The 55,963-nt window shown below is 68.9% G+C and carries 55 protein-coding genes and 1 tRNA gene (1 of these 56 cut by a window edge); 35 read left to right on the top strand and 21 right to left on the bottom strand.

The window, feature by feature from the left end; genetic code table 11:
* The 4 genes from MHN80_RS20010 to MHN80_RS19995 form a co-directional block, all read left to right on the top strand.
* Positions 1–1,260 carry the 3' portion of a heparin-binding hemagglutinin gene (locus MHN80_RS20010; RefSeq protein ID WP_239403392.1) on the top strand. 33 nt of this gene lie to the left of the window's left edge, so 1,260 of the gene's 1,293 nt are visible here — the last part of the coding sequence; its start codon lies off the left edge, out of view; the stop codon is at positions 1,258–1,260.
* Between the two features lie 68 nt (positions 1,261–1,328).
* Positions 1,329–1,652 (top strand): DUF2516 family protein, encoded by a 324-nt coding sequence (locus tag MHN80_RS20005; protein WP_064569131.1) that lies wholly within the window; start codon positions 1,329–1,331, stop codon positions 1,650–1,652.
* A gap of 6 nt (positions 1,653–1,658) precedes the next feature.
* Complete coding sequence (locus MHN80_RS20000) at positions 1,659–2,477, top strand: MerR family transcriptional regulator (RefSeq protein WP_004022756.1); 819 nt, start codon at positions 1,659–1,661, stop codon at positions 2,475–2,477.
* A 58-nt stretch (positions 2,478–2,535) separates the two neighbouring features.
* Positions 2,536–3,651 (top strand): alpha/beta fold hydrolase, encoded by a 1,116-nt coding sequence (locus tag MHN80_RS19995; protein WP_239403391.1) that lies wholly within the window; start codon positions 2,536–2,538, stop codon positions 3,649–3,651.
* A gap of 9 nt (positions 3,652–3,660) precedes the next feature.
* On the opposite strand, the gene MHN80_RS19990 is transcribed toward MHN80_RS19995, so the two are convergent.
* A complete protein-coding gene (locus MHN80_RS19990; protein ID WP_239403390.1) occupies positions 3,661–4,755 on the bottom strand; it encodes a UDP-N-acetylmuramate dehydrogenase in 1,095 nt (364 codons plus the stop codon).
* A 38-nt stretch (positions 4,756–4,793) separates the two neighbouring features.
* On the opposite strand from MHN80_RS19990, the gene MHN80_RS19985 reads away from it, so the two are divergent.
* From MHN80_RS19985 to MHN80_RS19965, 5 genes are all read left to right on the top strand, one after another.
* A complete protein-coding gene (locus tag MHN80_RS19985; protein WP_239403389.1) occupies positions 4,794–5,300 on the top strand; it encodes a DUF2505 domain-containing protein in 507 nt (168 codons plus the stop codon).
* A 10-nt stretch (positions 5,301–5,310) separates the two neighbouring features.
* On the top strand, positions 5,311–5,823 hold the full coding sequence (locus MHN80_RS19980) for a DUF2505 domain-containing protein (RefSeq protein WP_004022760.1): 513 nt from the start codon (positions 5,311–5,313) through the stop codon (positions 5,821–5,823).
* 103 nt (positions 5,824–5,926) lie between these two features.
* The gene (locus tag MHN80_RS19975) at positions 5,927–6,703 is read left to right on the top strand and encodes a class I SAM-dependent methyltransferase (RefSeq protein WP_239403388.1); all 777 of its coding nucleotides are present in this window, start codon (positions 5,927–5,929) and stop codon (positions 6,701–6,703) included.
* Between the two features lie 14 nt (positions 6,704–6,717).
* Positions 6,718–7,593, top strand: a complete 876-nt coding sequence (locus tag MHN80_RS19970; RefSeq protein ID WP_239403387.1) for a carbon-nitrogen hydrolase family protein — start codon at positions 6,718–6,720, stop codon at positions 7,591–7,593.
* Positions 7,590–8,771: a hypothetical protein gene (locus MHN80_RS19965; RefSeq protein ID WP_239403386.1), complete on the top strand. Its 1,182-nt coding sequence runs from the start codon at positions 7,590–7,592 to the stop codon at positions 8,769–8,771. The genes MHN80_RS19970 and MHN80_RS19965 overlap by 4 nt, the downstream gene beginning before the upstream one ends.
* A gap of 22 nt (positions 8,772–8,793) precedes the next feature.
* Here the strand turns inward: MHN80_RS19965 and MHN80_RS19960 are convergent, their stop codons facing one another.
* Positions 8,794–9,420, bottom strand: a complete 627-nt coding sequence (locus MHN80_RS19960; protein WP_239403385.1) for a hypothetical protein — start codon at positions 9,418–9,420, stop codon at positions 8,794–8,796.
* Between the two features lie 220 nt (positions 9,421–9,640).
* Here MHN80_RS19960 and MHN80_RS25735 point away from each other — a divergent pair, with 220 nt between their 5' ends.
* Positions 9,641–9,769: a hypothetical protein gene (locus MHN80_RS25735; protein ID WP_255220192.1), complete on the top strand. Its 129-nt coding sequence runs from the start codon at positions 9,641–9,643 to the stop codon at positions 9,767–9,769.
* 516 nt (positions 9,770–10,285) lie between these two features.
* Here MHN80_RS25735 and purU read toward each other — a convergent pair.
* Complete coding sequence (gene purU, locus MHN80_RS19955; RefSeq protein WP_101822251.1) at positions 10,286–11,197, bottom strand: formyltetrahydrofolate deformylase; 912 nt, start codon at positions 11,195–11,197, stop codon at positions 10,286–10,288.
* 27 nt (positions 11,198–11,224) lie between these two features.
* On the opposite strand from purU, the gene deoC reads away from it, so the two are divergent.
* A complete protein-coding gene (gene deoC, locus MHN80_RS19950) occupies positions 11,225–11,902 on the top strand; it encodes a deoxyribose-phosphate aldolase (RefSeq protein WP_033205849.1) in 678 nt (225 codons plus the stop codon).
* Positions 11,903–11,932: 30 nt separating this feature from the next.
* On the opposite strand, the gene MHN80_RS19945 is transcribed toward deoC, so the two are convergent.
* Both MHN80_RS19945 and MHN80_RS19940 read right to left on the bottom strand, forming a co-directional pair.
* Positions 11,933–12,916 (bottom strand): NAD(P)/FAD-dependent oxidoreductase, encoded by a 984-nt coding sequence (locus MHN80_RS19945; RefSeq protein ID WP_239403384.1) that lies wholly within the window; start codon positions 12,914–12,916, stop codon positions 11,933–11,935.
* Between the two features lie 3 nt (positions 12,917–12,919).
* A complete protein-coding gene (locus MHN80_RS19940) occupies positions 12,920–13,813 on the bottom strand; it encodes a trans-aconitate 2-methyltransferase (protein ID WP_239403383.1) in 894 nt (297 codons plus the stop codon).
* Between the two features lie 47 nt (positions 13,814–13,860).
* Between MHN80_RS19940 and MHN80_RS19935 the strand changes: the two genes are divergently transcribed.
* A complete protein-coding gene (locus MHN80_RS19935; RefSeq protein ID WP_239403382.1) occupies positions 13,861–14,472 on the top strand; it encodes a helix-turn-helix domain-containing protein in 612 nt (203 codons plus the stop codon).
* Positions 14,473–14,526: 54 nt separating this feature from the next.
* Positions 14,527–15,783, top strand: a complete 1,257-nt coding sequence (locus MHN80_RS19930) for an Ig-like domain-containing protein (protein ID WP_239403427.1) — start codon at positions 14,527–14,529, stop codon at positions 15,781–15,783.
* Between the two features lie 12 nt (positions 15,784–15,795).
* Here MHN80_RS19930 and MHN80_RS19925 read toward each other — a convergent pair whose 3' ends face one another.
* On the bottom strand, positions 15,796–16,560 hold the full coding sequence (locus MHN80_RS19925; RefSeq protein ID WP_239403381.1) for an SDR family NAD(P)-dependent oxidoreductase: 765 nt from the start codon (positions 16,558–16,560) through the stop codon (positions 15,796–15,798).
* Positions 16,561–16,598: 38 nt separating this feature from the next.
* Here MHN80_RS19925 and MHN80_RS19920 point away from each other — a divergent pair, with 38 nt between their 5' ends.
* From MHN80_RS19920 to MHN80_RS19910, 3 genes are read left to right on the top strand one after another with little or no spacing between them, the layout of a single operon-like run.
* Complete coding sequence (locus tag MHN80_RS19920; RefSeq protein ID WP_239403380.1) at positions 16,599–17,726, top strand: ROK family transcriptional regulator; 1,128 nt, start codon at positions 16,599–16,601, stop codon at positions 17,724–17,726.
* A gap of 56 nt (positions 17,727–17,782) precedes the next feature.
* On the top strand, positions 17,783–18,592 hold the full coding sequence (locus MHN80_RS19915) for a transglutaminase family protein (RefSeq protein ID WP_239403379.1): 810 nt from the start codon (positions 17,783–17,785) through the stop codon (positions 18,590–18,592).
* A gap of 5 nt (positions 18,593–18,597) precedes the next feature.
* Positions 18,598–19,758 carry a putative zinc-binding metallopeptidase gene (locus MHN80_RS19910; protein ID WP_239403378.1) on the top strand — a complete coding sequence of 387 codons (1,161 nt, stop codon included), beginning with the start codon at positions 18,598–18,600 and terminating at the stop codon, positions 19,756–19,758.
* Here MHN80_RS19910 and otsB read toward each other — a convergent pair.
* The 4 genes from otsB to MHN80_RS19890 form a co-directional block, all read right to left on the bottom strand.
* The gene (gene otsB, locus MHN80_RS19905; protein WP_239403377.1) at positions 19,755–20,543 is read right to left on the bottom strand and encodes a trehalose-phosphatase; all 789 of its coding nucleotides are present in this window, start codon (positions 20,541–20,543) and stop codon (positions 19,755–19,757) included. The genes MHN80_RS19910 and otsB overlap by 4 nt on opposite strands.
* Positions 20,540–22,027, bottom strand: a complete 1,488-nt coding sequence (locus MHN80_RS19900) for a trehalose-6-phosphate synthase (RefSeq protein WP_081487036.1) — start codon at positions 22,025–22,027, stop codon at positions 20,540–20,542. Before MHN80_RS19900 ends, otsB begins: the two co-directional genes overlap by 4 nt.
* Before the next feature lie 40 nt (positions 22,028–22,067).
* On the bottom strand, positions 22,068–22,229 hold the full coding sequence (locus tag MHN80_RS19895; protein WP_010842782.1) for a hypothetical protein: 162 nt from the start codon (positions 22,227–22,229) through the stop codon (positions 22,068–22,070).
* Positions 22,230–22,397: 168 nt separating this feature from the next.
* A complete protein-coding gene (locus MHN80_RS19890) occupies positions 22,398–23,894 on the bottom strand; it encodes a threonine/serine exporter ThrE family protein (RefSeq protein WP_239403376.1) in 1,497 nt (498 codons plus the stop codon).
* A gap of 168 nt (positions 23,895–24,062) precedes the next feature.
* Here MHN80_RS19890 and MHN80_RS19885 point away from each other — a divergent pair, with 168 nt between their 5' ends.
* On the top strand, positions 24,063–24,449 hold the full coding sequence (locus tag MHN80_RS19885) for a RidA family protein (protein ID WP_064569118.1): 387 nt from the start codon (positions 24,063–24,065) through the stop codon (positions 24,447–24,449).
* Between the two features lie 68 nt (positions 24,450–24,517).
* Positions 24,518–24,589, top strand: a tRNA-Thr gene (locus MHN80_RS19880).
* A gap of 74 nt (positions 24,590–24,663) precedes the next feature.
* Here the strand turns inward: MHN80_RS19880 and MHN80_RS19875 are convergent.
* Positions 24,664–25,017 carry a hypothetical protein gene (locus MHN80_RS19875; protein ID WP_004022780.1) on the bottom strand — a complete coding sequence of 118 codons (354 nt, stop codon included), beginning with the start codon at positions 25,015–25,017 and terminating at the stop codon, positions 24,664–24,666.
* Between the two features lie 72 nt (positions 25,018–25,089).
* Between MHN80_RS19875 and MHN80_RS19870 the strand changes: the two genes are divergently transcribed.
* The gene (locus tag MHN80_RS19870) at positions 25,090–26,724 is read left to right on the top strand and encodes a carboxylesterase/lipase family protein (protein ID WP_239403375.1); all 1,635 of its coding nucleotides are present in this window, start codon (positions 25,090–25,092) and stop codon (positions 26,722–26,724) included.
* A gap of 191 nt (positions 26,725–26,915) precedes the next feature.
* Here MHN80_RS19870 and MHN80_RS19865 read toward each other — a convergent pair whose 3' ends face one another.
* Positions 26,916–30,722 (bottom strand): hypothetical protein, encoded by a 3,807-nt coding sequence (locus MHN80_RS19865; protein ID WP_239403374.1) that lies wholly within the window; start codon positions 30,720–30,722, stop codon positions 26,916–26,918.
* A gap of 480 nt (positions 30,723–31,202) precedes the next feature.
* Between MHN80_RS19865 and MHN80_RS19860 the strand changes: the two genes are divergently transcribed.
* The 4 genes from MHN80_RS19860 to MHN80_RS19845 are packed head-to-tail and all read left to right on the top strand — an operon-like array spanning position 31,203 to position 34,293.
* On the top strand, positions 31,203–32,387 hold the full coding sequence (locus MHN80_RS19860; RefSeq protein ID WP_239403373.1) for a winged helix DNA-binding domain-containing protein: 1,185 nt from the start codon (positions 31,203–31,205) through the stop codon (positions 32,385–32,387).
* A 43-nt stretch (positions 32,388–32,430) separates the two neighbouring features.
* Positions 32,431–32,793, top strand: a complete 363-nt coding sequence (locus MHN80_RS19855; RefSeq protein ID WP_239403372.1) for a helix-turn-helix transcriptional regulator — start codon at positions 32,431–32,433, stop codon at positions 32,791–32,793.
* Complete coding sequence (gene arsB, locus MHN80_RS19850; protein WP_239403371.1) at positions 32,790–33,890, top strand: ACR3 family arsenite efflux transporter; 1,101 nt, start codon at positions 32,790–32,792, stop codon at positions 33,888–33,890. Before MHN80_RS19855 ends, arsB begins: the two co-directional genes overlap by 4 nt.
* Positions 33,883–34,293: a low molecular weight phosphatase family protein gene (locus MHN80_RS19845; RefSeq protein ID WP_239403362.1), complete on the top strand. Its 411-nt coding sequence runs from the start codon at positions 33,883–33,885 to the stop codon at positions 34,291–34,293. The genes arsB and MHN80_RS19845 overlap by 8 nt, the downstream gene beginning before the upstream one ends.
* Before the next feature lie 4 nt (positions 34,294–34,297).
* Here the strand turns inward: MHN80_RS19845 and MHN80_RS19840 are convergent, their stop codons facing one another.
* Both MHN80_RS19840 and MHN80_RS19835 read right to left on the bottom strand, forming a co-directional pair.
* Positions 34,298–35,947: an HNH endonuclease signature motif containing protein gene (locus MHN80_RS19840; protein ID WP_239403356.1), complete on the bottom strand. Its 1,650-nt coding sequence runs from the start codon at positions 35,945–35,947 to the stop codon at positions 34,298–34,300.
* A 45-nt stretch (positions 35,948–35,992) separates the two neighbouring features.
* A complete protein-coding gene (locus MHN80_RS19835) occupies positions 35,993–36,478 on the bottom strand; it encodes an ArsI/CadI family heavy metal resistance metalloenzyme (protein ID WP_239403348.1) in 486 nt (161 codons plus the stop codon).
* A gap of 97 nt (positions 36,479–36,575) precedes the next feature.
* Here MHN80_RS19835 and MHN80_RS19830 point away from each other — a divergent pair, with 97 nt between their 5' ends.
* Positions 36,576–36,938, top strand: a complete 363-nt coding sequence (locus tag MHN80_RS19830; protein WP_004020648.1) for an Rv2640c family ArsR-like transcriptional regulator — start codon at positions 36,576–36,578, stop codon at positions 36,936–36,938.
* A gap of 37 nt (positions 36,939–36,975) precedes the next feature.
* Here MHN80_RS19830 and MHN80_RS19825 read toward each other — a convergent pair whose 3' ends face one another.
* Positions 36,976–37,215: a three-helix bundle dimerization domain-containing protein gene (locus MHN80_RS19825; protein WP_101821635.1), complete on the bottom strand. Its 240-nt coding sequence runs from the start codon at positions 37,213–37,215 to the stop codon at positions 36,976–36,978.
* Positions 37,216–37,409: 194 nt separating this feature from the next.
* On the opposite strand from MHN80_RS19825, the gene MHN80_RS19820 reads away from it, so the two are divergent.
* From MHN80_RS19820 to MHN80_RS19805, 4 genes are all read left to right on the top strand, one after another.
* On the top strand, positions 37,410–37,619 hold the full coding sequence (locus MHN80_RS19820; protein ID WP_239403333.1) for a hypothetical protein: 210 nt from the start codon (positions 37,410–37,412) through the stop codon (positions 37,617–37,619).
* Between the two features lie 91 nt (positions 37,620–37,710).
* Positions 37,711–38,397 (top strand): DUF899 family protein, encoded by a 687-nt coding sequence (locus MHN80_RS19815; protein ID WP_239403331.1) that lies wholly within the window; start codon positions 37,711–37,713, stop codon positions 38,395–38,397.
* A gap of 94 nt (positions 38,398–38,491) precedes the next feature.
* Positions 38,492–39,214: a response regulator transcription factor gene (locus tag MHN80_RS19810; protein ID WP_004020644.1), complete on the top strand. Its 723-nt coding sequence runs from the start codon at positions 38,492–38,494 to the stop codon at positions 39,212–39,214.
* Complete coding sequence (locus MHN80_RS19805) at positions 39,207–40,682, top strand: cell wall metabolism sensor histidine kinase WalK (RefSeq protein WP_239403323.1); 1,476 nt, start codon at positions 39,207–39,209, stop codon at positions 40,680–40,682. The genes MHN80_RS19810 and MHN80_RS19805 overlap by 8 nt, the downstream gene beginning before the upstream one ends.
* A 119-nt stretch (positions 40,683–40,801) precedes the next feature.
* On the opposite strand, the gene MHN80_RS19800 is transcribed toward MHN80_RS19805, so the two are convergent.
* Together MHN80_RS19800 and MHN80_RS19795 are read right to left on the bottom strand one after the other, a co-directional pair.
* Complete coding sequence (locus MHN80_RS19800) at positions 40,802–41,644, bottom strand: hypothetical protein (RefSeq protein ID WP_239403309.1); 843 nt, start codon at positions 41,642–41,644, stop codon at positions 40,802–40,804.
* Between the two features lie 17 nt (positions 41,645–41,661).
* The gene (locus MHN80_RS19795) at positions 41,662–42,660 is read right to left on the bottom strand and encodes a DNA adenine methylase (protein ID WP_004020641.1); all 999 of its coding nucleotides are present in this window, start codon (positions 42,658–42,660) and stop codon (positions 41,662–41,664) included.
* Positions 42,661–42,855: 195 nt separating this feature from the next.
* Here MHN80_RS19795 and MHN80_RS19790 point away from each other — a divergent pair, with 195 nt between their 5' ends.
* Positions 42,856–43,281, top strand: coding sequence for an HIT family protein (locus MHN80_RS19790; RefSeq protein ID WP_239403297.1), 426 nt, complete (start codon positions 42,856–42,858; stop codon positions 43,279–43,281).
* A gap of 140 nt (positions 43,282–43,421) precedes the next feature.
* Here the strand turns inward: MHN80_RS19790 and MHN80_RS19785 are convergent, their stop codons facing one another.
* A complete protein-coding gene (locus MHN80_RS19785) occupies positions 43,422–45,542 on the bottom strand; it encodes an ATP-dependent DNA helicase RecQ (RefSeq protein ID WP_239403288.1) in 2,121 nt (706 codons plus the stop codon).
* Between the two features lie 137 nt (positions 45,543–45,679).
* Between MHN80_RS19785 and MHN80_RS19780 the strand changes: the two genes are divergently transcribed.
* The 3 genes from MHN80_RS19780 (at position 45,680) to purD (ending at position 50,376) form a co-directional block, all read left to right on the top strand.
* On the top strand, positions 45,680–46,945 hold the full coding sequence (locus tag MHN80_RS19780) for a bifunctional glycosyltransferase family 2/GtrA family protein (protein WP_239403272.1): 1,266 nt from the start codon (positions 45,680–45,682) through the stop codon (positions 46,943–46,945).
* Complete coding sequence (locus tag MHN80_RS19775) at positions 46,942–49,035, top strand: glycosyltransferase family 39 protein (RefSeq protein ID WP_239403259.1); 2,094 nt, start codon at positions 46,942–46,944, stop codon at positions 49,033–49,035. Before MHN80_RS19780 ends, MHN80_RS19775 begins: the two co-directional genes overlap by 4 nt.
* An 87-nt stretch (positions 49,036–49,122) precedes the next feature.
* On the top strand, positions 49,123–50,376 hold the full coding sequence (gene purD / locus MHN80_RS19770) for a phosphoribosylamine--glycine ligase (protein ID WP_239403250.1): 1,254 nt from the start codon (positions 49,123–49,125) through the stop codon (positions 50,374–50,376).
* 75 nt (positions 50,377–50,451) lie between these two features.
* Here purD and MHN80_RS19765 read toward each other — a convergent pair whose 3' ends face one another.
* The 3 genes from MHN80_RS19765 to MHN80_RS19755 all read right to left on the bottom strand — a co-directional run bounded on the left by MHN80_RS19765 (position 50,452) and on the right by MHN80_RS19755 (position 52,790).
* Entirely contained in the window at positions 50,452–51,414 is a 963-nt protein-coding gene (locus tag MHN80_RS19765) for an alpha/beta hydrolase family protein (protein ID WP_064569211.1), read from the bottom strand.
* Positions 51,415–51,495: 81 nt separating this feature from the next.
* Positions 51,496–51,978 (bottom strand): nucleoside deaminase, encoded by a 483-nt coding sequence (locus MHN80_RS19760; protein WP_239403243.1) that lies wholly within the window; start codon positions 51,976–51,978, stop codon positions 51,496–51,498.
* Positions 51,979–52,034: 56 nt separating this feature from the next.
* Positions 52,035–52,790, bottom strand: a complete 756-nt coding sequence (locus MHN80_RS19755; RefSeq protein ID WP_004020633.1) for a DUF6882 domain-containing protein — start codon at positions 52,788–52,790, stop codon at positions 52,035–52,037.
* 176 nt (positions 52,791–52,966) lie between these two features.
* Here MHN80_RS19755 and MHN80_RS19750 point away from each other — a divergent pair, with 176 nt between their 5' ends.
* From MHN80_RS19750 to purB, 3 genes are all read left to right on the top strand, one after another.
* Entirely contained in the window at positions 52,967–53,560 is a 594-nt protein-coding gene (locus MHN80_RS19750; protein WP_174316846.1) for a TetR/AcrR family transcriptional regulator, read from the top strand.
* A 104-nt stretch (positions 53,561–53,664) separates the two neighbouring features.
* On the top strand, positions 53,665–54,048 hold the full coding sequence (locus tag MHN80_RS19745) for a hypothetical protein (protein ID WP_239403237.1): 384 nt from the start codon (positions 53,665–53,667) through the stop codon (positions 54,046–54,048).
* Between the two features lie 75 nt (positions 54,049–54,123).
* On the top strand, positions 54,124–55,551 hold the full coding sequence (gene purB, locus MHN80_RS19740) for an adenylosuccinate lyase (RefSeq protein WP_239403228.1): 1,428 nt from the start codon (positions 54,124–54,126) through the stop codon (positions 55,549–55,551).
* Positions 55,552–55,963 lie beyond the last annotated feature (412 nt).

Below are 55,963 nucleotides of genomic sequence, written 5' to 3'. Positions count from 1 at the left end.
CAGGTGGCTGCTCTGCTCGCAGACGTGCGCGAGCGCGGCGAGGCCGCGAGCGAGCAGGCCCAATCCAAGCTCGTCGAGACCGTCGGTTCGACCCAGGCGAGGGTTGCCGACGCGCAGTCCAAGATCGCGGAAACCGTCGAGAACACCCAGTCCAAGCTCGTCGAGACCGTCGGTTCGACACAGTCGAAACTCGAGGCACGGCTGACGGAGTCGCGGGATGACGCGCAGGCGCGGATCGACGAGGCGCTCGCGACAGCTCTGGCGCTGTTCGAGGAGGCCAGGACCAAACTGTCGGCTCTGCCGGTCGAATTGCCCGCGGAGATAGAGGAATTGAAGACCAGGTTCTCGCCGGAGGAGTTGCGGAAGGTCGCCGAGGCGTACCTGGCGGTCGCCGCAGGCCTGCTGACCGCCCTGTCGGAACGACGGGACGAGGCGGTGGAGAAGCTGAAGTCGCAGCCGCTCCTCGGGGAGAATCTGCCGAAGCTCGAGAAGGTGTACAACGACGCGGTCGGCCTCACCGAAGACGCGCTGGGCTCGATCTCCGAGCAGACCCGCGCGGTCGGCGAGCGTGCGCTGAAGCTGGCGAACCGTTCCGACGCCGACACCGAGGCGTCGGCGAACACCCTGCGGTCCGGTCAGGCAGCGCCCGAAGCGCAGGCTTCGCTCTCGCCGAAGGCGGCGGCGAGGGTCGCCGAGGTCAAGGCGGCGGTCGACCGGGCCCCGGTGAGCACGCCACCCGAACCGCCGGCCGAGACCCGGAAGGCCGCAGCGAAGAAGTCTCCCGCCACGAAGGCGGCCGCGACGAACGCCCCGGCGACGAAGACCCCGGCGAAAAAGGCCCCGGCGAAGAAGGCCCCGGCGAAGAAGACCACCGCAAGCACGGCGGCGCCCGCCAAGGCCGCCACCAAGAAGGCCGCGGCCGTCCGAGGCGCCGCCGAACGGGCCGCCGCCAAGAAGACGGCGGGGGCCAAGAAGACGGCGGGGGCCAAGAAGACGGCGGGGGCCAAGAAGACGGCGGGGGCCAAGAAGACAGCGGGGGCCAAGAAGGCTGCCGCGACGAAGGCCCCGGCCGAGACGCCCGCGAAGAAGACGCCTGCGAAGAAGACGCCCGCGAAGAAGGCCCCGGCCACGAAGGCCGCGGCGACCACGACCCCGGCCACGAAAACCGCGGCGAAGAAGGCTGCAGCCAAGAAGACCCCGGCCACGAAGACCCCGGCCAAGAAGGCGCCCGCGAAGAAGGCGTCTCCCGGCGCGCAATGACGCCGAACGGGGCGGGTGACGGCTCCGCGTCGTAGGGTGTCGCAGCAAACCCGACTCGCGCGACTACAGTGTTCGACGTGGACTTCTTCAGCGTATTGGCCTACGGCCAGAGTCTGATCATGTTGACCCTGACGTTGGTCGCGGGCATCGCCTCGACCCTCGCGCTGATCCATGCGGCCATCCAACGGCCCGACGCCTTCCCGGCGGTGGACCGGCAGAGCAAGGTCATCTGGGTCTCGATCCTCGCAGCCGCGACCCTGTTCATCTGGTTCTTCGGGGCGGTGAACTTCCTGGGCATCATCGGTGTGGTCGCCATGCTCGTCTACCTCGTCGACGTGCGCAAACGAGTCGACGACATCCAGGGCAAGTCCTGGTTCAGCAAAAGGGCCTGACCCGTCGTGGCGGAATATCGGATCAACGACCTGGCCGAGGCGTCCGGGGTCAGCGTGCGCAACATCCGGGTCTACCAGGACCGCGGACTGCTGCCGCCACCCACCATCCGTGGTCGCGCCGGCTGGTACTCCGACCAGCACCTCGTCCGGTTGAATCTCATCTCGCGCATGCTCGAGCGCGGGTACACCTTCGCCACCATCAGTGAGCTGTTGCACGCGGCACATCACGGCATGCGGGTCGAGCAGATCCTCCGTGGCACGCCGAAGGGCGGCCGGTTCCGCAACTTCAAGCGTGCCGCGACGATCACCATCACCGAGCTCCGCAAGACGCTGAACGCCAGCGACCGGTCGATCGCACTCAGTCAGAAGCTCGGGTTGCTGGCGAAGGACGGCGCGCACTACGCCATCCGCAACCCGGAGTTGCTCGAGGGTGCCGAGATCCTGGTCAAGAGCGGGGTCGACATCGACGTGCTGCTCGACCGGTGGGTACGCGTCCAGGAAGACCTCGAGGACGTCGCCACCAGCTTCGTCTCGATCATCACCGACAAGTACTTCGACGAGAATCTCCCCGACCTGGGCGAAGCCGGGGTCAGCGAGATGGCCGACCTCATCCAGACCGTGCGGCCGATCGCCCACGAGATCGTCGAGACCACCTTCCGCAAGGCGCTCGACGAGCAGATCTCGAAGGCCATCGGTCAGGCGGCCACCTACTTCGACGCCGAGGTTCCCGCGCCGGTCATACCCGCTGACGACGAGCCAGAGCAGGCACAGCCGAACTATGAGACAACGGACATTGGTACATTGAACCCCGAGACGGGGCGCTGAGCCGGATTCGGTGCCTCGCAGCGGACCGGTGAGGTCCTCCAGAGGTGAGGGGTGCCGAGTGAACACGAAATCATTGGCCAGTGCGGGCGGTGTGGCAACCGCGATCGGTGCCGGCGCGGTTGCGGTGGGGATCGGAACGATCTTCACGCGCCTCGCGCGTGAAGCGCTACACGCCGACGCCGCCGTCGACGACGGACCGGATGATCTGCTCACCCGGCCGGACAACGCCCCACGGCGCCTCGAGGTCCGCACCGCGGACGGGACGCAGCTCAATGTCGAGGTCTACGGGGACGCGCCCGACTCCGACGTCGACGACACGGGCGACGTCATCGTGATGGTCCACGGCTGGACCTGCAACACCGCCTACTGGTACCCCCAGATCAATCACCTCGCCGCCACCGAGGGCGGCTCCCGGCGGGTCGTCGCCTACGACCAGCGAGGTCATGGTCGGAGTGAACGTGGCCGCCGCAGGCCGACCGTGGCGATGCTCGGCCAGGATCTCGACGCGGTGCTGGAAGCCGCGGTGCCCGCGGGGCGTCGCGCGATCCTGGTGGGACACAGCATGGGTGGCATGACCATCATGTCCTGGGCGGCCCAGAATCCCGAGAAGGTCGGGACGCGGGTGTCGTCGGTGGTGCTGGTGTCGACCGCGGCCAAGGCGGTCATGGACAATCACCTGCTGATCCCCGTCGATCTGCCCGTGTACGCCAAGCCGTTCGCGCCGGCGGCAGCGAAGATGATCACCTCGGTCCCCGTGCCCATCCCGAAGACGTCCTACGGCGTGCGCTTCTCGCACTACATCGCGCTGGGGCCGAACGCCCGCCGGGCACACGTCGAGTTCGTGGACGAGATGATCGGGGCGTGCCCACCCCGCGCTCGCGCCGGGTGGGGATCGGCGATGGGGAAGCTGGACGTCACCGCCGGACTCGCGGCACTGTCGGTGCCCACCACGGTGGTCGTCGGCACCGAGGACCGGCTCACTCCGCGACTGCACGCCGAGCAGATGGCGGAGGTGTTGCGGCGCAACGGCTCCCTGCGCGACCTGGTGGTCTACGAGGGTGTCGGACACATGTCGAGCATCGAGGCCGCCGAGCGCTTCAACGCCCTTCTCGACGAGGTCGTCGCAGAGAGCTCGCGGGCGACCGAGGAGCGCAAGGACGTCCAGTCGGTCTGACGGTCCTCGTCAGAGACTGCAGTTGACCAGGACCGGCTCCGGTCGCAGCGTCACACCGAATGCATCGGCGACCCCGTCGCGCACCTCGCGGGCGAGGTCGAGTAGTTGCGTGGTTGTCGCCGAGCCCCGATTGGTCAGTGCCAGAGTGTGTTTGGTCGACAACCTGGCCGCCGCGTCCGGGCCCGGGTGGCCGCGGTGGAATCCGGCCCGTTCGATCAGCCACCCGGCCGACAACTTGATCGCCCGGTCGGCGTCGTCGGAACCGGCGGGATAGGTCGGGATCGCGACATCGTCGCCGACGCGCGCCGCGATCCGTTCGAGTACCGCCGGGGCCTCGGCCCCCGGCACGATCGGATTCGTGAAAAACGATCCGGCACTCCAGGTGTCGAAGTCCGCGGCGTCGAGGACCATGCCCTTGCCGGCGCGCAGGTCCAGGACGGCCGCGCGGACCTCTGCCGCGTCGACACGATCATCCGGTTCGACGCCCACACGGGTCGCGAGTTCGCGATAGCGGATGGGCTGGCTCGCGCGATTCTCGTTGAGCCAGAACGACACCGCGACGACCACGAAGTCGTGACGGTGCTTCAGATTGCTGGTGCGATACCCCAGGCCCAGCTCGGCGGGGGAGACCCACCGCAGATTTCCGGAGCGTCGGTCCAGAACCTGGACCGACCGCAGGATGTCGGCCACCTCGACGCCGTAGGCGCCGACGTTCTGAACCGGCGTCGCCCCTGCGGCGCCGGGGATTCCGGACAGGCACTCGAGCCCGCCGTAACCCGCGTCCACCGTCGCGGCGACCAGTTCGTCCCAGCCCACCCCGGCGTCGGCGACGACGTGCGCGCGACCCGACTCGCGCCCGGAGCCGAACTCGACGCCCTCGCTCGCGAGGACGACCGCGGTGCCGTCGAAGCCGGCATCGGCGATGACGAGGTTCGAACCGCCGCCGACCACGAGCACCGGCTCGGATCGTTCATCGAGGTCGAGGATGGTCTCCACGATGGTGCGGGTGTCGGCGCATCGGATGATCTCGCGCGCGGGTCCGCCCAGACGCAGGGTGGTCAGCTCGGCGAGGGGCGCGCTCAGCGGCGCCTGCGTGTCGGTCACGTCCTCAACGTTAACCGGCGAGCGGTAGCGTTCTCTCCATGGCGAGCAAGCTGCAGCACACGGTGTCCTATCCCTTCTCCACCGCGCGACTGTGGGCGATCTACACCACCGAGAAGTACTGGCACGACCTCGTCGAGCGCATGAACTCCGGACACGGTCATGTCGAGAAGGTGACCATCGCCGGTGACACGGTGACGGTGGAGATCCAGCAGGGCATCCCCGCGGACAAGCTGCCCTCCGCGGTCACCAAGGTGATGCCGGGCGACCTCCGCATCCCGCGAAAGAACACATACCGCCTGGTCGGCGACCGGATCGAGGGGGAGACCCATGCGACGGTCGACGGGGCGCCGGTACCGGTCGACGTCACCGGCACGACGCTGACGACCGGCGATCCGGCGACCACCGACAACCGCGCCGAGGTGACGGTGAATCTGCCACTCTTCGGCGGCAAGATCGAGAAGTCGGTGGTCAGCGAGTTGTCGGCGCTGCTCGACGCGGAGCGCGGACACACCGTCGAGTGGGAGAGCCAAAATCCGCTGACGTAGCCTGGGCTGCATGGCACGACGGCTCAGCTACTCCGCTCGGTACACGCACCCCGCGGAGAAGCTCTATCAGGCCCAGAGCACCAAGCAGTACTGGGACGACATGATGGCAGGCTTCCAGATGATCTCCCCGCACTGCGAGGTCGACTCCTTCGTCTCCGACGAGACGGGCATCCGGGTGGTCCTCAAGCAGACTATCGGCAGCGATCAACTGCCCCCGCTCGCGAAGACGGTGATGAAGAAGGACATGGTCATCACCCGCGAGGAGACCCTGGGGCCCTTCGATCCGGACAACACCAAGGGCACGTACAACGCGTCGATCCCCGCGGGACCGGGCAGTCTCAACGGCTGGCAGGAGCTCTTCCCCACCGACAACGGCGGCTGCACCATCCGCCGGACCAGCGAGGCCAAGGTCTTCGTCCCCTTCGTCAACGGCAAGCTCGAGCAGATGATCCTGATCAACCTCGTCGACCTCTTCCGCGCCGAGGCCGAGTACGCCAAGGACTGGGTCGCCAAGAACTTGTGAGCCGTCCCGGCCGCCACGGTCGGGTTGCCGAGTGAGAATATCGACGAGCGAAGTGAGGCACGAACGCAGCGAGGAGGCTCGGAGCGAGAGCAGGCCCGGCCGCATGAGACCCGGTCACAGACCGCTGGGCCGGGTCACACGGGGTACGACGAACACCAACCGGCTTCGGCGCGTCGACCGATGGATGGTCCACTCGCCGCTGGTTCGATCCGCGCTGGACATCCCGCGCCCCCTCGTCGTCGACCTCGGTTACGGTGCTCGCCCGGACACGACCGTCGAGATGGCCGCGCGGCTGCGTTCCGTCGCGGCGGATCTGGAGATGGTCGGCCTCGAGATCGACCCCGAACGCGTCGTCGAGCCGCGCGCGGGTGTCCGGTTCGGATTGGGCGGCTTCGAGCTGGGTGGCCTGCGTCCGCGCCTGGTGCGCGCGTTCAACGTCCTGCGCCAGTACGACGAGGACGAGGTCGATGATGCGTGGGCGCGGATGCGCTCGGCCCTCGCTCCGGGCGGGGTCATCGTGGAGGGCACCTGCGACGAGATAGGCCGGCGGTGCAGTTGGGTACTCCTCGACTCCGATGGTCCGGTCAGCCTGACGCTCAGTTGGGCCCCGGAGCATTCGGACCGTCCGTCGGAACTGGCCGAGCGTCTGCCCAAGGCGTTGATCCATCGCAATGTCCCGGGTGAGCGGATTCATGCGCTGCTGGCCCTGGCCGACCAGTGCTGGGACGTCGCCGCCCCGCTGGCGCCGTACGGCCCGCGGGTCCGGTGGATGCATGCGCTGGGTCTGCTCCGCGAACGCGGGATCGACTGCGAGGTGCCGAGGCGTCGCCTGTCGGACAACGTGCTGACGGTTCCGTGGGAGGCGGTCTCGCCCAAGTAGATACTGTGGCCGCTATGCGTGTGGCGATGGCCCAGATCAGTTCGACCGACGACCCGACCGCCAACCTGGCGACGCTGCGTTCGGCCACCGAGGAGGCGGCATCCCGCGGCGCCGAGCTCGTCGTGTTCCCGGAGGCCACGATGTGCCGGTTCGGCGTGCCGTTGAAACCCGTCGCCGAGGACATCGACGGTCCGTGGGCACGCGGGGTGTCCGAAGTCGCCGCGGCGTCGGGCGTCACGGTGGTGGCCGGTATGTTCACCCCCTCCGGCGACGGCCGCGTCCGCAACACCCTCGTCGTGGCCCATCCGGACGGAACCCGTCTGGGGTATCACAAGATCCACCTCTACGACGCGTTCGGTTTCACGGAGTCGAAGAACGTGGCCCCGGGCTCGGAACCACTGACGTTCGAGGTCGGGGGCGTCACCGTCGGTGTCGCCACCTGCTACGACATCCGTTTCCCGGGGCTGTTCACCCATCTGGCCCGGTTGGGGGCCCAGGTGATCGTGGTCCCCACGTCGTGGGGTGCCGGCCCGGGCAAGCTCCGTCAGTGGGAGGTGCTCGCCGCGGCCCGAGCGCTGGACTCGACGACCTTCGTGGTGGCCGTCGACCAGGCAGTTCCCACCGACGACGAGGCCGCGTCGTCGAGTGCGCCCACCGGAATCGGACACAGCCAAATCACAGACCCGTTCGGTACGTTGGTCGCCGCGTATCCGGATAGCATCCGGGTGGACGTGCACGACCTCGACCTAGCACTGGTCGAGAAGGCCCGTACGCAACTGGCAGTCCTCGCCAACGAGCGGCCCCTGCCGGTCGGCGGTGGAACGGACAACGACGTGACGCCGGCCCACGCGCGGCTCCGCGAGTCAGACGACCCAGGACGGAACCCATGAGCGACAGCAACACGCCCCGCCCCGATTCCTCATCCGGGGAGCCCGCCGACGAGACCGGGAAGCTCGATCCGCACGCGGGTGACCCCACCCATACCGATCCCGCGGTCGGCGAGACGACTCCGGCCGAACGAGGCGGCGAATGGCAGCCGGTCCCCGGCGCGGGTCACGGTGAGCCTCCCGCGACCGAGCAGTTCGCGACCGAGCCGATCGTCCCGGGTGGGCAGGCGTACTCCGCCATCCCGCCGTCGGACGGGGACACCACGGATCTCGGCGGTACCAAGCCGCCGACGTCCCAGTTCGCACCCGGCGAGGATCCCTACGGCCCCGCCGCGGCGTCGGGACCGATCACCCCGGGTCCTGCCGACCCCACCGGCAGCGGGCCGGTCTTCACCTCACCGCGCAAGAAGCGCAGCACGGGCAAGATCGTGGCATTCAGCCTCGTCGGCGTGCTGCTCCTGGTGGTGATCGGCGCGGTCGGCAGCGAGCTGTACCTGCGCAACAAGGTCACCAACTGTCTCGAGGAGTCCTTCAGCGGACTCACCGGCGTGCCCACCGAGGTGTCGCTGAGCCGCAAGCCGATCATCCTGCAGGGCAGCGGTGACATCCCGTTCGTCCAGGTCGACACCGATGACAGTGCCGGGGGCGTCCGCCTGCACATGCGCGCCGACGGTATCTCCGGCACCGAGAACTCCACCGACATCCGCAGTCTCAACGGCACGGGCTTCATCCCGTACGAGCGGATCGTTGAATTGAGCAAGGAGCAGGCGTCCGGCGCCGGGACCGGCACCGGAACCGGGGCGGGCGGTGTCGGCGCGGTCGAGCAGATCACCGGCAACGCCGCCGACGGCACCTTCGAGGTCCAGGCCGCGTTCCCGGTCATGGTCTTCCAGGTGCCGGTGTCGGCGACGATCAAACCCGTTCTCAAGGACGGCCGGGTCGACTTCGAGGTCGTCAAGGCCAGCGCGCTGGTGTTCGGCATCCCGCCGGACTTCGCGCAGCAGATCGTCGATCAGATCACGACATCTTCGCTCGGGCCCTTCTTCGACGAGGTGCAGGTCGACTCGCTGAAGGTCACCGACACGGGCCTCGAGTTCGGGGTCAGCGGTTCGGACGTGCAGTTGACGAGTGAGATGACCGGCACGTCGTCGCAGGGGCAGTCGGGCGGCTGCTCGGTCTGACCGGTCGCGCACCCGCCGGGGGCTAGACGACGGTTCCGGGTGGGTCGACCCTCAGGAACCAGACCGTCGGCCCATCCGTCAGGGTGAACTCGTCGTAGACCCGGCCGCGCCATTTGCGGGCATACACGTCGATCATCTGCGCATCCGCGGTGCTGGCGGTGACCGGCGATCCCGCGTCGAGAGCTTGTCGCAGAACCGGCTCGAGGAGCGCTGCGAGCGTTCCGTGTCGTCGATGGTCCGGGTGGACCAGTGCGAAGACGATGCTGTGTGCGCCGCCGACCGCACGTGCCCGGGACTTCTCCTGCAGTTCGCGGAAGCGAGCGATGAAACCGTCGATGGCGATCACGAAATGGCGCGAGCGCGCCATCAATTCGTCGTCGACGGGTTGGGTGTGGTGGTCGGGGCCGGCGACGGCCATCAGGGCGACCAATTCGCCCTCGGGCGTGAACATTCCCCGCGCCCCCGGCAGGTGGTCGGTGAAGAGAATGTCGCCGTACCAGCGAAACGCCTCGACGGGGGCCGCCTCGCCCAACAGCCAGCGGTACACGGGGACTTCGCGAATCCCGTTTTCGAGGAGATCGAGTGCGCGGTCACGGTCATCGGTGATGAGGGGGCGCACCCGCACGTCGGCCGTCTGCACCTCTGTCATTCCGCCATATCAGCACACGGGTGTGCTTTTCGGGGGTCCATTCGAACTGTCGGACATTGATTGCACGTTTGTTAGACCATCATTTGATAAGGCAAACCATCAATTATTCATATCGGAGGACGTTTCCGTGATCGGTCTGTAACGTCGCCGTCAGGTCGTTCCGCGAGATGAGACGTGCGGCCGAAGACGAGAGATCTCATCACCATCAAGGGAGACGGATATGGCAGGCATTGTCGAGGGCGGTATCGCTGGTGCGATCGGTGGAGCCGTCGAGGCGATTCTCGGCGGTCTCGGAGACGCGGGTTCGATCGGCGGCGGATCGATCGACGGCAGTGATTCCGGGGCCTGATCAGACGGAATACGGTTCAGCGGTTGGTGACGCGCGGCGCCACCAACCGCTGACCTCTTTCTGGGTCAGATCAAGAACGGCGACAACGCGCAATACGTTGCATTGTCGATGCATCGAGAAAACGTTCGAATTCTGTTTACGTTGATTTCAATCAATGTGTCTTCGGCAGCTCACCTGCGGCAATGCCGGCCCTTCGCCCCTGTTTTCTCGGAGTTCCGGTAATTGATCTCGACGGTAGGGGAGACATTTCCGAAATCGATATGTAACGTCGGCAACGAGCCGACGCACGGGTGAGAGCGGACGGTGATCTACGAACAATCTCACCGATGACGAAGGAGTAGATATGTCAGACGCAATCGAAGGCGGCATCTCCGGCGCTATCGAGGAGATCCTCGGCAATGTGCTCACCGGTTCGCTCGGCAACGACGACGCCGGCACCGGCGAGTAGCCATTCGGCACAGACTCGGCCACCGCCCCGCGACGAAAGTCGCGGGGCGGTGTGCTGTGTCGGGGGCCTCAGTTGAAGACGACGGTCTTGCGGCCGTGGACCAGGACGCGATCCTCGAGGTGCCAGCGCAGACCACGAGAGAGCACCAGGGTCTCGATGTCCCGACCCTGACGGACCATGTCGGCGACCGAGTCGCTGTGGTCGACACGGATCACGTCCTGCTCGATGATCGGTCCGGCGTCGAGATCTGCTGTGACGTAGTGGCAGGTGGCGCCGATGAGTTTCACACCTCGAGCAAAGGCCTGATGGTAGGGCCGGGCGCCGATGAAGCTGGGCAGGAAGCTGTGATGGATGTTGATGGCCCGGCCGGCCCACGCATCACACAACTGCGGCGGCAGGATCTGCATGAACCGCGCCAGCACCACCGCGTCCGGTTGATAACCGTCCACGATCCGTCCCACCTCGGCGAACGCCTCGGCCTTGCGTTCACCCGCGAACGGCACGTGGTGGAACGGGATGCCGAACCGGGTGGACAGGTCCTCCAGTTCGCGATGGTTGCCGATGACGGCGCGGATGGCGGCGGGGAGTTCACCCCGATGGGCGCGGCCCAGGAGGTCGACGAGGCAATGGCTCTCCTTGCTCACCAGCAGCACCGCGGACTTGGTCTCCCGCGAATCGGTGAGGCGCCAGTCGGTTTCGGGGCCGAGCTCGGCGGCCACCTCGGCCGCGAAGCGCGCACGTAGTTCCTCCGCCGTCGACGACACCGAATCCACGCGGATGGCCTGGCGGGTGAAGAACCAGCCGGTCTCCTCGTCGGAGTGGTAGGCGGCCTCGGTGATCCAGCCGCCGACCTCGGTCAGGAAGGTCGAGATCCGGGCCACGATGCCGGTGCGGTCGGGGCATCCGAGCGTGAGTACATAGCGGTGCTCGGTCTGATCTGTCTGGGTTCGACCTGTCGGGGTCGTCTGTCCGGGGGCCACGACAGTCAGTGTGCCAAGCTCGTCGGTGTGACGAACACGGACCTGCGACGCGGCGACGTCGCCGCCATCATCGACCACACACTGCTGAAGCCGGAGGCGACCCGGGCCGACGCGGAGGCCACGGTGGCCGAGGCGGCGCGGCTCGGGGTGTTCGCCGTCTGCCTGTCACCGTCGATGCTCCCGATCGACACCGGGGAACAGCGGACCTGCGTCGTGGCCGGATTCCCGTCGGGCAAACATCACTCGCTGGTCAAGGCGGCTGAGGCGCGTCTGGCCGTCGACTCCGGCGCCGACGAGGTCGACATGGTGATCGACGTGGGCGCGGCCGTCGACGGCCGGTTCGACGAGGTGTTCGCCGACGTCCTCACGGTCCGTGAGGCGGTCGGGGACGAGACCCTCCTCAAGGTGATCATCGAGTCGGCGGCGCTGCTGCAGCTCGCCGGACCCGACACCGTCACCGAGGTGTGCCGCCGCGCCGAGCGGGCCGGTGCGTCGATGGTGAAGACCTCGACCGGTTTCCATCCGGCGGGCGGCGCGAGCGTCGAGGCGGTGCAACTGATGCGTGCCGCGGTGAGCGACCGGGTCGGAGTGAAGGCGAGTGGTGGAATCCGGACCGCCGACTTCGCGGCCGAACTCGTCGCCGCAGGCGCAACCCGGCTCGGGTTGTCCGCGTCGGCCGCCGTCCTCGAGGGTTTCCCCGAGTAGGCGGCCGACGGCGGTGCGGATGGTCGGCCGTCAGGCCGGCGCGGCGACCGTGGCGTGCAGGTCCGCCATGACCAGGCTCGCGTTGACCGCTGCGCCGGCCGAGAGTCCCTCGCCCATGGCCACGGTCACCATCGCGTTCAGGGTCGTCGTGTTGCCGGCTGCCCACACACCGGGTAGCGCGGTCTCGCCCATCGGGCCGGTTCCGACCACGCCGCCCATGCCCATCGGACCCTCGGCGAGTTCTCCGCCCAGACGCTCGTAGAGCTCACCCCGGACCACGAACCTCGGCGAGACGACCACCGCGTCGGCGTCGACCAGGGTGCCGTCGGACAGGAGGACGCCGTCGAGGCGGGCCGATCCGTCGTCGTCGCGCGTCCGGACGCGCTCGACGCGGGCATCCACGACGTCGATGCCGGTGACCGCGAGATGCCGCCGGTCATCCGCGGACAGGGCGGTCGGATCGTGCGCGATCACCGTGACCTGCTCGGTGAGCTGGCGGAACATGAGCGCCTGATGTGCGGACATCGGGCTCGTCGCGATCTGGACGATCCGGGTGCCGCGGACCTCGTAACCGTGGCAATACGGACAGTGCAGGACATCGTGCCCCCACAGCTCGGCGACTCCGGGGATCTCCGGGAGTCGGTCGACCAGTCCGGTCGCGAGGATGAGGCGCCGGGCCACCACGACCTCGCCCGACGAGAGGTGCAGCGTGAAGTCGTCGATGGAGCCGGTGGCGTCGACGACGGTGCCCGACCGGATCTCCGCCCCGTATCCCGTCGCCTCCGCGCGGCCACGCGCGAGCAGGTCGAGGGGGGAGATCCCGTCTTGTCCGAGCACGTTGTGGGCTGCCGCTGCCGGCGCGTTGCGCGGTTGCCCCGCATCGATCACCACGACCTTGCGCAGCGAACGCGCCAGTGCTGTTGCGGCACTGAGTCCCGCAGCTCCGCCGCCGACGATCGCGACATCGTATTCGGCTGTGGTCGAAGGTGTTTCGGTGGTCACGGAATCGGTCATCGGTCACTCGCTCTCGGGGTGGGGGGTCACGGTCGTGCGCGGGCGGGCGATCCAGAGGAGCCGCCCGGCGGACAGGGTCAGGTCATCCAGACACTGTGCGTCGGAATCGGATTCGTCGATCAGGTGATCGAGCAGGGCCAGGTCGGCCGCATCGAGGGAGTCGGCCAGCCGGTGCCGGAACTGGGCGAACCAGTGACGCGCGTAGCGCGCGACCGACCGGCTCGGTTCGCTCCGCTCGACGTGGATGGTCTCGAAACGGAGGATGTCGTACCCGGCGTCGTCGAACGTGTCGGTCCAGTCCACGAGCGCCTCCCACCCGGCCCCGGCCGCCGCGGCTCCGCAGCGGTCCTGCAGGCCGCTCAGCTCGGTGTCCTCGTGTGCGGGGACGAAACGCGGGACCCCTGCCATCTCGGTGATCACGACGACCCCGTCCGGTCCGAGCGACGTCGCAGCCTCTCGCAGCAGGCGCTGCGGATCGGCGACGTGGTGCAGCGACATGGCCGCCCACACGACATCGGGCGATCCGAGCGGCGGCAACCCGTCGTCGAGATCGGCGACGACGGCGGTCACCCGATCGTCGAATCCGCCGTCCCGCGCCCGGCGATCGACGAGCGCGACCATGTCGGGCGAGCCGTCGACCGCGACGATCTGCGCATGCGGGAAGTGGCGGGCGAGTGCCTCGGTCCCGGTCCCGGTGCCTGCGCCCAGATCCGCGATGCGCACCGGCGCGTGCCCCAGCGACTCCGCGATCAGGCGTGCGGCGTCGTCGAGGTGGTCGGCCATGAGTTCGGCGTCGAGGTCGAGGGCCGCGGCGAGGCGGGCATGGTCGTGGTGGTCGGCGTGGTTCGCGTGAGCGTGGTGTCCGGTGGCCGGTTGGTGGTGGTGAGTGCTGGACATGACTCCACGGTAGCGGCATCATGCCCCGATGGCATACAGTCTTGCCAATGACGCAAGAACTCGATGCAGTCGTCCGTCAGCGCATCCGTGGGCTCCGGATCGCGCGGGGCTGGACGCTCGATGCCCTCGCCGTCCGGTGCTACTTGTCGCCGTCCACCCTCAGCCGGATCGAGACCGGTCACCGCCGGGTGGCTCTCGACCAGCTCGTGCCGATCGCGCGCGCGCTGGGCACCACCCTGGACCAGTTGGTCGAACCCGCCGACGACACCGACGTCGTCATCCGGCCCCAACCGCACACGGTGGAGGGGATGACGATGTGGTTGCTCTCCCGCGAGAACGCGCCGCAGGGCGTGACCGTGGCGAAGATGCGCTTCGACCGCGAGCAGCCCGTCGGTGACCTGCGCGTCCATCCCGGTTACGAGTGGTTCACGGTGCTGTCCGGAACAGTGAAGCTGTGGCTGGGCGACCGTACGATCCTGGTACCCGAGGGCGACGCCGCGGAGTTCTCGACGATGATCCCGCACGCGATCTGCGCGTATCAGGGCCCCGCGGAGGTGCTGTCGATGATGGATCACGCCGGTGAGCGCGCCCACCTGCCGTCCGTGCGGACGGGTGACCGGGCCCGCGACGCCGACGAAACCGGTGCCCCCCACGCGTGACCCGATCCGCAACCCACCGATGCGAACCGCCGCATCGGTACTGTTGTTGCGGTGATGACTCCTCAGACCTCGGTGAACCGACGCTCCGTGCTCGCCGCGGCCGGGGTCGGTGCGCTCGGGGTCGCGGTGGCGGCCTGCTCGGGCTCCGGCCTCGGCCCCGGTGAGGACACCCCGGCCGACCCCTCGGTCCGCCTGACCTTCACCCCGGCACTCGACGGCGAACCGGCCGGCCCGACCGCCGAGTTCTCGGTGAAGGCAACGGACGGATTCCTGAACCCCGACGTGAAGCTCACCAACCCGCGCGGAGTCGTGGTGAAGGGGCAGTTGTCGGACGACCGGACGACCTACACGATCGGCGAACCGCTCGGCTACGGCACCGAATACACCTGGAGCGGAACGGCGGTGGGTGTCGATCGCAAGGTCGTGCCGGTCGCCGGGTCGTTCACCACCCTGACCCCGTCGAGTCAGGTGAACGTCGTCGTCAACATCGGCGACGGGCAGGAGGTCGGCATCGCGGCGCCGATCATCCTGAAGTTCAACGGCACGGTCGAGGACAAAGAGGCCGTCGAGCGTGCGCTGACGGTCACCACCACCCCGCCGACCGAGGGGTCGTGGGCGTGGCTGGGGGAAGACAACGGCTCCCGCGTGCACTGGCGGCCGCGCGAGTACTACGCGCCCGGCACCAAGGTCAGCATGGCGGCCAAGCTGTACGGGCTCGACCACGGTGGCGGAGCCTACGGAGCCGCCGATGTCACCAGCGACTTCTCCATCGGGCGCGCGCAGGTGGTGAAGGCCGAGGAGTCCTCGCACCGGATCGTCGTGCTCCGCGACGGCGCCGAGCTCATGAGCCTGCCGTGCAGCTACGGCGGCGGCGACCTGGACCGGAACGTCACGCGCTCGGGAATCCACGTGGTGACCGAGAAGTACGAGGAGTTCTTCATGAGCAACCCCGCCGCGGGCTACTTCAACATCCGCGAGCGCTGGGCCGTGCGGATCTCCAACAACGGCGAGTTCATCCACGCCAACCCCGAGACAGTGAACGTGCAGGGCTCGGCGAATGTCACCAACGGGTGCATCAACCTGTCCGAGTCCGACGCCGAGCGGTACTTCGGGGTCGCCGTCTACGGCGACCCGGTGGAGGTCACCGGCACCAGGATCGCGTTGTCGGAGGCCGACGGCGACATCTACGACTGGATCTACGACTGGGAGACGTGGCAGGGCATGTCGGCCATCAAGGGCGAGGTCCGCGAGACCTCGGTGCCCGCGACCCCCAGCGGGGCGCCCACCTCGAACGCCCCGGCACCGCGCTAGCGAGCCACACCACTAGCCCGTCTTGATGTTCCGTCGGGCGGAGGCCTGGTCGCGTGGCTTGAGGATGATCTGATCCAGGTTCACGTGCGGTGGGCGGGACGCGACGAACCCGATGACCTCGGCCACGTCCGCGGCGACCAGCGGCGTGAGGCCCTCGTAGACCTTGTCCGCGCGTTCCTGGTCGCCCTCGAAACGGACGAGGGAGAAGTCGGTCTCGACCATGCCCGGGGCGATCTCGGTGAGCCGTACCGGCTTCCCGAGCAGTTCGTAGCGCAGTGTCCGGTGGGTGACACCCTGGGCGTGTTTCGCCGACGTGTACCCCGCGCCGTTGTCGTAGGCCTCGAACGCCGCGATCGAGGTGACCGAGACGATCAGGCCGTCCCCGGAGGCGATGAGAGCGGGAAGCAGTGCCTTGGTGACCCGCAGACTGCCCAGCACGTTGGTCTCCCACATCCAGCGCCAGTCGTCGAGATCGGCGGTCGACACCGGGTCCAGGCCCTTCGCGCCACCGGCGTTGTTCACGAGCACGTTCACCGTGTCGAGTCCGGCGACGAACGCTGCCACGGAGTCCTCGTCGGTGACGTCGAGTTGTCGTCCGGTGCCCCCGATCTCGTCGGCCAGAGCCGTCACCCGATCGAGCCGCCGGGCGCCGAGTACCACGTGATAGCCCTGCGTGGCGAGCTGACGCGCGGTGGCCGCGCCGATCCCCGAACTCGCGCCGGTGACCACGGCGATCGGTCGGTTGTCCGTCGACTGGGAGGCGGTGTCGGTGCTCATGGGCTCAACCTTACGGTCACCGCTGCTACATTCTTCGCATGCGTGGGGGAGTGATCCCGGCGGCGCTGCAACTGACCTCCACCCCGGCGGCGGCGGTCCTGCACGCGATCCGGGTCGGCGGACCGGTGACCCGGGATCAGCTGGCCGCGACGACGGGTCTGTCGCCGGCCACCATCAACCGGCAGGTGCACGCGCTGGCCGCGCACGGTCTCGTCGTCGAACGTCCCGATCTGGTCGTGCCGAAATCCATTGGACGACCCAAGAATCCGCTGACCATCGATCGTGACTCGTTGTGTGTCGCCGGCATGCACATCGGCGCCCGGCGGACCGTGCTCGCCATTGCCGACCTCGGCGGGCGAACGTTGCACAGCCACGCCGTGCTGACGCCGACGGATGACCAGGAAGCCGCCATACGGCACCTCAGCGCACTGCTGGCCGAACTCGTCGCTCGGTTCAGCGGGCGCCGGCTGCTGTGGGGCGGGGTCGCTGTCGGCGGTGCGGTCGACGCCGAGACCGGGGTGGTGAACCATCGGGTCCTGGGCTGGCATCAACTCGGCGTGGGCGCAACACTTGCCGACCATCTCGGCACCCCGGTATCGGTGTGCGAGCACGTCGAGGCGATGGCCGCCGCTGAGCTGCTCCTGTCGCATCCACGGGACGACGGTGGGTCCGGTCTGTTCTTCTACGCCCGTGAAACAGCGGGAATGGCAATGACTCTCGACGGCCGGGTGCATGTGCCCGAACGCGGGGCGGGCACCATCGCCCATCTGCCGGTGACGGCGCCGGTGCTGGCCCCCGGGCTCACCCGGGTCCGGTTGCAGAACGTCATCGGCGACGACGCCGCCGAGGCCGCGGCGCGTCGCCTCGCCATCAGTCCCACGTCGGCCCGGATCGTCGACGAGCGGGCCCGCGTTCTCGGTGAGTCGGTCGCGCTCATCCGGGACGTGATCAATCCCGATGCCATCGTCGTCGCGGGCGATGCGTTCGCTGCGCACCCCCATGGGCTCGCCCCGGTACAGGCAGCCTTCGACGAGGCGACGACGCTCACCTGGCCGCTGGAGATCGCACCGTCGAGATTCGGTGTGCGCGTGCAGGAGAGCGCGGCGGTCGTGGTGGCGCTCAGCGTCATCTACGCGGACCCGGTCGCGGCCATGGCGACGCTGTAGCGGGTCCCAGGCCGCCTGCCGCTGCCGTCGTCGCGCACATCCCCTACGGTGAGTCCATGACGCTGCCCCGCGATGTGTCCGCACGGCTCGAGGTGCGGGTCGACGACCCCACCGAACTGGAGATGCAGATCACCGTCGCCCGAGTGCCCGGACTCCACCTGGAGGAGGAACTCAAGCTCGAGTTCGACGGACGGTCGGTGACCCCGGAGGAGATCATCGGCCCGCACGGTTCCCGGATCCACCGCCTGCAACTCGAGCGGGGTGTCCTGACCATCGACTACTGGGCGTCGGTGCTGACCCCCGCCGATCCGCTGCCCGTCGACATCGCCGATCGCTCGACATACCTGCGTCCCAGCCGATATGCCGAGTGCGACAAGTTCTTCGGGTTCGCCGCGGGTCAGTTCGACTCGTCGCTGCCCGACGGTGAGATCCTGAGACAGGTCACCGAATACGTGTCGGATCGGCTCAGCTACATCCCGGGGACCTCCGATCCCATCGACGGTGCCGCCGACACATTGCTCGCCGGTGCCGGTGTGTGCCGCGACTACGCGCATCTGGTCGTCGCACTCCTGCGGGCACTCAACATCCCCGCGCGTCTCGTCGCGGTGTATGCGCCGGGATGTTCGCCGATGGACTTCCACGCCGTCGCCGAGGCGATCGTGGACGGCGAGTGGGTGGTCGTCGACGCGACCGGACTCGCTCCGCGGCAGAGCATCGTGCGGATCTCGACCGGCCGCGATGCCGCCGACACCGCATTCCTCGACAACCATCGCGGTTCGATCAACCTCAACTCCTACGAGGTGACGGCAACGGTGCGCGGCGAGCTCCCGATCGACGACGGGATCGCACGCGTCCGGATAGGCTGAGCCGCGTGCACGCGCTCACCTGCCCGGTCTGCAATGCGCTGTCGGGCTTCGACCGCCAGACGTGCCCGGACTGCGGGACGACCGTCGGCGTCCATCTGCCGTCGCGGTCGCTGTACGTGGTCGGCGAGGACGGGGTCGAGATCGACGGCCCCGGCGCCGGGAGCGGAACGAGCGGGCCGAACAAGCAACGGTGGGTTCGGTGCTCGCTGTGGGATCGCACGCGGTGCAACTGGCTGACACCCGCCGAGGTCGCCGATGACAGCATCGGCCTGCGGGGGCGGTGCTTTCCGGAGTCCCTGATCCGTCGTCAGCCCGACGCCGAGGACACCATCGCACTCGAGAAGCTCGCGTCGGCATCCTTCGATCTGCGGCTGCTGGTGTATCAGCTCGTCGATCTGGGTCTACCGGTGGAACCGTTCTGGCGCACCGACGGTGGTCTGGCGTTCGACCTCCTGTCGAGCCAGACGCTCGGCCGGCCGGTGATGATCGGCCACGCGGGTGGTGTGGTGACCATCGACCTCGCCGAGACCCAGGACGCGTATCGCGAGCGGCTCCGGGTCGATCTCGGCGAGCAGTACCGCACCATGCTCGGTCACTTCCGGCACGAGACGGGACACTACTTCGAACACGTGCTCGTCGAAACCGGACCGGGAGCGGACCGCTATCTCGATCGGTGCCGGAACCTGTTCGGCGACGAGCGCGTGAGCTACGCCGATGCGATCACGCGGCACTACCGGTTCGGGGCACCCGAGAACTGGCACGAGTCGTTCATCTCCGAGTACGCCACGATGCACCCGTGGGAGGACTTCGCCGAGTGTTTCGCGCACTACCTGCACATCACCGGAACCATCGACACCGCACGGGAATCCGGACTCAACCTCGATGCCCAGCAGGTCCGGTTCACGATGGAGCGTGACATCGTGCCGCTCCGGTCGTATGCCGACGAGCCGATCGAACGGTTGCTCTACGACTGGAAGTGGTTGTCGCTCATGTTGAATCGGGTGAACGTCGCGATGGGCCGCCGGCCGCTGTACCCCTTCACCATCCCCGAGCCGGTCGTGCGCAAACTCGGTTTCGTGCACGAGGTGATCCGCGAGAGTGCCCGCCGGGCGGTGACGACGGACCCGCTCGTCGCGGCGCCGGCCCAGGAGGGCGTCGCTCCCTAGCCGACCGACGCCGTGCGCGCCCGCTGTTCGGCCACGAACGCGAGAACTGTTGCCACGTCGTCGGTGTCGGCGATGCGGAACTCCGCGGCGGTGTCGCCCTCGCCGACCTTGATGCCGATGTCGCCGTCCTTCGGTCGGAGGTGGGCGAAGGCCTTCTCGTCGGTGACGTCGTCACCGAGGTAGATGACCGCGTCGGCGCCGATCCGGTCGCGCAGGGTGTCGAGCGCATGCCCCTTGCTGGTCTCGATCACCGCGAGTTCGAGAACGGCCTTTCCCTCGGTGGTGTGCACACCGGGCCAGAAGGCCGGACCGGTCCGGACACGGTCGAGTGCCGCGACGGCGTCGGCCTCCGACGCGTTGCGCACGTGCAACACGGTGCTGGCCGGTTTGACCTCGACCGTGCTGCCCGGGAAATCGGCGGCGATCGAGGACAACTCGTCGATCAACCGGTTCAGCAGGGCACGGGCATCATCGGTGATCTCGACCGCGAACCCGGACTCGAACTCGCTGCCGTGGCTGCCGACCAGTACCACCGGGGCGTCGAGGCCGGACAGCGCAGCGAGCACGGCGCGCTCGCGACCGGACACGACGGCGACGACGGTGTCGGGCAGTGCGGCCGCAGCGACGAGAGCGTCGATCGACGCGGGGTCGGGGACGGCGTCCTCGGGACGCGCGACGATCGGTGAGACACATCCGTCGTAGTCGCTGGCCAGGAGCAGCACCCCCACGCCGGCGGCCCGCGTCAGCGCCTCGGTGAGCTCTTCGGGAATCCCGTTGTCGCTCATTCCGCTTCGTCCACCAGATGAACACCCCGGTTGGGTGACAGCTCGGTGTCGGAGTCGGCGCCGAGGGTGCCGAGGAAGCTCTCCGCCCACTTCGCGACATCGTGTGCGAGGACCTGTCTCCGCAGTGCGCGCATCCGCCGCCTGCCCTCGTGTTCGCTCTGTTCGACGGCGGCCTCGATCGCGTCTTTCACGCCGTCGAGGTCATACGGGTTGGCCTGATAGGCCGAGCGCAGTTCGGCTGCGGCACCGGTGAATTCGCTGAGTACGAGCGCGCCGCCGAGATCGCCCCGGCAGGCGACGTACTCCTTGGCGACGAGATTCATGCCGTCGCGCAGGGGAGTGACCAGCATGACGTCGGCCGCCACGAAGAAGGCGAGCAGTTCCTCGCGGGGGACCGGACGGTGCAGGTACTGCACCACGGGATGTCCCACGGTCGCGTACGTGCCGTTGATGTTCCCGACGAGCTGCTCGATCCCGGCGCGCATCTGCTTGTAGCTGTCGACGCGTTCCCGGCTCGGCGTCGCGAGTTGCAGCATCACCGTGTCGGCGGGGTCGAGGCGCTTCTCGGCCAGCAGCTCCGAGATGGCCTTGAGCCGGACGTCGATGCCCTTGGTGTAGTCGAGCCGGTCGACGCCGAGCATGATCGTCTTCGGATTGCCCAGTTCACGGCGGATCTCGGCGGCGCGCTCCCGGATCTTGCGGGTCTTGGACTGCGCGTCGAGCTCGCCGGACTCGATGGAGATGGGGAAGGCGCCGACGCGCACGGTCCGGAATCCGACCTGGACCACGCCGAAACGTGACCGCACGCCGACGGTGCCCTTGCTCGTCGCCTGACCGGCGAGGCGCCGGGCCAGGAAGAGGAAGTTCTGCGCCCCGCCCGGCAGGTGGAATCCGATGAGGTCGGCGCCCAGGAGGCCCTCGACGATCTCGGTCCGCCACGGCATCTGCATGAACAGTTCGACCGGCGGGAACGGGATGTGCAGGAAGAAGCCGATCTTGACGTCGGGCCGCAGCATCCGCAGCATCTTGGGCACCAGCTGCAGCTGGTAGTCCTGCACCCACACGACGGCGCCCTCGCCCGCGGCCCTCGACGCCGCCTCGGCGAACCGCCGGTTCACCTCGACGTAGGTGTTCCACCACTCGCGGTGGTACTCGGGTTTGACGATGACGTCGTGGTAGAGCGGCCACAGCGTGGCGTTGGAGAAGCCCTCGTAGTACTCGGCGATCTCCTGCGTCGACAGGGGGACCGCGTGGATGTCGATGCCCTCGATGTCGGGGTTGTCGTCGGAGTCGGGAATTCCCGACCATCCGACCCAGGCGCCGGTGTTGGCGCGCAGGATCGGTTCGAGCGCGGTGACGAGCCCACCCGGGCTCCGCTTCCAGTTGACGGTGCCGTCGGGGAGGACTTCTTTGTCGACGGGCAGACGGTTCGCGACGACCACGAACTCCGCCCCGTCGTGGGCGGCCCGGTCGGTGCCGGTCACGCCCTCGGGGTGGGTTTCTCCTGCTCGCGGAGCCACCTGGTCAGGCGTTCTCGCCCGGCGCGATCCCCAGCATGGCGAACAGCATCCGGCACTCGTCGGCGTCGGTCGCGTATGCGGCGACGACGCGGCGCGCCGAGTTGGCGGTCTCGTCGGCCACCGGTTCCAGTTCTTCGTCGGCGATGTCGGTCGTCTTCGCGGGCATGTGAGTCCCCTCGTTGTGCGGCATGTGTGCGTTCGGTGCGCGATGGTCAGGCGGCGCGGTGGTGCGGTGTCTCGGACGATTCGCCCGGTGGCGAAGTGGCCGTCGACGGCACGCCCGACTCCCTATTCTACCCGGGCATCGCCGGTGCTCACGGCCAGCCGCCTCGGGTCAGCGCCGCGGTGGTGGTGGACGCCATCGGTTCGCGCGGGCCCGGCGTCCGGCGGCGTGCGCCTGGCGTGCCTCGCGATCCTCGCGCAGGGCGATCCGGCGGCGGAGTCGCCAGTCCGGACGGGGCGGCAGTCGGGGACGGCGCAGCGACCGGGCGACGAACTCGCCCAGGGTGACACCCGCGGCCAGTGCGCAGCCGATGGCCAGCGCGTTCGCGATCCAGGTGAACCCGTCGAGCGTCTGGTCCCCCAGGATGCCGTAGAGCCCGCGATAGACCGCGAGACCGGGTAGCAGCGGGGTGATTCCGGCCACGGCGACGACGAGCGGAGGCGTCAGCGCACGGCGTGCGAGCAGACCGCCGATCAGCCCGACGAACGCCGCCGCGAGACCGTTCGCGATGACGTCGCCGATGTCGGTGAACGTCGACGCGGCCGCCACGGCGGTGCCGATGAAGCCGCCGAGGAACGCCACGCCCAGCGCCCGCGTCTCGGCGTAACTCGCGAGGGCGTACGCGCACGCGGCCACCGCACCCGCGACCACGCGGATCGGGAGTTCGACGACCTCGAAGCTGGTCGTCGTGGTGATCGTCGGCAGGAAGATGCCACCCGCCTCCAGAATCCGGATCGCGACACCGACGCCGGCGATGATGCCGCCGGTCATCAGCAACAGTTCGAAGAACCGGGCGACCCCGGTGATCGGTGCCCCGGTGATCGCGTCCTGGACCGACCCGACCAGCGACAGCCCGGACAGCAGGACCACGATGCCGGCCGCGATGACCTGCGACGGCGCGATCTGGACACCGAGCCGCTCGGCCGCGGCGAAGACGAGGGCGGCCGGGACGACCGCGATGAAGCCGCCGGTGAGCTGCTGGAAGAAGACGGGGGTCCTGATGCGGTTGAGCCAGCGGTTCACGGTGACCGTCACGACGGTGGTCAGGAAGGCGAGTGCGGCGACGAGGTACTCGCCACCGAGCAGGACCGCGATGCCCGACGCCATGATCCCCCAGGCGGTGGTCGCCAGCCAGTGCGGATAGGGGTGGGGTGCCGTGATGATCTCGTCGACCATCTGGTGCGCCGTGGACGGACTGATGAACGAATCGCGGATCCGACGGACGAGCCGGTCGACCTGCGCGAGTCGCGTGAAGTCCATCGAGCGGTAGTAGACCTGCTCCATCGTCGTGATGGGCGGGAGCGTCGCGCCGCGCCGGGCGCTCACCACGATCGTGTTGTAGGTGACGTCGACGTCCACGTCCTCGAGGCCGTAGACGCCGGCGACGAACTTGATCTGGGTCTGGGTGTCGATGGCCCCGGTGCCCGAGTCGAGCAGCACCGCACCGATCTTCGTGGCGAGGTCGAGGACCTCGGTGATGGCCGCGACGTCGAACGGTTCGATCGGCTTGCGCGGCGACACCATGATGCTGCCGGGTTCGATGGTGTCGATCGTCGCCTGCCGGCTGCCGCTGAGCCGACGCAGGACACGGCCGATCTGTTCGCGCACGCAAGGCCTCCTCGGGTCGATGGTGGAGTGCTCGCGGGGTAACCGACACCCGGCCGGTTCAACCCTGACAGGAGACTGGATACACCTCCACCGTCCGGGCAGCACGGGCAGGGTCGGTGCAGGAGTCGGCAGCGGTGGTGGCCGGGGCCGCTCGTCTACGATCGCGGCATGTCCTCCGTGCAGATCAACGGTCCCCGAGACGGTCACACCCGCAGCGCCACGGTGAGTCCCGGAAGTCTCGTCTTCACCGCCGGCGCGGCGCCCATCGACGCCGACGGCGCGACCGTCGCTCCCGGGAACGTTCGCGAACAGGCCGTGCAGTGCATGAAGAATCTCGAGGCCGCACTGGTCGAGTCCGGCGCCACACTGCGCGACGTCGCCAAGATCACCGTCTTCGTCGCCGAGCACCTGCAGGCCGATCTGGTGGTCGCGTGGGACGCGGTGACCGAGGCCTTCGGCGACCACAAGCCGGCAGGCAGCCTGCTGGGCGTCTCGGTCCTCGCCTACGACGAACAGCTGGTGGAGATCGAGGCGGTCGCCGCGATCCGGGGCTGATCCGGCGGCCCGGGCCGGCCGGGTGCCGGTGAACCGGATGGCGGTCCGGCGGATATACTCGCTCGCGCGCCTCCTTAGCTCAGTGGTAGAGCACTCGCCTTGTAAGCGAGCGGTCGTCGGTTCAATCCCGACAGGGGGCTCCGAGGACGAACGCCGCGCACCTCTTCCGGTGCGCGGCGTCGTCGTTTCACGAGCCCCGCTCGCCGGGGGTCGGCTACCAGATGACCGCGAGGCCCGCGGCGAGGAGGGACAGGGCGCCGACGGCCCAGAAGAGGGGACGCGGGACGGGCTCGCCGGTGCGCTTCTGCCGTGCGCTCCCGATACCGAGGATCGCGCCGAGGACCACCAGGATCACCAGTTTGATGCCGATCTTGGGGTAGTTCAGGTCGATTCCGGCCGGCCACGGCGCCGCGAGCGCGAGCCCGGTGAGCAGGGAGAGCAGGATTCCGTAGTCCATCACGCGGGTGACGCGGAACTCGCGCGCCACGAGCTGGGTGACCCAGGCGCCGAAGGTGACGGCGAAGCCGATGATGTGCAGGAAGATTACGACATTGCGTAGTAGCTCCATGGGGTCACCCTACCCAGCAGACGCACCGGAGTTCTGGACAACCGGAACAGGTTCACGGTGCACGATGGACTGATGAAGCACGACGAACCGGGCACGCCCACGACTCCGCCCGTCTTGGCGGGAGACGCAACGACCGGCCCACGCCCGCTGGCCGAGACCCGCGTCGGGACCTACCGTGGCGTCGTCGGCGACCGGGCCGACGTGTGGCGGGGGATCCGGTACGCGCGTCCGCCCGTGGGCGGATTGCGGTGGCGTCGTGCGGTTCCGCTGGAGGAGAGCGACGCGCCCGAGGACGTCGTGGACGCCTTCACCTTCGGCGCGGTGTGCCCGCAGCAGTTGAACCCCGCGGTCCGCCTCGGCCCGGACGTGGTCATGGACGAGGACTGTCTGTTCCTCAACGTGTGGACCCCGCCGGGCGCCTCCGAGCATGCCGACGAGGCGGTCGGACTCCCGGTGATGGTGTGGCTGCACGGCGGCGCCTACGTGCTGGGGTCCGGGGCCCAGCCGTTCTACGAGGGCTCGAACCTCGCCGCCACCGGCGACGTCGTCGTCGTGACCCTCAACTACCGACTCGGGGTGCTCGGCTTCGCCGACCTGTCGTCGATCGACGAACGGTTCGAGTCGAACGCGGGGCTCAGCGATGTGCTGACCGCGCTGCGCTGGGTGCACGACCACATCGCCGCCTTCGGTGGCGATCCCGACAAGGTGACGGTGTTCGGCGAATCGGCCGGGGCGGGTCTTGTCACCGCGCTGCTCACCATGCCGGCCGCGGCGGGGCTCTTCGGCCGCGCGATCGCGCAGAGCTCCCCGGTGACATCGATGTACGGGGCCGACCGGGCGGCGCGGGTCGCGACGCAGTTGCTCGAGGTCGCCGGGATCGACGCCGGTGAACTCGACACCGCCGAGATCGTCGAGCGGCTCGACGAACTCGACGGCATGACGTGTTCGGCGATCACCACCACCCTGTTCGAGAAGATCCCCGGCGAGACCCCGGGGACGATCGCGTTCGCTCCGGTGATCGACGGCGATCTGTTGCCCGAGCACCCCCTCGACGTCTATCGCGCGGGTCGCGCGCATCCGGTGCCGCTGATCATCGGGACAAATCGCGACGAGGCAAACCTGTTCAAGTACATGAAGTCTCCGCTCATGCCGATCACCACCGCCGACATCGAGCGGATGTTCGCGGGGATGGCGAAGGAGTATCCGGACGTCGTCCTGCCGGAGCGTGCGCAAGTGCTCTCGGCCTATTCGGGCCTGCGGCCCAAGGTCACCGGGCTCGGTGTGGCCCGCGATGTGGCGTTCCGGATGCCCACGTTGTGGCTCGCCGAGGCTCACGCACGCTCCGCGCCGGTCTATGTGTACCGGTACGACTGGACGACGCGGATGTTCCGGCTCCTCGGGCTCGGCGCCGCCCACGCGACCGAAGTCCCTTATGTGTGGGGCAATCTGGGCTCCGGGCCCCGCGACGTCACCTTCTTGCTCGGCGGCCGTAAGCAGGGAGAAGCCGTGTCGGAGAGGATGGTTCGACGCTGGACCGCCTTCGCGCACGGGCAGGAGCCGGATGCCGGGACGCTCGGCGATCCCTGGCCCACCTACGACTCCGGCCATCGCCCGGTGCTGCGCATCGATGCCGAGGATCGGGTCGTACAGAATCTCGACGGCGACATCTGGGAGGCGTGGGGCGACGAGGTGCTCGGCTTCCGCTGAGACGCGCGCTCTGCCGCCGCGTCCCCTGCTGGCCGAGCCGCGTCCCCCTGCGCCGGCCGAGCAGCGCCGTCTCCCTGCTGGCCGAGCCGCGTCCCCCTGCTGGCCGAGCCGCGTCCCCCTGCTGGCCGAGCCGCGTCGACCGAGCGCAGCGAGGACGCCGCGTGTCGAGGTCACCTGTCGGTGAACGACATTCAGTCCCGGCCACAGTTCGCGCGCACGTCGACGTGTGGGAGATAGGCGTCGCGCTGCGCGTCGGTGAGGGGTGCGGTGCTCGCGCAGATCCAGTCGCGGGCCACGTCGAGATCGAGCGTGTGCCGGTAGACGTTCCCGGTCGTGTCGCCGCCGGCGATGATCTCGTCGTCGGACGGGAGCCGGACCGGTAGCTGCCAGGTGGTGGTGGTGTCGGTGGTGGCGAGCAGGGTCCCGACCGGTTGGCGATCGCCGAGCCGCCCGTCGTCGCCGAGCGCGAAGCTGATCAGTTCGTGCGTGGCGGTGCCCACCGCGATCCGGTTCGGCGCCATCGACACCGTGGAGGCGAACATGTCCTCCCGGCGGTCGAGGAGTTCCGGCTCGGCGTCCGTGCCCGTCGGGGGCAGGCGCCAGGTGGAGAGGTCGCGGGAGGCGACCACCAGCACCTCGCCGTCGTCGTCGAACGCGGCCTGGGCGATCGGCGCGTCGTCGGTGATGACGTCGATCGGGTCCGGACTCGGCGACGTGAGGTCGTACAGGTAGACGCGTTTGTCGTCGGAGGTCAGTGCGAGCCGCGTGCCGTCAGGGCTGAAGGCGGCGTTGCGGATGAGGTCGGTGGGCCCGCGCAGCGGGGCACCCACCCGCCGTGGGGCGCCGGGCACCGACGTGTCCCACAGGGCGACGGTCGTATCCGTGTCCCCGGTCGCGAGCAGGTTCCCCGAGGGCGCGAAGACGACCGGGAAGGAATAGCGGGTGGCGACGTCGAGGGCCGCGGCGCGGCGCGGGGCCGCGGTGTCGGTGATGTCCCACAACTCGACGAGCCCACCGTTGTTGTTCGCCGTGGCGGCCAGGGTGCCGGGGCCGTTGAGGCTGACGCGCGGATGGTCGTTGACCCGACGCTGGATCGGGGTTCGTGAACGCAGCGTGAGACCGCCCGACGTCGTCCACAGGTTGAGGGTCGTGTCGGAGCCGACGGTCGCCAGGACCCGTTGTGCGGCATCGGTGCCCAGGCCCGTGATCGTTCCGCCGCGGTCGGGTTCGGTCCGGCCGGGCAGGCTCCAGACATCGATGGTGCCGTCGGACCGACCGGAGACGAGCTGGTCGCCGCTCGGGTCGAACCGGGCGGCGAAGGTGCGTACCGAGCCCTGCTCGGAGGTGGTCTGCAGCGCCCACTGCAGGGTCGGCGAGGTCGGATTGGCGGTGTTCCAGACCCGCACGAGACCGTCGGCGCGGGCCGAGGCCAACTGCGCGCCGGAACCGTCGAAGCCGATGGACCACGAGCCCGCGGTGCTGTTGGGCAGGGACGTGCTCAGCGGGCGGGGTGCGAGCGGGTCGGCGACATCCCAGAGTTGGGTGTTGGGGCTGTCGCCGGTGACCGCGAGCGAGCGACTGTCGGGGCTGAAGGCGACGGCATGGGTGATGCTGGGGAAGCCGGTGAGCGGCGGGCCGAGCGGCCGGGGTGCCTCGCCGGTCGTCCACAGTCGCACGGTGCGGTCGTCGCCGCCGCTGGCGAGGACGCGTCCGTCGGGGCTGAAGGACAGGGTCCGCGCCGCGGCGGTGTGCCCGCGCAGAACGGCTGTCTCCCGGATCGATCCGGCCGGAGAGACCGCGTAGACGGTGATCGTGCCGTCGTCCGACGACGCGGCCAGCGTGCGGCCGTCGGCGGCGAACCGCACCATGTAGACCGTGCCGTGACCGGGGGACACCGTCGTCGCCAGTCGGGGTCTCGACACGTCGGTCAGATCCCACATGCGGACGGAGCCGTCTCCGCTGCTGCTCGCCAGCAGCTGTCGGGTCGGATGGAAGTCGGTGCTGGTGACGTAGTTCCCGAAGCCGCGCAGGACGGCGGTCTCGCGATAGTCCGACGCCTCGGACCGTGTCCAGACCCGTACGGTCCGGTCGCCGCCGGCCGACGCCAACCGGGTGCCCGTTCGGTCGAAGGACAGGTCGTAGACCGGGCCGGTGTGGCCGGTCAGCGACGTCACGAGCGGCGTCGTCGCGGCCCCGCGCAGCCGGCTCGCCACGGTCGGGTCGTCGGGATAGAGGTGGTGCGCGACGAGCAACAACCGCGCCGCCAGCGACGGGTTGGAGTACTGCATGCTGTCGATGTGGGACAGCAGTGCCGACCGTTCGGCGGCGTTGCGCTGTTGCCGGAGGTCGTGCGCCTGCCGGAACCCGATCGCCGCGGTGATGGACGCGGCGATGGCCAGCACCACGATGACCGACACCGCACCGAGTCGGGTCAGGTGCCGCTGCCGCTGCATGGCGACCGCGGCATCGAGGAAGGCGTCGTTCTCTCTGCTCAACAGGTGCAGATAGTCACTGCGAAGGGTCCGTCGGCGGCGCTGTGCGTCGTCGAGGCGCGACCCGGTGTAGAGGAAGGACCTGCCTCGACCGTTGGCCAGCCAGGCGGCACTGTCGGCGTCGACCTGCTGGCGCCACAGGTGGTTGTCGGTGTCGTCGGCGATCCACTCGGCCAGACGTGGCCACGCGGTCAGCACGACGTCGTGCACGAGCATCACCGAGTCGGTGGACACGGTGAGCAGCCTGGCCTGGGCGAACTCGTCGATGACGGTGGCGACCTCGGGCGGGAAGCGGTCGGCGATGGTCGCGGTGGACAGCGGCACGCGCAGCGCGATACCGGCCGGACCGACGTGCACGAGGGCGAGCAGAACCGCCCGTGCGAGGTCCCGATGCCGCGGATCGATCGCCGCCCAGGCGGACTCGGCGGTGTCGGCGACGGCGCGGGCGATGCCGCCGGTGGCCCGGTAGCCGGACAGGGTCATCCGATTGCCGCTGCGGCGTGCCCAGGTCGCCTGCAGCACGTGTGCTAGCAACGGCAGGCGGCCGGCCCGGTCGCCGCCCGTCGAGGCCTCGTACAGCTCGGCGATCATCACGTCGGCGAGTCCGGTCTCGATCCGGCCGCCGGCGAGCCGTACGGGCGCGGTGATCACCTCGCGCAACTGCGTGCGGGTCATCTCCGAGACGATCACGCAGCGGTGTTGCCACGCGTCGGCGAGAAACGGGTGCTCGACGCACTGACTGAAGAAGTCGGCTCGCACGCCGACCACGACGACGGTGTCGGACGCGAGGTCCTCGACCCGCCGCAGCGTCTCGGCCCGGAGCGAGTCCTCGAGAGAGAAGACGTTCTCGAACTGGTCGATGACGATGACCGCGTCCTCGGTCGTCGTCTCCGTGGCCTCCGCTGTCTCGAGGTCTTCCGTTGCCTCGGTGGTCTCCGGATCCGGCGGGTCCGCGATGACGAGACCTTCCGGGGTGATCTCGCCGAGTCGGGGCGCGGGCAACCGGGCGTCCCGGGCCAGGCCGGCGCGCAGCAGCGACGACTTGCCGGACCCCGACACCCCGGTGACCACGACGAGCCGAGACGCGGGGGCAAGGGGCGGCGGGCCCGTGCGCGCCGCCAGGATCGCGTCGACCAGGGTGCCGACGACGTCGTCGCGACCGAAATACATCTGACTGTCGGCCGCGGTCAGGGTGGCCAGTCCGGGGAACGGGCGCGCGTGCTGCGGCGCGGACGGCTCGGCGCCGGTGGTCTCCTCCGGCGTCCGACGGTCCCACATCTCTCGCCACTGCGGGATGGTCAGCGCGTCGTCGGCACCGGCGGCGACGGCGCGCGCCGTCAGCCAGACGAGCAGCGGTTCGACGGTCGCGAAGTCCCGGGGGAGATGCCGGCCGTTGCGCCAGTCGCTGATCCGCTGCGCGGACACCCGGGCTCGGGACGCCGAGGCACGCAGGGTGGGACGGCCTGCTTGCACGAACAGTCGCGCGAGTGCCTCACCGAAATCCACTCAGCCGTTCCCATGCTCGCCCCGACAATTCGACCGCACCATCATGCGGTAGCCGAACCCCCTGCGCCACCATCGACGACCCGATGTGGCGACGGCCACATCCGCGCCTCGCGTGCCCGTGCCCGCCGGCGGAAGAGCCGCCGGATCCGGAGCCGGTTCTGTCCGGTCCGGATAGTCCGTTAGCCGCGTGAGCTGCGCTTTCGCGCGCTGTTTCGGCTCGGGGGTGGATTGGGTCGCGTTCGTGGGGTCTGCTTGTGGGGCGCAACCCGACGGGGGTCGGGAAGCGCACAGGTTGCGTCGGTCGAAGGACACACGGAAAGTGTCGCGAACACTGCCCGTCGGGGGCTGTGTGTCGTTCGGCCCACACGACCGCGCGGGTGCCGGACACCGGGTCGACGGGGGTCGGCGGTCTCCGGCACCCGCGTCCCCTCCTCGCGCCGGGCCCCTTCTCTTGTCAGCGCGGCTCACTACGATCTGTCCATGCTGATCACCGACGCCCAGCGTCGCGCACGCCTCATGCGCCGGGCTCACCTCGATGCGTCGTCGCGCGCTGCCGACGCGGTCGAGGCGGCCGCCACCATGGTCGGTCTGCACGCCACCACACCGTCGACGGTCCATCTGGCCGCATGGGTTCGCGTCGGTCCGGGCTTCACCCGCGACTCCGTCGACGCCGCCCTGTACGAGGATCGGACGCTCGTCAAGCACCTCGCCATGCGACGCACACTGTTCGTGTTCCCGCGCGACGTTCTGGCCGAGTCCGTCGGCGCCCTGGGGCCGCGGATCTCGGCGTCCGAACGCACCAACATGTTGCGGGACCTCCGGCGCAGTCCCGACTTCGACGACCCGGAGGGCTGGATCGAGACCGCCCGGCAGGCAGTCCTGGCCGAGCTGGCCGGCGGGGAGTCGCTGACGTCCACCGAACTGCGGGAGCGGTTGCCGGCCCTCGACGGGTACATCACCCACGGTGCGGGCACCTCCTGGGCGGGACGCGCCCCGATGGGCCCCCGGGTGCTGAACATGCTGGACGCCGAAGGTGCAATCGTGCGCGGCCCCAACCGGCTGGGCTGGCATCTCTCGCGGCCGGCGTGGACGTCGATGCCGCTCTGGCTCGGTGAGGAGCTGCCGCCGATCAGCGTCCACGACGGGCACTGCGCACTGATCGGGCGTTGGTTGCGAACGTACGGACCCGGTACGGAGACCGACCTGACGTGGTGGCTGGGCTCGACCAAGACCGCCGTCCGCGCGGCCCTCGCCGAACTCGAGACGATCCAGGTCGACCTGGAGGGCGGCGGCGTCGGTCATGTCCTGCCCGACGACACCGGTGACGACGGCATCGGGGGCGAGCCGGTCGAGCCGCAGGCCGTGCTCCTGCCCGAGCTCGACCCGACCACCATGGGCTACAAGGAGCGCGGCTTCTATCTCGGCCCCCACACCGCGCAGGTCTTCGACTCCGCGGGCAACGGCGGTCAGACCGCTTGGTGGGACGGCCGCATCGTCGGCGGCTGGTACCGCAGGCCCGACTCGTCGATCGACATCATCCCGCTGGAGCCGCTGTCCCGGGATGCGCGTCGAGCGCTCGACGCCCGGGCCGAGGAACTCGCGGCGTGGTTGGGCGACGAGCCGTTGAAGACCGGATATGCGGCGCCTTATGCGCGGGGGTTGTGAGGTCGCCGGTTCGGGTTGAATCGACATATGTCAATATTGACGAATGTCGAATCAGAACCTGCTGTCGGCGGTTCCCCGCGGATTGACGGCCGGCGAGGCGGAGACCGCCGCGCCGGTGTTGAAGGCGCTCGCGGATCCGGTCCGGTTGCGGTTGTTGTCCGAGATTGCGGCACATCCGGGAGGTGAGGCGTGCGTGTGCGACATCTCCGGACCGTTCGACGTCTCGCAGCCGACGATCTCGCACCATCTCAAGGTGCTGCGAGAAGCCGGGCTGGTGACGAGTGAACGGCGGGCCACCTGGGTGTACTACCGCGCGAACACCGATGCGCTGCACAGCCTCTCGGTCCTGCTGGGCGATCTCTCGTCGGTGGTCGGCGAGTCCGGTTCGTGCGAGCCGGGCCGATGAGCACGGTCGATACCGGGGTGGCGGGCAAGTTGTCGGTGCTGGACCGGTTCCTGCCGGTGTGGATCGGTGCGGCCATGGTCGTCGGTCTGCTGCTGGGTCGCACCGTTCCGGGCGTGGGTGACGCGCTGGCGTCGGTGGAACTCGACGGCATCTCGCTGCCGATCGCTCTCGGATTGCTGATCATGATGTATCCGGTGCTGGCCAAGGTGCGCTACGACCGACTCGACTCGGTCACCGGCGACCGTCGCCTGCTGCTCGGCTCACTGGTGTTGAACTGGATCATCGGGCCTGCGCTGATGTTCGCGCTGGCCTGGCTTCTGCTCCCGGACCTGCCGGAGTACCGGACCGGCCTGATCATCGTCGGCCTGGCGCGCTGTATCGCGATGGTCATCATCTGGAACGACCTGGCGTGCGGTGACCGCGAAGCCGCTGCCGTCCTGGTCGCACTGAACTCGGTGTTCCAGGTGATCATGTTCGCCGCGTTGGGCTGGTTCTATCTCTCGGTGCTCCCCGGGTGGCTCGGGCTGGAACAGACGACCATCGACACCTCGCCGTGGCAGATCGCGAAGTCGGTGTTGATCTTCCTCGGCATACCTCTGATCGCCGGCTACCTCACCCGCCGCATCGGTGAACGGACCAGGGGCCGCGACTGGTACGAGTCCGCGTTCCTGCCGCGCCTCGGACCGTGGGCGCTCTACGGGTTGCTGTTCACCATCGTCGTCCTGTTCGCCTTGCAGGGTGAGCAGATCACCTCGCAACCCTGGGACGTCGCGCGTATAGCGCTTCCGCTGCTGATCTACTTCGCGGTGATGTGGGGCGGCGGTTTCCTCCTCGGCGCCGCGATGGGACTGGGTTACGAGCGGACCACCACACTGGCGTTCACCGCCGCCGGCAACAACTTCGAGCTCGCGATCGCCGTCGCGATCGCCACCTACGGTGCGACCTCCGGTCAGGCTCTCGCCGGAGTCATCGGACCGCTGATCGAGGTCCCCGTTCTCGTCGGCCTCGTGTACGTGTCTCTCGTGTTGCGGAGGCGATTCACCGCCCCTGCCGCTGTCGGACCAGATGTGTCGAAGGAGCCCGCTCGCGATGTCTGATCCTCTCGAGGTGCTGTTCGTGTGTGTCAGCAATCGCGGCAAATCCGTGATGGCAGAGCATCTCACGCCGACGGTCACCGACCGGGTCGCGGCGTCGTCGGCCGGAACGAGCGCGAAGATCGGCGGCGAGGTCAACGAACTGTCCGCGCACGTGCTCGCCGAGATCGGCGTCGACGTCGCCGCCCACCGGCCTCGTCAACTCACCGACGATCTGTTGCGCGCCGCGGATCTCGTCGTGGTGGTCGGCACTGCCGAGGTCACCCCGCCCGACGGAGTGAGTATCGAGGTGTGGAACACCGTCGAACCCGCTGACCGCGGCGTCGATGGCCTCGAGCGGATGCGGCTGATCCGTGACGACATCACGACTCGTATCCGCGACCTCACCGACCGTCTGCAGCCGTGAGCATTCAGAACGGTGGTGGGTTGGCGGCGTTCCACGCGTCAATCTCGCGACGGTGGGTGATGGTGCGGGTTTCGCGCTGATCGGCGAGCTTGCTGCGGGCCGGATGGTCGGGTGGGCGGCCGGGTACGAGGTAGCCGAACAGGTCGCGGCCGTTGAAGGCGTTGCCGATGAAGGTGTGTCCGGTCGGGGACTGGAACCAGGCGGTCAGGTACTCGTCTTGGTAGTCGCGCCACATGCCGAAGGTCTTGATGCGGTGGTGGAACCGGCACAGCGGTTTGAGGTTGCGCTGGGTGGTGGCGCCACCGGTCGAGGGTGAGTGGTGGTCGAACGGGGTGGTGTGGTCGAGATCGGTGGTCCACACCGGCTGATCACAGCCGGGGAAGGTGCAGCACAACTCGCCGCAGCGCACCAGGTTCTGGAGTTTGCGGCTCGGGGTGTAGCGGGATTCGGCTGCCGCATCCGCATGAATGCCGGTGGTGACGAAGGAACGACGGGCATCGGCGAGCAGTGAGCGCATGGTGTCGGCGTCGATGAGGCCGTGGCCGTCGAGGAAACCGGGGTCGTCGTCGACGCCGAGCAGAGTCGACAGGTTCACCACGATGTGGAACGTCGGCACCGGGGCGTGCGGATCGACCGTCACCGGGGCCGGTTCAGGCGTGGGTGTCGGTTCAAGCGCTTCCGTAATGGTGTCGTCGGATTCCACTGCTGCCGACGGCCTTTCCATCTCCGGCTCGTTGACGGTGTCGTCGAGGTCGACCGGTTCGGGCACCGGAGCGCAGTGTGGGCAGCGGCACGGCAGGGTGTCGAGGTGGGCGGCGAGGGCGATCATCGCGTCGACGCGTCGCTGCCTTTTGTTGCGGGGGTCGTCGGGGTGCACGGAGGCGGCCATCGCGTCGAGTTGGGCGTTGAACGCGGCGGCGTCGGTGACCGGGAGGCTGCCGGTGATGCGGGCTTGGCCGGGCTGGAATCGGTCAGGTGCGATGGTGATGTGGCGATCGCGGGTGGCGCGCTCGCGGCGGCGGCGGACCGCGTCAGGGGCGTGTCTGGCGACGATCGCGTCGACCAGGGTGGTGAACTGGGTCGTCGACATCGGGGGGCGGGCCAAAATCGCCTCGGCCAGATGGGCATCGACGGTTTGCATGTCGCTGTCGGAGACGTAGTCGGTGCGTTTCATGGCGATGGTGAAGCGGCGTTGGTCTATCCGTCCGCAGGCCAGGGTGTTGCCGGTGAGCATGAGGCGGTAGCGCAGGACGTCTCCGGTGCGGATGAGGTCACGAGCTTGCGCGGCGGGGATCATCAGTGCCGCACCGAGTTCGGAGGTCGCTTGGTCGAATCCGTCGGGACCGAATTCGGCGTAAGGGTCGATTCCGGCCGCGGCGTCGGCGGCGCGGCGGTGCAGTTCGTCTTCCGACGAGGCTTGACCGTCCCGGAGTTCGTTGCGGCGTAGGTGGTACTCGAGTTCGCGTTCCTCGTGCAGCAGGCTTGCCGCGGTCAGGAGACGATAGGAGGCGGCGGAGGTGATCGACGCGCAGTGGGTGATGACGTCCACGAGTTCACCGGCGGACAACTCGGTATCGGAAAGCGCTGCGGGCAACGGCATTTCGTCTTCGGGCGCGATACCCGAAGCGTCTGCGCCACCGCCCCCGAACTGCATGACAACACCATACGACCACCCACCGACAAGAACGACGACGCTCGGTCAGCAGCAGGCCGGGCGAGCGTCGGCGGGGCCGGTGGCGCCACCACTGCAGCAGACCGAACCCGTGCCGGATTCGTCGACAGCGTTCTCGGCCAACAACTTCGGGCTCGTGCCGAACGTATCCGAGTCCGCGAGCACGGTGTAGATCTCCCACTTCTCGTCGCTCGGTCCGGTCACCCACACCTTGTCCTGGGTCGCAAAACAACAGGTGGAGTCGATCTCCTCCTGCGTGAACAGCCCCGCGCCGGAGAGACGGTCGATCTCGGCATGCACGGTGTCGCTCGACTCGACTTCGACGCCGAGATGGTTGATCGTGCCGCCCCGGCCCGGGTTCTCCAGAAGGACCAGTTTCAGGGGTGGCTCGACGATCGCGAAGTTGGCATAACCGGGCTTGCGTTTGGCCGGGGCGGTGTCGAACAGCGTGGAGTAGAACTCGATCGCGGTATCGAGATCATCGACGTTGAGCGCGAGCTGCATACGGGACATGACGAACCACCTCACCTGTGAGACATATATCGAAATAGGGGCCCCTGCAGGATGCCACCTTTTCGACATATGTCAATAGCGAGAGTATGGTCGGGTCATGCCGAAGACGTTGCCGATGGTCGACATCAGTGCTCCCATCTGCTGTGCACCCGTGTCCGCGGCCCCGCTCGACGACGCGACTGCGCTCGAGATCGCCTTGAGGCTCAAGGCTCTTGCCGATCCGGTGCGGATCAAACTCGTCTCGATCCTGCTCGCCGATGGAGGCGATGGGATCTGCACGTGCGACCTCGCGACCGCGGTCGGCCTCACCGAGGCGACGACGAGCCATCACCTGGGTCAGCTGCGCAAAGCCGGGATGGTCTCGCCCGAGCGTCGCGGGATGAACGTCTATTACCGGTCGAGGCCCGAGTCGTTGGAAGCTCTACGCAATGTCCTCAGCGCGACCACCGGATGCTGCTGACCCCGGGGACCACGCGTCGAGTGTCGGCCTGGCCGGATCATTCCCCCACGTGCGGCGGGACGGCAGTCGGATCGGCCATCACGTCGGTGCCGCCCAGGGTCTTGTTCGCGCGGCGTTCCACGAGCAGCGGCACGAAGTCGCGAACCTCGGTCCCCTCGAAGTGCTTGTACGCCGTCTCGACCGCGGCAGCGACGTCGTCGGGCGACCGGTGCGAGTAAAGGCCGATGAGCCGGTGCTGGACTTCACTGATCTGGCGAAGTTCGTCATTCGCATCCATGCACACAATTTAGAGTGTCCGCAGCACTTCGGACCGTTCGCACCGATGGATTCACCGACCGTTCATCCCGCCGCTATCGGTGCTCAACCTCGCATGACGGCCTGCGCCCGACCCGCCTCCGGTGTCTTGCTTCCCCCATGGACGTCGATGGTGATGGTCAGCGGTTAACAGTGGGAGAACCTACGATGACACCCATGGTTCAGTCGCGACGACCGGTCGATCCCGTCGCACAGGCGCAAGCTCGGGTGCTGGTGGACGAGTTGGAACGCGTCGCCGACTCCCTCGTCGACAGCTTGCAGATCGGCCGCGGCGGCGAGAAGGCGCTGCGGACGGCGCGCCGGGAACTCTACGAGGTCCGCGAGCACGTGCGCCGGCTCCAGACGACGTACGAACTCTTCGGATAGACGGACGCCGCGCCGATGTTCCGATGAATTCGGGAACGATGTCGGGTCAGACCCGGTGAACTGTTGTCATCACCGAGCGAAAGGCACCGTCATGAGTACCGCACTCCCACCCGTGGCCGACCGCGACACCTGGGCGGCGGCGCTGGCCGACCTACGGCGCCGAGAGAAGGCGGCGACCCGCGAGCTCGACGCCGTGGCCGCGCAGCGTCGTCGGCTCCCGATGGTCGAGATGGACGACTACGTCCTCACCGGGCCCGACGGTCCGGTTCGACTCGTCGACATCTTCGACGGGCGCGCACAGCTGATCGTCTACAACCACATGTGGTCCGACGGCGCGCGCTTCCAGTGCCCGGGTTGCACCGGCTTCACCACGCAGTTCAGCCGGCTCGACTATCTCGCCGACTACGACGCGCGATTCGTCATCATCACGCCCGGGCCCATCGACGAGGCCCTGGCGTACCGGGAGCGCGTCGGCAATCGCATGGACTGGTACTCCTCGGCGGGCACGACCTTCTCCGCCGACGTCGACGCCGCGCCGGGGGAGGGATTCGCCGTGAACGTCTTCCTCCGGGACGGGGACACCGTGTACCGCACCTGGCATTCGACGGGACGCGGCACCGAACAGCTCGGTTTCACGTTCGGGCTCCTCGACGTCCTGCCCTACGGGCGTCAGGAGGAGTGGCAGGATTCTCCGGACGGATGGCCCCAGAGTCCGACCTACTCGCGATGGCGCGGTTCGGAGGAGATCGCCGCGGCGTACGGTGACCCCGACGCGTGACCCTCGCTCGTCACAGAATCCGCTGGTCAGCGTTCACAGGAACCTCCCAGCGTGCCGACAGTGGGGTACCAGGCCGTGCTGGGAGGGTGGTCGTGTGAGTGAAGCGGCGAAACAGAACAGCACACGCGGCGCGAAGGTTCTCGTGGTCGACGACGAGGAGAACATCCGCCAATTGTTGTCGGTGTCCCTGAAGTTCCAGGGATACGAGGTCGAGACCGCTGCCGACGGTCCGGCGGCCCTCGACCGGTGCCGCGTCGCCAAACCCGACGTCCTCGTCCTCGACGTGATGATGCCGGGGATGGACGGGTTCGGATTGTTGCGACGCCTACGCGCCGACGGCGTCTCGGCTCCCGCGCTGTTCCTGTCGGCGCGCGACACGGTGGAAGACAAGATCAACGGTCTGACCATCGGTGGCGACGATTACGTGACCAAGCCGTTCAGCCTCGAGGAGGTCGTGGCCCGCCTGCAGGTGTTGCTGCGGCGCAGTGGTTTCGACGAGCAGCAACGTACGTCGTCGAAGATCACCTTCGCCGACATCGAACTCGATGACGAGACCCACGAGGTGTTCAAGGCGGGCGAGCTGGTCGCGCTCTCGCCGACGGAGTTCACCCTGCTGCGGTACTTCATGGTCAACGCGGGCACGGTCCTGTCGAAACCCCGTATCCTCGACCACGTCTGGAATTACGACTTCGGCGGTGAGGTGAACGTCGTCGAATCCTACGTCTCATACCTGCGGCGCAAGCTGGACACCGGGGACAAGCGGCTCATCCACACCCTGCGCGGCGTCGGCTACGTGATGCGTGAGCCCCGTGACTGATCCGACGGCGACGAGCGCAGGTCGAAAGCCGCGCAAGCGCGGTGTCCCACTGCGGATCTCGCTGGTGGCCCTGACCTTGTTGCTCGTCGTCCTCGGGCTGCTCGCCTCCGGTGTGGCGGTGACCTCGTCGATGCGCCAGGATCTGATCGCCCGCGCCGACGACGGGTTGGAGAATGCCGTACGGACGTGGGCCGAGCCCCGTGGATTCCTCGGCGACGGTCCGGGCCCACCTGGCCCGCGCAGGCCGCCGTCGCCCTACTACGTCGAGTCCGTGGTCTACGGGCCCGGAGGGGTGTCGGCCGACAATGTCTACAACCAGTTCGACGACGCCCCCGACCTCGGTGGATTGACCGACGACGACGCCGGACCCGTCACCGTCCCGTCCGTCGACGGCGACGGGCCGCAATGGCGGGTCATCACACGCAGCAACAGCTTCGGTAGATCCGTCGTCGCCACACCGATGTCCGACATCGACGACACGGTGAGCAGGCTGATCTGGCTGCAGCTCGCGATCGGCGCGCTGGTCGTCCTGCTCATCGGGGTGCTGAGTTATGTCCTGGTGCGCACGAGTCTGCGCCCGCTCCGTCGTGTCGAGGAGACCGCCCACGAGATCGCGGAGGGAAATCTGACGCGACGCGTGCCACCGGCGCCGCCGAACACCGAGGTCGGCAGCCTGTCGGACTCGCTGAACCGGATGCTCGGGCAGATCCAGCACGCCTTCGCCACGACCGCGGCGTCCGAACAACAGGCACGCGCCTCCGAGGAGCGGATGCGCCGCTTCGTCGCCGACGCCAGCCACGAATTGCGGACTCCGCTCACGTCCATCAAGGGTTTCGCCGAACTCTATTCGCAGGGCGGCGTTCCCGACGTGACCGACGCGATGCGACGCATCGACGACGAGGCCGGTCGGATGAACCTGCTGGTCGAGGACCTGCTGATGCTCGCGCGGCTCGATGCCGCGCGTCCCGTCGATTCCGCGCCCGTGGACCTCCTCGGTCTGGCCGCCGACGCCGTGCAGAGCGCACGTGTCGCCGCGCCCGAACGCGAGATCCGGCTCGACGTCGTACCGGGCGACCGGCCGCCGGTCGTCCTCGGGGACGGGCCGCGTCTCGTGCAGGTGCTGCGGAATCTCATCGGCAACGCCGTGAACCACACACCGCCGGACGCCTCCATCACGGTCGGGGTGACGGTCGACGACGGTACCGACGACAGGACGAACGCCGGTGAGGCGGTGCTCACCGTCGCCGACACCGGTCCGGGAATCTCGGCGGAGGATGCCGAGCACGTCTTCGAGCGCTTCTACCGCGGTGACTCCTCGCGGCACCGGGGCTCCGGCGGTGGCAGCGGTCTCGGCCTGTCGATCGTCGCCGCCCTGGTGGCGGCGCACGGGGGCCGAGTGGGTGTCGACACCAGTCCCGGTGCGGGAGCCACGTTCTGGGTGCGACTGCCGCTCGCGGACGCCGGCTAGATCAACCGGCGCAGCTGCGGCCTCACTGCTGGTTGAGCAGCGACGAGCGCAGCCGCCGGGCCGAGCAAGCGACGAAGGAGCGCGTCGAGGTCGAGGAGCGTGTCGAAGCCACCGCCGCCTCAGCCGATCAACCGACGCAACTTCGCGAACTCGGTGACGTCGTCGCGGAACCGGTCGAGTCCGACGAGCGTGTACATCCCGTCGATCTGGCGCGTGACCCACAGCTGATGGATGCGGCGAAGGTCGGATTGCCGTGACTTCCAGCCGATTCCGTCGATCACGGCGAGAACCAGTTGGGTCGGCAGCCGGACCTCGGCCATCTCCTCGATCTCGCGGACCGCGTCGGTCAGTTTGGAACCGGTCGAGTCGAAGCCCTTCGCCGCGACGACGATGTCGGCAGATGACGGATCGCCCACGATCAGGTCGGCGGGTGCGGTCCGTCCGTTGCGTCCCGCGAATCGTGAACGGGTGACGTAGTCGAGTCCGATGTCGCGGGCGATGTCCTCGATCTCGTCCTCGATGCGTCGACCCGAGGCGCCCGCGCGGGTGGCGGTCGCGCGGGTCCCGGCGCGGGCCACGAGGATGTCGGCGAAGGTGAACGTGCGGGACAGCTGGGTGCGCAGCATGCGGACGAGGTCGAACTCGGTGTCGAGCCAGGTCACCAGGTCGACCGGTTGTGCGCGCGCCAATGCGTGCCAGCCGCTGGTGTCGAAGCGGTCGCGCAGGGCGTTCTTCAGCTTCTCCTGGGACAGCCCGACCGCGAGTCCGAGGACCGGCACGTCGGTGGGGTTGTCGCGCACCCAGGCCGCCAGGCCCGCGATGTCCGTGTCGAGCAGTTCGCCGAGGCGCGCGGTGGCCTGGGTTATCCGCTCGGCCTCCGGCGTCGATGCGGTCGGGTCGACGTGAGAGGTCAACCGCCCCAGGGAGGCCAGGTAGTCGTCGAAGTCGCCCGCGGTGCTCATCGGTGTCGTGTCGCCGGTCAGTCCCGGCCGATGAACAGGTACTCGCTGACGTCGCGCCGCGTCGCGGCCGCGTGGGTGCCGAAGCTGTACTTGTGGTCGATCGCGATGACCTCCACCGACGGCTTGACCTTCCCGAGCAGGTCGACGATGCGGTCCTTGCCCGGCAACGCATTCGACGAGTACGACAGCACGATGGCGCCGGCGTCCTCGAAATGCTCGAAGGTGCGCAACAGGGCGTCCTCGATGGTCCGCTTGTAGGCGAACGGGGTGAAGCGCTTCGGCAGCTTCTTGGTCTTGGTGTTCTCCATGATGCTCATGCCGCGCCAGTAGGCCGACAGGCCCTCGAGAAAGTGGTAGCGCTTGATGTAGTCGTTGTCGTCGGTCGGTGGGGCGTACGGGGGATCGAGGTAGACCAGATCCGGTGGTGCGGACCACGGCAGTTCGAGGTCGAAGATGTCGCCCTGGACGCTCCGGCTGCTGCGTGCGTTGCTGAACACCGTGGCGTTGTAGTCCCCGGCTGCGCGTAGACGGAAGTGGTCGCGCAGGGACATCGTCAGGTCACGCCGACCGTCGGCGTACCGCGTCGAGTCGGTGAACGTGAACACCCCTCGGGGCTGTTTGCGCGCCGCCGAGAGGACCAGGGCGGCGATCGCGAGGTCGCGCCGGTAGCCGCGCAGGGCATCGACGTGCGACCACGCCGAGTCCAGGAACGCCCGGTCCTCGGTGGTGAAGTACAGGCCGTCGAAGGTCCGTGAGATGTAGTCGCGGTCGTCGGCGGGGGGACCGCAGATGGCCTCGATGAGTTCGGGCTCGAGCCGGACACTCGAATTGGCCACCGACGCGCGGGTGATGATGTGCGGGAAGTTGAGGAAGTCGTTGCTGACGACCTCGAAACCCTGCGCCTTCAGGAGATAGGACACCACCCCGGAACCGGAGAACGCATCGACCGCGGTGGACCCGCCGATCTCGGCGAAGGTGCGCTCGAGGTGGGGGAGCAGGCGGTACTTCGACCCCATGTACCGAAGGCGTGGGAACCGCTGGGCGCGGGCCAGGACGTCGCTGGATCCGACGACGGCTCGGGAGGTGCGTCCCGTCCCGGATGATTCTGGCCCACTCACATCGAAAAGGATGTCATGGACCCCCGACAGTCGGCCGCAGACAGTCCGGCTGCGAGACGTCCGGGACATCAAGCGCCGTTTAGACTCGGGCCCATGGCATCGGTCTTCAGCATGATCATCAACGGCGATCTCCCCGGTCGATTCGTCTGGAAGGACGGCGAAGCGGTCGCGTTCCTCACCATCGAGCCGGTCACGCCCGGTCACGTGCTGGTGGTTCCGCGCGCCGAGGTCGATCACTGGGAGCAGATGGACACCGCCGCATTCGCCCATCTCAGCGCGGTCGCGCAGAACGTGGGTCGGGCGGTGAAGGACGCCTTCGACGCGCCTCGGATGGGCTTGCTCATCGCCGGTCTCGAGGTCCCGCATGTGCACGTCCACGTGTTCCCGGCGCTGTCGATGCAGACCTTCGACCTCGCCAACGCGAACAAGAACGTCAGTCCCGAGGACCTCGATGCCGCGGCGGAGAAGATCCGCGCGAGTCTGCGGTCGCTCGGTTACGGCGAGTACGTCGCCGACTGACCCTTCGCCCCCTGAGGTGCGAGCGAAGCGAGCCACGAAGGGCTGGGCCACGTACCTCGCCGCGCCCTTCGTGGCTCGTCGCTAACGCTCCTCGCACCTCAGGGACCAGCGGTTTAAGGTTTTCTCGGTCAGGGGCCCGCTCACACCGTCCGGTGGATGAGGAGTGGTAGTACCGCGGTCGCGCCCGCCTCACGAAGGGCGGCGGCGGCCAGGGTGATCGGCCAGCCCGAACTGTTGGCGTCGACCACGAGCATGACGTTGCGGCCCGCGACCTCGGGCGGGTCGCCGAGATGGTCCCGCCAGTAGGCGGCCTCGACCGCGCCGGTCGCGTCGGTGGGTGGATCACCCATCCGCACGGGGAAGCTGCCGCCCTCGCGTTTCCCGACCGTCCGCAGGTGGTCGGCCAGGGTCTCGGCGAGCGTGGTGCCGGTCAGGCGCAGTGACACGATGAGGTCGGCGCGGACGCCGGTGTCGCGCACCCACGCGGCCAGCGTGGCGACCGCGGCGTCGCCCAGTTCGGCGACCGCACGCTCGTTCCCGTTGCGCGCCGCGGCGAGCACCTCGACCCACTCGGGGGCGTCGGCGTGCGCCAGGACGCGTCCCGGCGCGGCCAGCAGGTCCGCGGGAATCCGTCCGCGACGGCCGAATTCGCCACCGGGCCACATCTTGCGGGGGTCCAGGGTCTGGGCCTTGCGGCGTAGCGTGGAGGTCACGGTGCGCACGGTCTCGTCGTCGACGGTGTCGGTGAGACCGTCGCTGAGGGCGCCCCGGCAGACCGAGCAGCGCCCGCAGTCCGCGGCCTGCGGGTCGTCGAGCGATTCGGTCAGCAGCCGCATCAGGCAGGTGCGCCCCGCGATGTATGCGCGCATGATGTCGGCCTCGCGCCGGCGCACGGCGAGGATGCCGTCGTAGTGCGCGGCGTCGTAGGTCCAGGGCTTGCCGGTGACGACCCACCCGTCGGGGGTCCGGTCGGTCACGCCGTCCACCGCCAGCTGCTTGAGCATCAACTCGATCCGGGTGCGGCGGAATCGGGTCGCGGCCTCGAGCTGAACCACCGACTGCGGCTCGTCCGCGGACTCCAGCGCGGCGAGCAGATCACGCATCTTGTCCGGGTCGGGAATCGTCGCGGTGGCGAAGTGGTCCCAGATCCGGTCGTCGGTCTGCGACGCCAGGAGCATCACGACGGCATCGTCGAGGGCGCGTCCGGCACGGCCGACCTGCTGGTAGTAGGAGACCGGTGACGGTGGTGACCCGACATGTACCACGAAGCCGAGATCTGGTTTGTCGTAACCCATTCCGAGCGCCGACGTCGCGACCAGCGCCTTGACCTCGTTGCGCAGCAACGCGTCTTCGAGTTCGTGGCGGCGGTCGGCGTCGAGCTGGCCGGTGTAGGCCGCCACCGCGACGGCGTCGCGGTGGACCGCCCGGATGGCCTCGACCAGGCGGTCGGCGTCGGCGACGGTCAGCACATACACGATGCCCGACCCCGGGAGTGCGGGCAGCGACTGCGCCACCCACCCGTACCGCTGGACCGGGGAGAGGCCGTCGAGAACGTTGAGATGCAGAGATTTTCGCGCCAGCGGCCCGCGGAGGACGAGGGTGGGCTCCCCCGCGGTACCGGCGTCGAGCTGGGCGGCGACGTCCTCGGTGACACGGGCGTTGGCGGTGGCGGTGGTGGCCAGGACCGGTGTCGTCGGGTTGACGGTGCGCAACACATCGGCGACCCGACGGTAGTCGGGGCGGAAGTCGTGGCCCCAGTCGGAGACCGCGTGCGCCTCGTCGATGACGAGTAGTCCCAGGTTGCCGGCGAGGGCGTCGAGGACCCGGCGGCCGAATCCCGGGTTGGCGAGCCGCTCCGGCGACACGAGCAGGACGTCGAGGTCGCCCGCGCGCAACTGTGCCTCGATCGTCGACCACTCGTCGACGTTGGACGAGTTGAGCGTCGCCGCCGACAACCCACCGCGGGCGGCGGCCGCGACCTGGTCGCGCATGAGGGACAGCAGCGGCGACACGATGAGGGTCGGCCCACCGCCGCCCGCCCGGATGATCGCGGTCGCCGACCAGTACACCGCCGATTTGCCCCACCCCGTCGCCTGGACCACCAGCACGCGCGCGCCGCGTTCGGTGGGATCGGCGGGGCGCCCGGCCAGCGCGGTCACGGCCCGGAGCTGGTCGTCACGCAGCGAGGCGCCCTCACCGGCCAGGCTGGTGATGACGCGGTTGGCGGCGGTCAGCTGGTCCGGGGCGAGGGTTGCGGCCATGCGCCCCAATGTAGTGGCGCCCCCGGACAGGCCGGCGTTCTCCATCCACACGCCCCGGTCACACCGGGTATGCGTTCACAGGAACCTGGCAGGTCGTACGCAGAGTGACCCGAGGCTGGGATCCGACAGTGATCCACATGATCCCAGAAGCACCGCCGGGCGCCACGGCGCAGACATACACACTGACCGACAGTTCCACGCCGAATCCGGTACTCGACATCGTGGTCCCCGTCTACAACGAACAGGCCGACATCGCGTCGTCCGTGCGTCGCCTCGCCGACCACCTGCGTCTCCACGTGCCGTACGCCTCGCGCATCACCGTCGCCGACAACGCCAGCACCGACGACACCCTCGCCATCGCCGTCGCACTGGCGGGCGAGCTCGACGGCGTGCGGGTCGTCCACCTGGAGCAGAAGGGACGCGGCCGTGCGCTGAGCGCGGTGTGGCAGCACAGTGACGCCGAGATCGTCGCCTACTGCGACGTCGACCTGTCGACCGATCTCAACGCACTCATGCCGCTCATCGCCCCGCTCGTCTCGCGGCATTCCGACATCGCGATCGGTACGCGCCTCAGCCGGTCCGCACGCGTCGTCCGAGGGCCCAAGCGCGAGTTCATCTCCCGCTCGTACAACCTGATGCTGCGGACCGCGATGGGCGCCAGGTTCTCCGACGCGCAGTGCGGGTTCAAGGCCATGCGCACCGACATCGCGCGCGAACTGCTGCCGTTCGTCGCCGACACCGGCTGGTTCTTCGACACCGAGCTCCTGGTCCTCGCCGAACAGATCGGTCTGCGTATCGCGGAGGTGCCGGTGGACTGGGTCGACGACCCCGACAGCACCGTCGACATCGTGCCGACCGCGATCGCCGACCTGAAAGGCTGTGCGCGCGTGGGTCTCGCGCTGGCGATGGGTCGGTTGCCGATCGCGCAGCTGCGTGCGTCCATCGGCCGGGACCGAGCCCCCGGACCGCAGCTCGACGGGGTGCCGAAGGGGATGGTCGGCCAGCTGGCACGTTTCTGCGTGGTGGGCGTGGCCTCCACGCTCGCCTACGCGATGCTGTTCCTGGCGCTCCACTCGTTCCTCGGCGCCCAGATCTCGAACGTGGTCGCCCTCGCGATCACCGCCGTGCTCAACACCGCCGCCAATCGGCGGTTCAGCTTCGGCATCCGCGGACGCGACAACGCCTTGCGCCATCAGCTCTTCGGGCTGGGCGTCTTCCTGTTCGGCTGGCTGGTGACCTCGGGGGCGCTGCTGGTGCTCCACACCGCGGCGCCCGACGCGACCAAACACATCGAACTGATGATCCTGGTGACCGCGAACCTGGTGGCCACCCTCACCCGGTTCATCGGTCTCCGCTGGGTGTTCCGCAAGGCATCCGCTCATCACACGGAGGTCGCCGCATGAGCACCACCCTCGTTCCGCCGACGGATCCTGTTGCATCCGACAATCCCTCGGGCATGCGGCGTCCGGTGTCGCCGAACCCGCGCTGGGAACGCATCTCGCTGACACTGCTGCTGGTCGGCACCACGGTCGCGTACCTGTGGAACCTGTCGATCAACGGGTGGGCCAACTCCTTCTACTCGGCGGCCATCCAGGCCGGCTCCCAGTCGTGGAAGGCGTGGTTCTTCGGGTCGTCGGACATGGCGAACTCCATCACCGTCGACAAACCGCCTGCCTCACTCTGGATTCCGGGCCTCAGCGCCCGGATCTTCGGGGTCAACTCGTGGTCGATCCTGGTGCCCGAGGTGCTGATGGGCGTCGCCTCGGTGGCGCTGCTCTACCTGATCACCCGGAAGTACCTGGGCCACTGGGCCGGCATCCTCGCCGGGGTGATCCTCGCGGTGACACCGGTTGCGGCGATGATGTTCCGCTTCGACAACCCCGAAGCGCTGCTCATCCTGCTGATGATCGCGGCCGTCTGGTCGATGATGAAGGGGCTCGAGGACGGCCGATGGCGATGGCTGATCCTCACCGGGATCTTCGTCGGGTTCGGTTTCCTCACCAAGCAGCTCCAGGTCATGCTGATCGTGCCGCCGCTTGCGGTCACCTACCTCGCCTTCGGTCCACGCGGCTGGTTGCGCCGGGTCGGGCAGCTGTTCGCCGCGCTGGGCGCGATGCTCGTCAGCGCGGGCTGGTGGATTCTGGCGGTCGAGCTGTGGCCCGCGTCGTCGCGGCCGTACATCGGTGGCTCGCAGAACAACTCGATCCTCGAACTGACCCTCGGTTACAACGGCCTCGGCCGGCTCAACGGCAACGAGACCGGTGCCGTCGTCCCCGGTGGTGGTGGGAACGCCATGGAGGGCATGGGCGGTGGACCGGGTGGTCCCGGCGGTGGCGGCGGTATGTGGGGGGAGACCGGCTTACTCCGGATGTTCGAACCCGCGCAGGGCGGTCAGATCGCCTGGCTGATCCCGACGGGACTGATCCTCGCCGCGGTGGCGCTCGTCCTCATCGGAAAGGCCCGGCGCACCGACCCGCGTCGTGCATATCTGGTCGTCTGGGCGCTCTGGCTGCTGGTCACGATGGGTGTCTTCAGCTTCATGGCCGGGATCTTCCACCAGTACTACACCGCGGCACTGGCTCCCGCCGTCGCCGCGGTCGTCGCCGGCGGCGCGGCGGTCTGCTGGTCGCACCGGGACCGGTTGTGGGTGCGGATCGCACTGGGGATCTCCGTCGCGGTCGCCGCGGTCTGGGGCTATGTCCTGCTCGATCGCACACCCGACTTCGTGCCGTGGCTCCGGTTCGCGGTGCTCGTCGTCGGCCTCGCCGCGGCGGTGACCATGATCTTCGCCCAGCGTCGGGCCATCGCGGCGGCAGCCCTCGTCGGGGCGATCATGGCCGGTCTGGCCGGTCCGGTCGCCTATACCGTCGACACCATCGCGACCGAGAAGAGCGGATCCATCATCTCCGCGGGTCCCCGTGTCGAGGGCGAGTTCGGCCCCGGTGGAGGTGGACCGGGCGGTCCCGGTGGACGCGGAGGCCCGGGTGGACCCGGCGGTCGGGGCATGCCCGGCACGCCCCCGCAGGGCATGGGTGGCCCCGGTGGCCAGGGACCGACCGGAATGGGCGGTCCGGGCGCGAACGGCACCGACGGCCGCGGGGGCGGCGGCGGGGGGCTGCTGCGGGGTTCGACGCCCTCCACGGCCATCGTGGACACGCTCAGCGCCGACGCCGACGACTACACCTGGGTGGCCGCCGCCGTGGGGTCGATGTCGGCCTCCGGATACCAGCTGGAGACCGGCCACTCGGTGATGCCGATCGGCGGGTTCAACGGCAGCGACCCGTCGCCGACCCTGGCGGAATTCCGAGAGCTCGTCGCCGCGAAGAAGATCCACTACTTCATCGGCGGGGGCACGGGGCCCGGCATGGGTGGTGGGATGGGCGGGAACTCGGCCCAACCGTCGTCGCAGATCAGCACCTGGGTGCAGGAGAACTTCGTCGCCGTCACCGTCGACGGCGTGACCATGTACGACCTCACCCAGCCCACGAGCTGACTGTCGCAGCCCAGCGGACCGCAGTAGGTGTTGCCACCGCGACGCCTACTGCGGTTCGTCGTCGCCACACCGTTTAGAGTCATGGACGTGCGCGTACTCGTGATCGGCTCGGGCGGCCGCGAACATGCCCTTCTCATCGGTCTGGCGAACGATCCGGCGGTCACCGACCTGCACGTCGCCCCGGGGAACGCCGGCACCTCGTCGATCGCCACGAACCATCCCGTCGACGCCGTCTCCGGCGACGCGGTCGTGGAGCTGGCACGCGAGGTCGGTGCCGACCTCGTGGTCATCGGTCCCGAGGTGCCCCTGGTCCTCGGAGTCGCCGACGCGCTGCGCGCGGCCGGGATCGCGACGTTCGGCCCGAGTGCCGAGGCTGCCCAGATCGAGGGGTCGAAGGCGTTCGCGAAGGACGTCATGAAGGCCGCGGGGGTCACGACCGCCCACGCCGAGATCGTCGACAATCCCGCCCGGCTCGACGCCGCACTCGACCGCTTCGGCCCGACCTGGGTGGTCAAGGACGACGGTCTCGCCGCGGGCAAGGGCGTCGTCGTCACCACAGACCGTGACATCGCCCGCGACCACGCCGCCGAGTGCCTCGAGAGCGGGCACCCGGTGCTGCTGGAGAGCTTCCTCGACGGGCCGGAGGTGTCGCTGTTCTGTCTCGTCGACGGCGAGACCGTGGTGCCGTTGCTGCCCGCGCAGGACCACAAGCGCGTCGGCGACGACGACGCCGGCCCCAACACCGGCGGCATGGGTGCCTACACGCCGCTGCCCTGGCTGCCCGCGGAGATGACCGCGCGCATCGTCGACGAGGTCGTGAAGCCCGTTGCTGCCGAGATGGTTCGGCGCGGTATCCCGTTCTCCGGTCTGCTGTACGCCGGCCTGGCGATCGGATCGGACGGACCTGCCGTCGTCGAATTCAACTGTCGCTTCGGTGATCCGGAGACCCAGGCGGTGCTGGCCCTGCTCGACTCTCCGCTCGGACAGGCGCTGCACGCGACCGCAACCGGGACGCTCGCCGATCTGCCGCCGCTGCAGTGGCGTGACGGTGCCGCGGTCACGGTGGTTGTCGCGGCCGAGAACTACCCCGGCAAGCCGCGCACCGGCGACGTCATCACCGGCGCCGACACCGACGGGGTGCTGCACGCCGGCACCGCGCGCAACGCCGACGGCGCCGTCGTCTCCTCCGGTGGGCGGGTGCTCGCGGTGGTGGGCACCGGCGCCGACCTCGCCGAAGCCCGCGACCAGGCCTACGCGCGGATCGCGGGCATCAAGCTCCCCGGTTCGCACTTCCGCAGCGACATCGGCCGCAACGCCCTCGAGGGCCGGATCAGCATCTGAGTTCCGCTCGCATCGTCCGTTCCCGATCACCCCGAATCGGTTGAGCGCGAACGGAACACGTGAGCGAATCCCGAGTCAGACCGCCAGGTTCCGTCCGAGGAACTCGACCTGCTCGGGAAGGACACTGCGCCAGTAACGGTTGGTGTGTCCGCCGGCCGCGGTCCCGAACGCGGCCGGCGGCCGGAGTCCGGCGGCCCACTGGCGCGTGTAGGTGTAGAACTGGTCGCTCGAGCCGATGTTGATCAGCAGCGGGATCTTCGCGAACTTCGGCTGCGCGCCGAACAGCGAGTTGGCCTGGTAGTCGGCGATGCCGTCGAAGGCGCGCGGCGGGAAGTTGCGCGGGTCGGCCCACATCGCGGGCGAGCTGACGGCCACGGCGGCGACGCGCGGTGCGCCCAGCATCGCGGCCAGACGCAGCGCACCGTAGCCGCCCATCGACCAGCCGAAGAGTCCGATCCGCTCGGTGGACAGGTTGAGTTTCGGGTCGCTCGCCAGCATTGGCAGGAACTCGTCGAGGACCATCGCGCCGCCATCGGTGCCGTCGGTGCGCCGGTGGTAGTAATTGCGCCCGATGTCGGCGGCCGCCAGAGCGAACGGCGCATTGCCTGCGTCGACGTACTGCTGCATCACGGTCTGCATCTCGAGCTTCGGCCCGAAGATCGATTTCTCGTTGGTGTTCAGCGCGTGCAGTACGACGACGACGGGCAGGGTGCCGGTCACGCCGTTGGGGCGGGCGACGGCCCACCTGGTGTCGCGCCCACCCATCCGCGCAGACCGGAAGCTGCCGGTGACCAGCGGCGGGCCCCCGGTGACCGGGGGTGGGGACGCCTCGACCGGCAGTTCGTCGTCGGCCCGGCCCTCCAGCTTGCGCGGCTGTACGGACGTCGGCGGGGTCGAACCCGAGCATGCGGCGACGCCGAGCGCAGCGGCGCCGAGTCCGGCGGCCAGGACAGCACGACGGCCGACGGGCGAGCGGCCGTTGTCGTCGGGCCTGCTGCGCTCGTCGGTATCGCTGGTCGGTGGTGTCACTCGGGTCATCGAGTCAACAGGGTAGTAGCCGACCCCCGGCTCGCCGCAACGGATCGTCGACCGACGCGCATCGATGTGAGGAATCTCCTCTCAGCTGTGCTGCCAGAAACCGGCGTGCACCTCCCGTGCGGCGTCGAGAGCGAACGGGCCGCGGACGACGATCGGCCGGCTGCCCGCCTCGAAGATCCGGCGGCACGGCATCGCCAGTGTCGGATTCGCCGGGTCGTCGCCGGTCATCTCCCGCAGTTCGTCCTCACCGAGTGCGTAGACGACCGTACCGATCCCGGCCCAGTAGATCGCTCCGGCACACATCGCGCACGGTTCGGTGCTGGTGTAGAGCGTCAGCCCGCCGCGGGTGACGAGGTCGAGGTGCCCGACCGCGCGTACGACGTTGGTCTCGGCGTGCCCGGTCGGGTCACCTGCGGTGTCGACGGTGTTCATGCCCTCGGCCACCACGCTGCCGTCCGGCGCGACCAGGAGCGAACCGAACGGGTGATCGCCGCGCGCGCGGGCCTCGGCGGCCAGCTCGATCGCGCGTCGGAGATGGGTGTCGTCGCGACTGTCGGTGGACATGTCCCCGATGGTCGCATGGGTCGCCGGTGATGCGGGCCCGGTGTGGGATGCGCGGCTCAGTGCTGCCCGACGAGCTCGCAGCTGAAGTCGATCGGCCGCGCGCGCCGGTCGAACTCCACGTGCGCCACCGACTCGCCGTCGGTGACGTCGCAGATCGGCGATCGGCCGCCGTCGGTGCCTGCCCGCCAGCTGATGTGCCATCCGCGCCGCGCGGCCATCCCGTGGATCGCCACCCGATGATCGTTGACCGCAAGAGATCTCATCACGGTCGGCATCGTCGTGGCGAAGTCGGCGAAGCTCGGCTCGGGGAGTGCGACGTCGTCGAGGAGGTACACGGCGAGTTCCCCGTCGTCGAGCCGTCCCGTCCAGTAGGGACTGATCCCGGTGCTCTCGACCGCGGCGGCGGCGACGATGTCGATCGCCTGCGCCCGGCAGTCGATGACCTCGTCGCGAGACAGGTTGGGCGGCAACGGTACCCGAGGCGTCGCGAAGTCGTCGACGCCGAATCGGGCGCCCACGTCCCGCAGCGCCGAGGCGGGGCCGGACGGTTCGCCGCGTGGATGGGCCCACCCCCACACGATCGCGTCCGCCTCGATCACCGCGATCAGGGTGGCGCGCGACCGGACCGAGTCGTGGTGCCCGTCTTGACCGGTGGGGGCGGTGGCGGTGAAGACGACGGCCCGCTCGGCGGGGTCGCAGCGCGCCTCGAAGCTGCCCAGCCGTTCGCGGAGGTGATCGGCGAACGCGACCTGTCGCAGACAGGTGTAGAGCGCCGCGTAATCGGCGACAGCGTGGAGGCCGTCGAACTGCATGCGCTCACGGTAACCGCGGGCCCGGTCGTCGTACCCCGGTGTCCGATGTCCGACTGACGCCCCCGGTCGCGCGTTGTCGGAGGTCAGCGGACTTATACGGGAATCAGACTGTGTGTGCATCGCTTTGGTGAAAGCGATACGGCGGTACCGGCCCTTTGGCAGCATGAACATCCATGATGACCTCGGCGGCGACACCGAAGGGTGTGCGGCGGCGGTCTCGATTGATCGAGGCTGCCGGCGAGCTGTTGCTCGAAGGCGGCTTCGACGCCGTACGTCATCGCGCGGTGGCCGAGCGGGCGCAACTCCCGCTGGCGTCGACGACCTACTATTTCGGCTCCCTCGATGACTTGATGGCCGAGGCCGCCGCCCACCTGTGCGCCCACGACGAGACCGCAGTCTCCGCCCGCTGCAACGCTCTTCCGCGCCGGCATCGCGGGAGCACGGCGACGGCGGCCGCGCTCGCCGACGTCTTCGTCGGCTCCGACACGACACTCCAGCAACTGTCCGCGCGGTACGAGATGATCGCGCTCGCGGCGCGTCACCCCCTTTTGCGCGACGTCGTCGCCGCGCGCGGACAGTCGCTGGCGTTTCATCACTGCGAGGTCCTGGTCAAATCTCACCGCGTCGCCGACCCGGTGCACATCGCGCAACTGATCGGCATCGAGGACGGTGCCATCGTCGGCGCGCTGGCCCAGACCGCGGTCCGGCCCGTCGATGCGGTGCGCGACGCACTGCTCGATGTCGTCGACGTCCTCGCCCCACGTGAGTGACCGCGACGAACCTCGCGAATAGGCCGCGCCATCGGGGCGACGATGACACGATGGGGCGTCAGGTCACCGACGGGGAAGGGGATCGAGTGTCGGGACGACGCTGGATGGTGAGGATCGGGGTCGCGCTCGGCGCGGCGGTGATGAGCACGACCGCGCTCCTGGTGCCGTCGGCACAGGCGGCGCCGGCCGGCCGGGTCGATGCATCGGTCCCGCTCTCCTCGGCGGTCTACGGCACCGGCTGTACGTATCCGCTGACCGTGGCCGTCAACTCCTCGGGCTGGGTGGAGTTCTTCGAGGTCAAGGCGGGCTTGCCGCCGCGCTTCGTGGGACGCGACCTGCCCCAGGGTGCGCTCGCCTCCACCACCTGGGTCCCGCAGCGCATCGGTGACAAATACCTGTACGCGGTGCAGAACGGGAAGGTCTCCCAGCCGACGTTCGTCCGCGTTCGCCAGGGCTACGGGTCGAACGGATCGTGCGTGGCCTTCTGACGCCGACCGACGTCTCACCGCAGGCGGCCCGAGCAGGGTTTCGGTCTGACCTCGGTCGCGACCTACACTGGGCGGGTGTCGAAGCCCGTCATCGCCAACGTCCTGGCCAGTCGCTATGCCTCCGCCGATCTCGCCGAGCTGTGGTCGGCGAGCACCAAGATCGAACTCGAACGGCGGCTGTGGATCGCGGTCCTCAAAGCCCAACGTGACCTCGGCATCGACGTACCGTCCGACGCCATCGCCGACTACGAGCGCGTCGTCGACCAGGTCGACCTTGCCTCGATCGCCGAACGTGAACGGGTCACCCGCCACGATGTGAAGGCCCGGATCGAGGAGTTCAACGCCCTCGCCGGTCACGAGCAGATCCACAAGGGCATGACGAGCCGGGACCTCACCGAGAACGTCGAGCAGCTGCAGATCCTACGATCGCTCGAACACGTCCATGCGCACGGGGTCGCGGTGCTCGCCCGCATCGTCGCCCTCGCCGCCGACTATTCGTCGACGGTCATGGCCGGACGCAGCCACAACGTCGCCGCCCAGGCCACCACTCTCGGCAAGCGATTCGCCTCGGCCGCCGACGAACTCATGATCGCGCTCACCCGCCTGCGCGAGCTCATCGACCGTTATCCGCTGCGCGGTATCAAGGGGCCGATGGGCACCTCGCAGGACATGCTCGACCTCCTCGGCGGGGATGCGGTCAAGCTCGCCGACCTCGAGAACCGCGTCGCCGATCACCTCGGGTTCGCGCGCTCGTTCACCTCGGTCGGCCAGATCTACCCCCGTTCACTCGACCACGACGTGGTGTCCGCCCTCGTGCAGGTGGCCGCGGCGCCCTCGTCGCTGGCCCACACCATCCGGCTGATGGCCGGCCACGAGCTGGTGACCGAGGGCTTCCAGCCCGGCCAGGTCGGCAGCTCGGCGATGCCGCACAAGATGAACACCCGCAGCTGTGAGCGCGTCAACGGACTCGCCGTCGTGCTTCGGGGATACGGCTCGATGGCCGCGGAACTGGCCGGGGCGCAGTGGAACGAGGGTGACGTCTTCTGCTCGGTCGTCCGTCGGGTGGCTCTGCCCGATGCCTTCTTCGCGATCGACGGCCTGATGGAGACCTTCCTGACCGTTCTCGCCGAGTTCGGCGCATACCCGGCGGTGATCGCCAACGAACTCGACCGCTATCTCCCGTTCCTGGCGACCACCAAGGTCCTGATGGCCGCGGTGCGCGCCGGCGTCGGCCGGGAGACCGCACACGAGGCGATCAAGGAGAACGCGGTCGCGGTGGCGCTCGCCATGCGCGAGGAGGGACGCGAACCCGATCTCCTCGACCGGCTGGCCGCCGACGACCGCATCCCGCTCGACCGCGCCCAGCTCGAGGAGTTGCTGGCCGACAAGACCGCCTTCGTGGGTGCCGCCGAGCAGCAGGTCGCCGACGTCATCGCGGCTGCGGAGAAGATCATCGGGCAGTACCCCGACGCCGCAGGCTACTCCCCGGCGCCGATTCTGTAGTAAGCCTGCGCACCTCACTTCGGTCCGCCGGCGTCGGAGTGCCTGGTACTCCTGCTCCCTGAGGTGCGAGCGTGCGTGTTCGACCCTGCTCCCTGAGGAGCGCCCGGAGCTTGCGGAGGGTGCGTCACGAAGGGTCTGCCACGCATCTCACCAGGACCCTTCGTGACGCTCGCAAGCTCGCTCCTCAGGGAGCGGGGGTCTGTCGTGTTCCACGACAGCCGCCAGGCCGCGGGTACTGAGGAGCGAGCGAAGCGAGCCACGAAGGGGCTGGCGAGTCGTCTCACCAGACCCTAATGGGGGTGGATCGGTGTCCTGGAGGGGATGCTGGTCGTGTGAGCCTTCCTGGTCGGTGACCACTGCCAGGCCCTGAAACGGTGTCGGATTTCTACTCGAAGACCGTGGCCCGGCCGGG

This window comes from Gordonia sp. McavH-238-E (genome assembly GCF_022348225.1).
In the GTDB taxonomy this organism is placed as follows: Bacteria; Actinomycetota; Actinomycetes; order Mycobacteriales; family Mycobacteriaceae; genus Gordonia; species Gordonia terrae.
The sequence above is the reverse complement of the archived record's forward strand: the minus strand, read 5'-3'. Positions and strand labels throughout refer to the sequence as shown.

Coding starts and splice junctions, on each gene's coding strand:
- MHN80_RS19985 (WP_239403389.1), top strand. CDS start 4,794: ATGGCGAGCAAGCTGCAGCACACGGTGTCCTATCCCTTCTCCACCGCG.
- MHN80_RS19980 (WP_004022760.1), top strand. CDS start 5,311: ATGGCACGACGGCTCAGCTACTCCGCTCGGTACACGCACCCCGCGGAG.
- MHN80_RS19975 (WP_239403388.1), top strand. CDS start 5,927: ATGAGACCCGGTCACAGACCGCTGGGCCGGGTCACACGGGGTACGACG.
- MHN80_RS19970 (WP_239403387.1), top strand. CDS start 6,718: ATGCGTGTGGCGATGGCCCAGATCAGTTCGACCGACGACCCGACCGCC.
- MHN80_RS19965 (WP_239403386.1), top strand. CDS start 7,590: ATGAGCGACAGCAACACGCCCCGCCCCGATTCCTCATCCGGGGAGCCC.
- MHN80_RS19960 (WP_239403385.1), bottom strand. CDS start 9,420: ATGACAGAGGTGCAGACGGCCGACGTGCGGGTGCGCCCCCTCATCACC.
- MHN80_RS25735 (WP_255220192.1), top strand. CDS start 9,641: ATGGCAGGCATTGTCGAGGGCGGTATCGCTGGTGCGATCGGTGGAGCC.
- MHN80_RS19945 (WP_239403384.1), bottom strand. CDS start 12,916: ATGACCGATTCCGTGACCACCGAAACACCTTCGACCACAGCCGAATAC.
- MHN80_RS19940 (WP_239403383.1), bottom strand. CDS start 13,813: ATGTCCAGCACTCACCACCACCAACCGGCCACCGGACACCACGCTCAC.
- MHN80_RS19935 (WP_239403382.1), top strand. CDS start 13,861: ATGACGCAAGAACTCGATGCAGTCGTCCGTCAGCGCATCCGTGGGCTC.
- MHN80_RS19930 (WP_239403427.1), top strand. CDS start 14,527: ATGACTCCTCAGACCTCGGTGAACCGACGCTCCGTGCTCGCCGCGGCC.
- MHN80_RS19925 (WP_239403381.1), bottom strand. CDS start 16,560: ATGAGCACCGACACCGCCTCCCAGTCGACGGACAACCGACCGATCGCC.
- MHN80_RS19920 (WP_239403380.1), top strand. CDS start 16,599: ATGCGTGGGGGAGTGATCCCGGCGGCGCTGCAACTGACCTCCACCCCG.
- MHN80_RS19915 (WP_239403379.1), top strand. CDS start 17,783: ATGACGCTGCCCCGCGATGTGTCCGCACGGCTCGAGGTGCGGGTCGAC.
- otsB (WP_239403377.1), bottom strand. CDS start 20,543: ATGAGCGACAACGGGATTCCCGAAGAGCTCACCGAGGCGCTGACGCGG.
- MHN80_RS19895 (WP_010842782.1), bottom strand. CDS start 22,229: ATGCCCGCGAAGACGACCGACATCGCCGACGAAGAACTGGAACCGGTG.
- MHN80_RS19885 (WP_064569118.1), top strand. CDS start 24,063: ATGTCCTCCGTGCAGATCAACGGTCCCCGAGACGGTCACACCCGCAGC.
- MHN80_RS19875 (WP_004022780.1), bottom strand. CDS start 25,017: ATGGAGCTACTACGCAATGTCGTAATCTTCCTGCACATCATCGGCTTC.
- MHN80_RS19870 (WP_239403375.1), top strand. CDS start 25,090: ATGAAGCACGACGAACCGGGCACGCCCACGACTCCGCCCGTCTTGGCG.
- MHN80_RS19860 (WP_239403373.1), top strand. CDS start 31,203: ATGCTGATCACCGACGCCCAGCGTCGCGCACGCCTCATGCGCCGGGCT.
- MHN80_RS19855 (WP_239403372.1), top strand. CDS start 32,431: ATGTCGAATCAGAACCTGCTGTCGGCGGTTCCCCGCGGATTGACGGCC.
- arsB (WP_239403371.1), top strand. CDS start 32,790: ATGAGCACGGTCGATACCGGGGTGGCGGGCAAGTTGTCGGTGCTGGAC.
- MHN80_RS19845 (WP_239403362.1), top strand. CDS start 33,883: ATGTCTGATCCTCTCGAGGTGCTGTTCGTGTGTGTCAGCAATCGCGGC.
- MHN80_RS19840 (WP_239403356.1), bottom strand. CDS start 35,947: ATGCAGTTCGGGGGCGGTGGCGCAGACGCTTCGGGTATCGCGCCCGAA.
- MHN80_RS19835 (WP_239403348.1), bottom strand. CDS start 36,478: ATGTCCCGTATGCAGCTCGCGCTCAACGTCGATGATCTCGATACCGCG.
- MHN80_RS19830 (WP_004020648.1), top strand. CDS start 36,576: ATGCCGAAGACGTTGCCGATGGTCGACATCAGTGCTCCCATCTGCTGT.
- MHN80_RS19825 (WP_101821635.1), bottom strand. CDS start 37,215: ATGGATGCGAATGACGAACTTCGCCAGATCAGTGAAGTCCAGCACCGG.
- MHN80_RS19820 (WP_239403333.1), top strand. CDS start 37,410: ATGGTTCAGTCGCGACGACCGGTCGATCCCGTCGCACAGGCGCAAGCT.
- MHN80_RS19815 (WP_239403331.1), top strand. CDS start 37,711: ATGAGTACCGCACTCCCACCCGTGGCCGACCGCGACACCTGGGCGGCG.
- MHN80_RS19800 (WP_239403309.1), bottom strand. CDS start 41,644: ATGAGCACCGCGGGCGACTTCGACGACTACCTGGCCTCCCTGGGGCGG.
- MHN80_RS19795 (WP_004020641.1), bottom strand. CDS start 42,660: ATGGGGTCGAAGTACCGCCTGCTCCCCCACCTCGAGCGCACCTTCGCC.
- MHN80_RS19790 (WP_239403297.1), top strand. CDS start 42,856: ATGGCATCGGTCTTCAGCATGATCATCAACGGCGATCTCCCCGGTCGA.
- MHN80_RS19785 (WP_239403288.1), bottom strand. CDS start 45,542: ATGGCCGCAACCCTCGCCCCGGACCAGCTGACCGCCGCCAACCGCGTC.
- MHN80_RS19780 (WP_239403272.1), top strand. CDS start 45,680: ATGATCCCAGAAGCACCGCCGGGCGCCACGGCGCAGACATACACACTG.
- MHN80_RS19775 (WP_239403259.1), top strand. CDS start 46,942: ATGAGCACCACCCTCGTTCCGCCGACGGATCCTGTTGCATCCGACAAT.
- MHN80_RS19765 (WP_064569211.1), bottom strand. CDS start 51,414: ATGACCCGAGTGACACCACCGACCAGCGATACCGACGAGCGCAGCAGG.
- MHN80_RS19760 (WP_239403243.1), bottom strand. CDS start 51,978: ATGTCCACCGACAGTCGCGACGACACCCATCTCCGACGCGCGATCGAG.
- MHN80_RS19755 (WP_004020633.1), bottom strand. CDS start 52,790: ATGCAGTTCGACGGCCTCCACGCTGTCGCCGATTACGCGGCGCTCTAC.
- MHN80_RS19750 (WP_174316846.1), top strand. CDS start 52,967: ATGACCTCGGCGGCGACACCGAAGGGTGTGCGGCGGCGGTCTCGATTG.
- MHN80_RS19745 (WP_239403237.1), top strand. CDS start 53,665: ATGGTGAGGATCGGGGTCGCGCTCGGCGCGGCGGTGATGAGCACGACC.